Here is a 47,800-nt window from a genome sequence, read left to right on the forward strand (position 1 = left end):
AAGTTCCTTGCTATTTTTATAAATTCCTGAACATAATAACCTTCTGCTTGTTTTAATTCTGTAGAAGGTTTATAAGATATGTATATATTTCTATAATGTCGCTCCGGTAGTTCATATATTTTTATATTATCAAATGATTTTAAGAAAAGCCTTGGTCCTATTGAAATACCTATTCCTAAATCAATCATTTTCACTATCGTATTGCAGTCACTTATATATGAATGAATCTTAGGTTCTATACTTTGCTGATTAAAAAATTTCTCAACTTGATTTCTGTATGGTGCTGCTGGCATAATAATATTATTTTGATTAAAGAAATCCTTTAAAGGGCAATCTACTGGAATTAACTTTAAGTCCTTTGGTGTTGCTATAACTAACTCATCTTCTAAAAATAGTACTGACTCACATCCGAATCCCCCTTTAATTGTGAAGCCAAGGTCAATTACTTTATTTATAATCCATTCTTGAATTTCATCATAAGTCCCCTCAAACACTATAATTTCAAGAAACGGATACAATTTATTAAATTCTTTCATAATTGGAGGTAATATATGTTTTTTTACACTTGTAAAGGCCCCAATCTTCAGTGTTTTAGGCAATAATTCATTATTAAAACTAGTCTCTATTAATTTACGGTTTATTTTTAATATCTGACCAATATACTCATAAGCTTTAGTGCCATGAGGAGTTAAAGTAATTGTCCGACCAGTTCTTAGGAATAAAGACGTTCCTAATTCCTTTTCTAAGCTAGAAATTGCATGGCTTACTGCAGATTGCGTCATGTTTAATTTTTCAGCAGCCTTTGTAAAACTCCCCGTTGTAATAACTGATTCAAAAATTTCATACTTAATAATACTCATGAGTTTTTTTCATCCCTTGCATTAATATTATTCATTTTATTTAATTCCATTCATTAAGTATACTAATATTAACCTACTTAAGCTAGACGAGTAATGATTATCAAATGTTATTTTACCTTAATTTAATCTGCAGATTTTTTAATTAGTATGGCATTATTCAATAATTATATATAGCTCAATTATTATAATTGAAAACCAAATCCTTATAGAGTTATATATTGATTTAATAATCATTCTCTATCTGTATAAAACTAGCAACTAGAGTGTATAAGATTGATAATTTATTTTAATCTTGACAATGTAAAGGTGGCAGAACTATGAAAAAAGTTATTTTTTTAGCTATTGGTATGTTTGCCTTGGGATTCGATGCTTATATTATTGCTGGACTGGTTCCTGGAATTAGTGATACCTATCAAAAAAGTGCATCCCAAGTTGGGCAAGCGGTAAGTATATTTACATTATGTTATGCAATATCCGCTCCACTGTTTGCTTCTCTCTTAGCAGGTAAACCTATAAAAAAAGTTCTATTGACTTCAATAATTATATTTGGTCTTGCAAATGCATTAACTGCAGTATCGCCAAACTTTTCGGTATTCTTAATATCAAGGGCAATTGCTGGTGTTGGTGCTGGATTATTTTCTCCTTTAGCTGTCGCAGGCTCAACTATGTTAGTACCTGTAGAAAAGAAAGGACGCGCACTTGGCTTAACAATCGGTGGCATGAGTATGGGAACTGTATTAGGTGTTCCTATAGGTCTTTATATCGCAGACAAGTTTGATTGGCAATCAGCAATGTGGTTTGTGGTACTACTTAGTTTAATTGCTGCTATTAGTATTCTTAAGTTTCTACCACATGTCCCAGTCACAGCACCACCTGCTATGAAAGAAAGACTTGCAATGTTTTTAGATAAAAGAGTTACTATCACTGTTTTAATAACATTCTTTGCAAGTATTTCAAGTTTAGGTTTATATACCTATCTATCTCCATTATTACAAGACCTTGATAACTCAAGTAATTTAACAATTTATTTATGGGCTTGGGGATTGGGTGGATTATTTGGAAGTATAACAATTGGATATTTAATTGATTACTTCAAAAAACCAAAAACTTTAATGGCTCTTATTTTAATTATTTTAACTGTCTCAGTTGTATGTATTCCGATAATGATTAATCTAACAATTATAAAGTACTTACCATTTTTCATATGGGGAGCGATGGGATGGGCATCAGGAGCACCACAGCAACATATTTTATTATCCTATCAACCTAAACACGGAAGTACAGCTGTGGCCCTTAATAGTTCGATTAACTATCTAGGAAGTTCAGTAGGTGCCATATTAGGTGGAGTAGTAAATTCTCTTGGAATGGGGACTATGGCTCTAATCTACTTTGCGATAATTTCTATGATTATTTCATTATGCCTACAATTTTATAGCATGAGAAATAATGTCTTTAAAATAACTACTACTAAAAAAGCTGTTTAAAATAAGTCTATTACAATTATAAAACATAGAAATGGCATTAATTAGTCTGTATCTTTTTATAGAGAAACAAAAAGAAGGCGGTTCTTTTAAAACCGTCTTCTTAAAATAGTAATACCATCTTTCATATAGCTAGTTATTTAATGTTTTCTTTTATTAGATATTTAGGTTAAACAATTTACATTTCTATCATTCCTCTATTATTTCATATTCATCTGAAATAATATTTTTATTCCGCCCTCTTTGTAAATTGATACCATTTTTATATTAAATGCACTATTTTATCTAGTCACCCTTAAAAAACAGACCCTCAGATTCGTATGTATCAAATTTTAAGAAACAAACCAATAACAAATACATGTACAACAACTTAAAGGTCTACTTCAAGTTGTTGAGGTGCTTAAAAAGAAATCTACTTTTTTTAGCCAATTTTGTTAAGCAATTTCTATATACTATATACTAATCTCTCAATTTTTTATCTGTGATCTCTTCTAAGCCCTTTTTGTATCCCTTTTCTTGTGCTACATGATTCATTATTAATAGTGTCTCCTACATTCCAAGAACCTGAAACAACTAAACTATCTTTTCTATATAACGTATATTTTGTTATTTTGCACGTATTCAGTTGTAATCCGGTCCTATTTGCGGTTTTCCTATTTGTACAATCTCTTTATTTTGTGCAATCTTAGCACCTTCATATAATTTATCCGCATAATTTTTAAGGTCCTGCCAATTATCCTTCGCTGTATCCAAATCTGCTGTTATCATAAGAGCAAGCAGGTCTGGGCTAATTTGGTCAACACTTTTAAGCAATGATTTATATTTGACCCCGATTACATCCCACTGAGTCTTTATATTTTCAAGAGCAGTAACAGCTGTACCAACTGTTGCAGCCATATGTTCCGTTTTATTTTTGGCATCAGTCAAAATAACTACTTCTGCCTCTGCTCCAGAAATTCTGGACTTTAATTGTTCTATTTCTTGTTGTGCAGATGCGATATTCTTGTCAGCAGTGACAATCAATGGTATACCAATCGGAGGCATAAATACAGATAAAGCTATATAGCCACCACGTTTATCATAGTTTTCTTTAATTGTATTATTACAATTCTCAATTCGTTGTTGTAGAAGCGGAATACCAGCGTTCGTACTTTCTAGAATATTCTCCAATTGATTGAAATCTTCTTTGAAATTTCTTGTATTTTCTGCTATTTCACCTTGAAAATTTTTCAATTTTTCTAACAGTACATTTAATTTTTGACTATTGTACAAAATACTATTGTACAAATTTTCTAGTTCATATTTTAATTTCTCTGTATCTTTTTGCTCTATAGCAGTTAGTAAAAGCTTATAACTTGCTTGAAACGTATCATTATAACTTACAATATTCTGATGCGTGTACATAATACGAGTTTTAAAATACATGAACCAAAAGTCGGCATTCTCTATTGCATCCCGTTGATGCTTAATCATGTTTGCTTGTAAATCACGATTTATAGAACTTATTTTACTTAAATCTGTCAGCTGTTGATTACTGATTGTATTGGCATATGAATCCATTGTAAGGATATTTGCCACCATTTTTCCCATTACTTCTTTAAATTCACCAGGACCAAGGGAATAGTTCTTCAAACTTTCTTGCTGTTGGGACACAGTTTGTTCTGCTGCCAAAGTATGAAGTGGAATTACATTACTCACTGCCATTCCCGTAATGATTGTTGACAAAATAATTTTCTTATATAAATTCTTATTCATCTTTTTCACCTACTTTTTCACATGTATCACATATTTTATTAAATTCATAAGCTTCTATTCTTTACTTCAAATGAATTACGATTATTGCAAATAAAACAACATATTAAAATAGAGATTCTCGTACTTTCTTATTCTATAATCTTTATTAAGTTTCATAACTATATAGGAAGTCTCCTGCTCAAACTTGAACAGGAGACTCACATTATGTGTTCTTCAAAAGGGAAAATCAGTATATTATATTTTTCATTACTTCGGCAATTTCTTGATGCAATATTATTTGTTCAAGAACGAAATCTCACTACTTTGAATATTTTCAGCATACTTTCTAATCTGCTCCCAATGAGCCTCCGCTGTATCCAGATCTGCTGTTATATCCATAGCAAGGAATTCTGGGTCAACAGCTTTAGCACTCTTAATCAATGCGTCATATTTTGTTCCCATTCCATCCCACGCAGTCTTTATATTTTCAAGAGAAACAATAGCTTTATCAATTGTATCTGTTAAATTTTTAATATCACTTTGCACTATCGTTAACCTAGCTGACTGTAGTTGCGCCATTGAAATATTTTGTGTTAGCGTTATAATTTCTTCTTGTGCCTTGATTATCTGCTGCTGCGATGAAACTACTCCGTATATCCCGCCTCCTAATATAGGTGCACCTAAGGGCGCAAAAGGTGAAAGAACTAAATATGCACCAGCAGCAGTTGCAACCGACGATGCAATATAAATTTTGTTATTCTCATCGATTAATGCTTTATTTGTTTCGATTTGTTTCTGAAACAGTGGAATTCCAGCTTCTTGACCAGTTAAAATATTTACGATTTCTTCAGCATTCCCTTTTAAATTTTGTGTATCTTTTTCTAATTTGCCGCGAAAGCTTTTTAAATCCTCCACTAATTTGGTCACTTGATCTTTATTCTGTGAAATTTCACCATTCAACTTTGTAAGCAAAGCTGTTAGTTTGACTGGATCATTTTTATATTGTAATAAATAACGGGAATAATTTTGGAATTTTGTATCATAACTGATAATATTTTGATTCGTCGTAACTATCCCTGATTTCAAATTATTTAACCAGTATGTTGCATTTTCTCTAGTAAGATTTTGGTTGGCTTTAATGGCTGTTTTTAAATTATCGCCAACTGAAGGTAAACCATCCAAATTAATATCTGCTTGTTTAAGAATAGTTAAAGCATACAGGTCCATTACCAACATATTGGATTTAGTGTCCTTCATCGCATTATCAAGCCCTGTTGGTCCAAGGTAATAACTAGGGTATTTAAGATCTTGATTTGCATAAATAGGTGCAGGTGCCTCTGCCGAGGCATATGATGGCATAATGCCACCCGCTACGATTGTTGCTATTAATGTAGATAAAGCCATTACTTTATAAGGTTTTTTCATCACATTTTTCTCTCCTTACATTATTAAGAATTATTGTTCTGAATTCTACAAATTTCATCCTGTTACTTTTATTTTTGTAACACTCTCTTGATATTCCGTTGTTTGTTTTTTCAATTCATCCGTAAACTGTTTAAGCTCTTTTAATCGTGCTTGTAATGAATTAGAATCTATTTTCACATCAGTATTAAGACTTGTCCCCGTTTCAATCATTATGTTATTAAAGGTGTCCCAACTACTTACTAGATTGTCAAAACTCTGAGTTTGCTTTTTAACTGTTCTTGTAAAGTTATTTAATTGCTGCTCAATAAGTGTCATTTGAGTTGCTTGCACTTCAATATTCGATAAATTTTGTACCAATTGAATTAGTTTCTGTTGCTTTTGAGCAATAGCTTTATTCAGTTCTGTTACTTTATCATTTTTGAGTTGTCCATATTGGTTATAAATTGCTTCCAAATTAGACACGTCTACAGTTTTATCCTTAACTCCGTCTTTCAAAATATTAATAACCGACTTTGTAATATTTAAAGAACCGTCTAGATTTTCTTTTGGTAGAGCTAGAAGTTTTTCAAAATCTTCTTGAATGCCTGCATTAAGTTGTCCCATTTCCGTTCTTAATTTTTCAATGTCTCCGTCTGAACCCTTATAAGATTCAAACGCTCTGCTAACTTTACTAGAAAAATTATTACTATCTTCAGCCAATTCGTTTTTAGAATTGTTTAAGTCTTCTGAAGTTATTTTCATATTATACTGAATTTTTTGCACGTCACCTTGAAGTAAGTTAAAAATACGTACAAATAATGCTTTTGCTTCCGGATCTTCATTCATTTTTCCAGCTAGTTCAACTAATTTATTGTAATAATTTGTAAACCTTATTCCGAAACTCTGTATGTCTTGATTTACAACGGATAATTTGTGGTTATTTATATCCAGGCAGTCTCGAACATGGTTTCTTACAGTGCCTTGATCAGTAGTTATTCCATATATAGTACTTACATCAAGATCTGGTTGCTGTAATATGATTAGCCCATATCCTTGAATTAATGGCGTCTGTGATCCTAATTTCGTAATCGAATTTGATAACCTATCCATAGCGGGTCCAAGTATACTACTTGGTTGTAAATAAGTTGTATTACTTTCTGCAAAAGTATTTACAGGTGAGAAGCAACTTGTAGATACTGCTGTAACTAATAACCCTGCGACTAACGCTTTTTTCATGGTGATACCTCCCATTTATTGGTGTCTTTTGATAAAATAGTTGGACTAAATTTTAATTAACTTGAAATCTAACATTATAACTATTAATCTATATAGATTATTTTAAAGATGATTTTTTAGGAATATAAATATAGATTGTAAACATTTGTACATAATGCCCTACTATAAACTTAATCCCTAAGTCATTACATAAAAGGCATATACGAAAATACTCCTGATTTTATATGTCTTAAAATGTAACTAACATCTTGTGCCCTTATTAAAACATTAAATTTTCAGTGCGTATATAGTAAAATTTTGTAGGTTTTTGTATAATTTTATCCTTTTTTATTTTTTCATCTTAATTATTTTATATATGTACAAATTAAAATACTATACTTCTAAAATTGCTATGCAACTTCACTACTATAATTAAAATAATTATAATTTAATAACACTGATAAAAAGGTACCTAATTTAATTTAACTAGGTGAATTTTCATTTTCAAAAATTATTTTAGTATAATTTTTCAATACTCTTCGCTTATTTCTTCCTCTATATAGATATGTAAAATTGCATATCCATATAGAGGAAAATTAACTATTAAATATACATAGTCATAAGTGGTAATTTTCCAAATAACTATTATGTACTACCGGTACATCAATATTAAGTTTCCATAACTTGTTGGAAACTTAAAAGTAACGGAATTTTCCTATTACTCCTATAACAATTATGCGTTGGATTCATCAGTATTGGACAAAAAAATGCGACATGATCTAAAACAACTAAATGCCCCCTATAAAGTCAATGAAACATATATCAAATTAAAAAACCAATGGATGTACCTGTATTTTGTTGCTGATTCAGAAGAAAATACAATTGATTTTTATCTTAGTAAATCAAGATATAAACAAACACTTTTTCGTACATTTCTAAATCTCACGTGATAACAGTCGATAAGAATCTAGCTTATCCTATAGCAATTGAACAGTTGAAAAAAGAAAAAAGACTATCGTTTTATTAAGTAACGCGTACGCCTTATAATGGGACTCAAATCACTTAAAGTGGGTTGCTTCTGCTCCCTCTGGTGATATTCCAAGTCCTTCATAATTTGAGTTTCCTTTTAATTCAAATATCTTCCAAAACCCTTTCGTAAATGTTACAAAATCCATTCAATACATTTTAATAAGAAACTTTTCAAATATTAACGTAAAAGGTTTATTTAACAGTTAATTTAATGTCGGATTTATCAGAATTTTGTATTTTTTTGTTGTTTTATCTTGTTATTGATGTTAAACTTATACTTACAAAGAAAGAGATTAAATAGGAAACTTCGTTTTATAAATTTTCTGATTTTTCAGTCTTTGCCTATTTTACTCCACTCCGTTAGATTGGCATGTTTGTGTATTCCTTCCCTACTCTTTCTTTGTTGTACCCTTCATAAGAAAACAATTTGTTCCTATCCAAGTTGTTTTCTTTTTTTTATAGTTAGTTTATTATTTTTATTAATATAGAAAATATTTCGGACTAATCACCACTTAACATTCTAGTTCGCTGTTTGAAGTGGGAGATTGTTAGGTACTGAAACTTATTGGTTTCTAGTTCATTAGGCTATTCCCGTAGTTCCTACGGCCAGGAGACGACTGTCCCCCATCTTTTAAGCAATTACTATTTCTTATCACCTATTTAAATAGATACAAAACTTATACACTTTATTTACTAACATGGGTTGTACATTGCTTTCTTGTATGATGCCCTCATTATATATCCCTACCAGCATTCATTTCCTATCTAAAATTAATGTTTCTTACATTTAATATTTTAGTGAAGGATCTATTGTTGAAAAAAGATAAAAAAGAACTGAATTTTTATCTTTACTCATTTCCCTTTTCCAAATAACAAGTCTAATCACCGTATAATTCATAAAATTTTCTTGCTTTTTTTCGATATTTTTACTAAGGGGGAATATGGCATGCTTTTTACAGGATTCATCATTAATCTATCTATTTTTGCATTCTTAGTTAGTACATCTATTTTTATTCAAGTATTTATAAGTAAAGTAGATTCTAAATCATTTCGTTTATTTTGTGGCATTTACGCAGGTATCATAGCTGCCATTTTAATGATTTTTAATTTTAAGCACATGGGATTGTTTTACGACCTGCGAGTCGTTCCACTAATTATTTCGTTTATTTATTTTGGTCGTACAGCTGGCTGGATTACATTAATGTTTATTTTATTTATGCGCATTTTCTACCTTGGTGGTGATTGGGGACCAGCTTTAATAGCATCTTTAGGAATAGCCATTATATATACTATATTTAAAACATATCTCAAAAATATCCATCCTTTTAAAAGCGTTTTTCTTTATCTATCTGCTTATCTAGTTATAATTCATGTTGTATTTGGATTCTTTTTTCCTTCTATACCACTTATACTTCTTGACATCCAAGGTACATTTTTTATATCATGCGGACTCTTAATTGGGATTTTTCTTATGGAGTCGTATCAAAAATTATATGTTTTAACACAAAACTTAGCCAAAGCGAATGAAACATTACTAGAATCAAAGCGAGAATTAAAGGATACCGTACACCAATTGCAAGGAGGTATTTTCAAATTCAAAAAAGTAGATGGGGATTTTATCCACACTCTGTGTGATGGACAATTATTTTATCAATATGGGTTTCACTCTCAGCAAGTCGTAGGTAAATGTTTATCTAATATAGATGCTTCAATTATTCCATTTCATTTAATTCCTCGACTATTAAAATATTATCAACAGGCATGGGATGGTGAAGAAGTAACTTTTGAACTACCATGGCCAAATGATGAGACTACGATACTTTTCTCTCTTAGACCTGTTAAAAGAGGGTGCACAGTGGTTGAGGTAGTTGGTTCTACTGTTGATATAACGAAAAGAATAAATGCGGAAAATGAACTGAAGGTTACAAAAGAGCGACTAGAATCATTTATTAACCATAATGTAGATGCTATCACTATATTTGATTTAGATGGGCATATGTTACAAGCGAATAAAGCTTATGAGAGAATATTTGGTTGGTCAGAAAAAGAATCTGTAGGAAAAAAATTACCTTGCGTACCTGAATTTTTAATAGATCAAACTTTAGAATATATAAACCACATTAAAAATACCAATATGAATGACCCAATTCTCACCCGTTTTGAAACTGTTAGACAAAGAAAAGATAAAACTCTAATTGATGTAAGCCTGACAATTTCGCCTATTTTAGATTTTAGAGGTAATGTAATTGCTTTATCAGGAATTTGTAGAGACATTTCTGAAAGGAAACAAGCAGAAAGAAAACTGTATCAATTACACCAGCAATTAAGTGACAGTGAAATGAAATACCGTGCACTCATCGAACAAGCAACTGATGCAGTATATGTGGTGGAGCTGAATGATAATGAATTACCAACTCGCTTTATCGAAGTAAATCCTGTTGCTTGTAAAAGATTTGGATATAGTAGAGAAGAACTTCTTTCGATGTCATTCCCTAGTAACGTTCCACCAGATTCTCCAATGGTCCAAAGAATCATAGAAAAAATTAGAGAAGGGCAAACATCTTTTACATTACAAGATGAATTTGTTTTTCCTAGAGGAAAGACCCTGACAATTGAATTTTCTGTTCGTGTGTTTAACTTGAATGGCAAAAAAGTTTTCTTAAGCATCTCTCGAGACATCACTGAACGGCTAAAAACAGAGGAATTATTAAGAAAATCGGAGAAACTTGCTGTAGTAGGTCAATTATCCACTGCAATTGCTCATGAAATTAAAAATCCTTTAACAGCAATGAAAGGATTCATGCAGTTATTACAATCACTGGGAAATAAGGATACTGAGCATTACATAGATATAGTGTTATCAGAGATTGAACGTATAGATAGTATTACTAACGAATTTATGACATTAGCAAAACCTGAGGCATTAGAAATTAAAACTAATGACCTAAATGTATTAATGAAGCAAGTTGTAATGTTACTTGAACCTCAAGCGACAATGAATTGCATACAAATTAAAACTCAGTTTACATCTGATACTTCATTCATACTTTGTGAATGTAATCAATTAAAGCAAGCTTTTATAAATATCTTAAAAAATGCAATTGAGGCAACTTCAATGGGAGGGGAAATCTTGATTCAAATCGAATATGCGCTTGATCAAAACCAGGTAAACATTCGATTTACTGATTATGGGTGTGGAATTGAACAGGAACGTATACCTTACCTAGGAGAACCATTCTATAGCCTCAAAGAAAACGGTATCGGTTTAGGATTAATGATCTGTTATAAAATTATTGAAAAGCACCAAGGTAAAATATTTATTGAAAGTGAAGTAGGAAAAGGAACAACAGTCAATATAGATCTACCTATATCTACTCTCTGAGGGTGGATTAAATGAAAGTAAACACAAAAAACACAATTGATTATAAAAACTTAAGAAATCTAAAATTAAGACCCACACATTTTGATCAAACTTTTTTCAAAATGTGTGGGTCTCCTCTATTTATAAAATCAATATTTACAGCAATACTTTGATCAAGCTATAATTCAAACCAACATAACAAGTCTTTTTATCTCATTCGTTGACGAACTAATACGAATCCACCTAAAGCCAATAACAACATTCCAGCAATATATGAAATCATATCCATTGATGTTCCACCTGTTTTAGGAAGCCATACTGATGTCTTAACATTTTCTTGAGTAGGTGGATTTTTTGAATCCGTACTTGGATCTTTTGGATCCGTACTTGGATCTTTTGTATTCGTGATGTCATAACCATGTACCTCTGATTTATATCCATTCACTGGTTGTTCTTTCACTTCATACTTATATGCATTTCCTTCGGCATCATATGCCACTAAGTCTGTAAACGCATATTTCCATTCATCTGCTGCGCTCACTTCTTTTGTTGCGATCACTTTGCCATTTTGTAGTAGATCTACCTTGATCATTTTCGGACGGTCTTTCGCATTGTCATCCTTCCATGTCTTCGTTCCTTCTACTTTTGTTTCGCCTACTCTTGTATTCGTAATGTCATAACCTTTTACCTCTGATTTATATCCATCCACTGGTTGTTCTTTTACTTCATACTTGTACGCTACTCCATTTTCATCGTATGCCGCTAAATCTGTAAACGCATATTTCCATTCACCTGCTGCGCTCACTTCTTTTGTTGCGATCACTTTGCCATTTTGTAGTAGATCTACTTTGATCATTTCCGGACGGTCTTTTACATTTCCATCCTTCCATGTCTTCGTGCCTTCTACTTTTGTTTGGCCTACTTTTGTATTTGTGATGTCAGTACCACTTACTTTTGATTCATATCCTGGTACTGGTTGTTCTTTCACTTCATACTTGTATGCCTTACCTTCTGCATCATACGTTGCTAAATCTTTGAATTCGTATTTCCAGCCTGTTGCTTTGCCTACTTCTTGCGTCGCAATCACTGTACCATTTTGTAAAAGGTCTACTTTAATCATTTCCGGACGATCTTTCGCGTTATCGTCTTTCCATGTTTTCGTGCCTTCTACTTTTGTTTTGCCTACTTTTGTATTTGTGATGTCATAACCATTTACTTTTGATTCATATCCATCCACTGGTTGTTCTTTTACTTCATACTTGTACGCTACTCCATTCGCATCGTATGCTTGTAGCTTTTCAAACGTATACTTCCATTCTGTTGCCGCTGTTACTTCTTTTGTATCTACTACTTTACCGTTTTGTAGTAAGTCTACTTTGATTGTGCTTGGACGATCTGTTGCGTTATCGTCTTTCCATGTTTTCGTGCCTTCTACTTTTGTTCCGCCTACTTTTGTATTTGTGATGTCATAACCGTGTACGTCAGATTGGTATCCCGCTACTGGCTGTTCCTTCACTTCATACTTGTATGCTACTCCATTTGCGTCATATGCTTCTACATCCGCAAATGCATATTTCCAGTTTGTTGCCGCTGTTGCTTCTTTCGTATCTACTACTTTACCGTTTTGTAGTATGTCTACTTTAATCGAGCTTGGACGATCTGTTGCGTTGTTATCGTTCCACGTTTTTGTTCCTTCTACTGTTAATTTCGCTACTTTTGTATTCGTAATGTCATAACCTTTTACCTCTGATTTATATCCGGCTACCGGCTGTTCTTTTACTTCATACTTGTACGCTACTCCATTCGCATCGTATGTTTGTAGCTTTTCAAACGTATACTTCCATTCTGTTGCCGCTGTTACTTCTTTTGTATCTACTACTTTCCCATTTTGTAGTAAGTCTACTTTGATCGTTGTTGGACGGTTTGTCGCATTTCCGTCTTTCCACGTTTTCGTTCCTTCTACTTTTGTTTGTGCCACTTTTGTATTGGTAATGTCATAACCTTTTACCTCTGATTTATATCCATCCACCGATTGTTCTTTTACTTCATACTTATATGCATTTCCTTCGGCATCATATGCCGCTAAGTCTGTAAACGCATATTTCCATTCGCCCGCTGCACTCACTTCTTTTGTATCAATTACTTTCCCATTTTGTAGTAAGTCTACTTTGTCGGACGGTTTGTCGCATTTCCATCTTTCCACGTCTTCGTTCCTTCTACTGTTGTTCATATGCCGCTAAGTCTGTAAACGCATATTTCCATTCGCCCGCTGCGCTCACTTCTTTTGTATCTACTACTTTACCGTTTTGTAGTAAGTCTACTTTGATCGTTGTCGGACGGTTTGTCGCATTTCCATCTTTCCACGTCTTCGTTCCTTCTACTGTTGTTTGCGCTACCTTTGTATTTGTAATGTCATAACCTTTTACTTCTGATTTATATCCATCCACCGGTTGTTCTTTTACTTCATACTTGTATGCATTTCCTTCGGCATCATATGCCGCTAAGTCTGTAAACGCATATTTCCATTCGCCCGCTGCGCTCACTTCTTTTGTATCTACTACTTTACCGTTTTGTAGTAAGTCTACTTTGATCGTTGTCGGACGGTTTGTCGCATTTCCATCTTTCCACGTCTTCGTTCCTTCTACTGTTGTTTGCGCTACCTTTGTATTTGTAATGTCATAACCTTTTACTTCTGATTTATATCCATCCACCGGTTGTTCTTTCACTTCATATTGATAAGCTACTCCATTCGCATCGTATGCTTCTAAATCTGCAAATATATATTTCCAACCTATTACTGCTAGTACGTCTTGTGTTTTGATCACATTTCCATTTTGTAGTAAGTCTACTTTGATCATTGTCGGACGATCTGTTGCATTTCCGTCTTTCCACGTTTTTGTTCCTTCTACTGTCATTTTTGCTACTTTTGTATTTGTAATGTTGTAGCCATTTACTTCTGTTTTGTATCCCGCTACCGGTTGTTCTTTTACTGTATACGTATACGCAACACCATTTGCATCATATTGCGCTAGGTCTACAAATGTATAATTCCAACCGTTCGCTGCTGTTACTTCTTGTGTTTGGATTACGTTTCCATTTTGCAGTAAATCTACTTGGATTGAGCTCGGACGATCTGTTGCATTGTTGTCATTCCATGTTTTCGTTCCTGAAACAGATGTTTTTGCATCTTTTGTATTGGTAATGTCATAACCGTTTACTTCTGTTTTATATCCATCCACCGGTTGTTCTTTTACTTCATACTTATATGCATTTCCTTCGGCATCATATGCTGCTAAGTCTTTGAATCCATATTTCCAGCTTGTTGCTTCACTTACTTCTTGCGTCGCAACTACTTGACCATTTTGTAGTAAGTCTACCTTGATTGTTGTCGGACGATTTGTTGTGTTTCCGTCCTTCCACGTTTTTGTTCCTTCTACCGTTGTTTGGCCTACTTTTGTATTGGTAATGTCATAACCGTTTATTTCTGATTTGTATCCCGCTACTGGTCGTTCTTTTACTGTATACGTATAGGCACTACCATTCACATCATATGATTCTACATTTGTAAATGTATATTTCCAATCATTTGCCGCTGTTACTTCTTGTGTTTGGATTACATTTCCATTTTGTAGTAAGTCTACTTGGATTGAGCTTGGACGATCTGTTGCATTTCCGTCTTTCCACTTCTTCGTTCCTTCTACTGTCATTTTCGCTACTATTGTATTTGTAATATTGTAGCCATTCACTTCTGATTTGTATCCCGCTACCGGTTGCTCTTTTACTGTATATGTATAAGCAACACCGTTCGTATCGTATTGTGCTAAGTCTGCAAATGTATAATTCCAACTATTTGCTGCTGTTACTTCTTGTGTTTGGATTACGTTCCCATTTTGCAATAAGTCTACTTGGATTGAGCTTGGACGATCTGTTGCATTTCCGTCTTTCCATGTTTTCGTTCCTGAAACAGATGTTTTTGCATCTTTTGTATTTGTAATATTGTAGCCATTCACTTCTGATTTGTATCCCGCTACCGGTTGCTCTTTTACTGTATACGTATAAGCATTACCATCATTATCATATGCAGGTAAATCTGCAAACGTATAGTTCCAGCTATTCACTGCTGTTACTTCTTGTGTTTTGATTGAATTTCCATTTTGCAGTAACTCTACTTGGATTGAGCTTGGACGATCTGTTGCATTTCCGTCTTTCCATGTTTTCGTTCCTGAAACAGATGTCATTTTCACTTTATTCGGAATAGCAAGCTTTACACCTTTATCAGCATTTGCATCAATGGTAAAAGGTACTTTTACTTGAGGATCAAAATCCAAATAGTTTGGACCTGCAATCTCCTGTACATAGTAATTACCTGGGTCTAAATCTGGAACCTCCACCATACCTTGTCCATCCGTTGTATACGTACCGCCAATTTGCTGACCTGACTCTGTATATAAGTTAAATGAAACATTCGGTATAAATTTCGTCTCATCTCCGGCAATGTGCTTCACGATTCTTAACGTTCCTTTAGGAGGTAAATCCCCTTGTGCACCGCCGCCCTGATCTATATTGTTAACTCTAGCACTACCCGACGTTGATACAGGATTTTCATTCGTAATCTTGTAATCAACCGTATATTGATTATCAAAATATGGTTGACTCTTTCCACTTTCAGTTATAGTAGATGTATAAGAGAAAGCAAAAGTAATACCACTTGCCTTTTCCTTATTCATCACAACTTTAAACGCATTATCACCGATAAAAGTAACCGTTCCATAACCTTGGGCTTGGAATGCTTCAGGTGTCATTGGAGCGGCAAATCCTCCAATACGGAAACTATCTTGATTAAGTGTTTGTCCCGGTCCCAAAGTATCTGTCAAAACAATATCTGTATCTACATTTTGTTTTGCACCATTTATATTTAACCACCAATTTATTATATTGGTATCTTCCGGTTTAATATTGCCCCCTTTAGAGTGCATTGTTCCAGGGCTAGTCCCCCCATTATTAGTTGGACCAGTAATCGTTACTTTTTGAGACTCTAAATTTGTACCTAGATCCGTATTGATTGTTTTCTTTTCTCCCGCTGCTACATCCTGAGTTGCTTCAATTTGAAAATAAAAATGCCCCCTAACATTTAGAAGTTTCTCAGCTACATCACTAAATGTACATACCACATTAGTTGTATTTATTTGACAAGTACCAAAATTTTGCCCTTGCTCATTGTTCAATGGAATCGTTCCCTTGAATCCTTTTAATTCCGGGGGCAACGTTAATATTAAGGTGTCTCCTGTTTTTATTTTCAATCCAGGTTTTTCACTAAAATTAACGCGTATTCTCGTCTGTTCACCGACACCTAGTTCCGTTTTATCGAATATAAAACTATCAACTAGTCCTGTTTTATTTAATTCTTGTGCATTTGCTATTATGGATGTGAAACTCTGACCTATAGTAAATATAAAAAGCATTAGAATCGAAAAAATCGAAGTTACTCTCTTGATCATGTCATTCTCCTATCAGTTATAATTAGATGGCTCTAATATGAATATGCAATGACAATGACTTTATAGGCTGATGGTATTCCATTTCTTTTAATCGTTATACACATAAAACTTGAAAACAAATTTCTATAAATAATTCTCTTGTACTCTATTAAACTTCATTTTTTTAATGTAACATTACTTTCACTAAGTTTAATATTTACAAGTTAAACAATTTTCGATATAATTGTAACTGGTGAAGTTACGTTTTTCATCATTCCTATAAAATCCCGAGATTTTATATCATATCTACCGTCTTATTTTGAGCATACATTTCTGATGAATAATGTTTTTATTTCAACGCTATTAGTTTATTGATATTACTTTTTATTGTTTTTATATTCTCAATATCAATATATTCAGTTTTTGGATATATCTTTTTAATGATTCACACCATTATTTACCAGAATCTTCTCCCCCTCCTATAGGCATTCTTTCATGCTCCCATCCGTAATATAGGACTTTTTTAATGCCAAAGATAGTTTTTGTAGTTTTTGTAATTGATTTTGTAATTAAAGAAACCAAACGTAAATTAATACCCCTCTTGAGATAAAATACTTATTTTATACTCCCTCCTATATACACCAAAATATTGTCCTTAAATAATTGTTCTAAACCACTACCTACTTCTTGATTCATTTAGTAAAAATATAAACCACAAATAATTTTGTTTATTCATATGTCACTTGGAAATCATTTCTCAGATTTGTAATTAGATAGTCTTATATTTTTCAAAAAGATCACCAAAAACGTTCAACAATTTTGGTCTACTTATGCATTTAGCATCTTAATTAAAATCCGCATGAATAATAAACTCCATGGCTAAATCTCGTTATACCAAATCTTTAATGAAATTCTCAGTTTGTTGACTAGATTCATAATTATTTGTATGAACTCAAATTTATCATTGCTAGATTGAAAAAACAGTCTCAATTCTCTCTACAAATATTTGTAATAAGTATGTCATTAATTAAGATGTCATAAAAACAACAGAATACTTCCCCTCTACTTTTACCGAATAATTACATTCCAGTCACCTCGCTATCTATTTATAATGTTCAATATTATATATAAAACAAAGAAAGAGTAGTAAACTTGAATATTATTCATTCGAAAATTAGACTGAATCTTCAGTATTTTCTGTTCAAATGAGGATATTTCCGGCCACTCTTTCTTTGTATTATGAGTTTAGCACTAAATATAAAGTATCACAAGACAAGAAATCACAAAATTCTAACAAATTCGACATTTTTTTCACAAACTAATGTTACCACTAACTAGTAGAGGTCACCATACCTCTCCATCAACTTAAAAATTTTATGACGCACTTATAAAAAATTGTACATTTTCATCTTGAGAATTCAATCTTTTTATATTTGGGCTGTTTTTTAGCTGGATGTTGATAGAGAGTGGATCCAATTAAACTAATTTTCTCTATTTCGCAGATTTAGGAAAATAACTTCGTGTTGAAAACTCTTCAACATAACCAGAAATACATAGTATCACATCAAAGAATATAAATCTATATTTATTTTTTTTTAATAATTTATATATAATTATAATAAATATAAAATGAAAGTCAATATCAATTAGAAACGAGGATGATAAATATAGGAATGAATGCAGTAACGCCAACTAAATATGACCAGGTTAAGTAATTTGAATCATAATTAAATTACTTAATCAATTTTGGCTATGGGTAAGAAGTTATTCTATTTAGCACTACACGAAGACAAATAGAACGATAGAAATGTAATATGCTCTTACTTCTATTTCTCATAGTATTTAAAAATTACCGCCTGCAACCTGACTTTGTATAAAGATTTTCTAACTTGGGTAAGAAGCGCAGTTATTCCTTTTCTCATAATTTAACTGTATAGCTTCCGTATTCCATTTTTCTATTTAATAACTTAAATTGCATAACAATCGAAGGATGCTTCTCTAAATTCTTAATATTTTTGGCGAATTTGTAACAGAACCTTTAGTTACAAGCAATATTCTTTAAATACAATATTTTATCATCTAAGGAGGAAACAGTATGAAAGGCTTAAAGTTTATTTTTGAACTACCCCCACTTTCACTTCGTTTAGAAGAGGGGGATTCCTAAGTAAAGAGTTCTATCGAACTCTAATTTATTAGGCTATCTCCACAGTCCTTGCGGTTAGAAGCCTTATCGCTTCATTCTTTAGATTGATACTTGCGTTAATATCCCTATCATGGTGTGTACGACAAGAAGGGCAGTCCCATTTACGTAGTTTTAGATTTTTAACGTCTTTGTTTTGATATCCACAACAAGAACATAATTGGCTTGAAGCAAATGTTTTCGATACGACAATAATTTGTTTGCCGTACCATTTTGCCTTATATTCCAACATAGTTCGAAACTGAGACCATGATACCTCACTAATTGCTTTTGCTAACTTATGATTCTTTAACATATTCGATACTTGCAAATCCTCTATACCGATAACATCGTGGTTTTTGATGATTTCAGTCGAGATTTTGTCCAAGTAATCTTTTCTAGCATTCGTCATGTATTCATGAATTCTAGCTACTTTTACTCGTTGTTTATTCCAGCGAGAAGATCCTTTCATTCTTCTAGAAAGAACACGCTGTGCTTTTGCCAACTTATCTTCTAATGATCGAAAAAACTTCGGATTTTTATAGGTTGTTCCATCTGACAAAATGGCGAAATCTTTTATTCCCACATCCATTCCAATGTAAGAATGTGTTTTTGGAAGTTCTTGCACTTCTGTTTCAACTAACAATGATACAAAGTATCTGCCAGAAGGGTTCCGTCTAACTGTAGCATTTAAAATGCGTCCCTTTACTTCACGACTTTTGGCAAATCGAACAAGACCTAGTTTTGGCAATTTAATTTTGTTCCCTATAACGGCAATGTTTTCATTTGTTTGTTTTGTGGTGTAAGATTGTACGTTGTTTTTCTTAAATTTGAAACGCGGGGCACTGTTTTGTTTTTTGAAAAAGCGTGTATAAGCATCCGCAAGGTTGCGAACAGATGACTGAATCGCAATACTATCCACTTCTTTTAGCCAAACAAACTCTTTCTTCATGGCAGGAAGTTTGGCAGAGCATGTACCATATGCCAAACCTTTTCCCGTTTCTCTGTATGCATTATCCCATAGAGATAGGAAGTGATTGAATACAAAACGAGAACAGCCAATCGTTTTATTGATTAAGGTCGCTTGTGCTTTATTTGGATAGATACGAAATTTATATGCTTTATTGATCATCATTCGTTTCACCCCCATTTCGATATATGTCTATTATACAACAAACGTACATTCGACAGATAGTGAAGTAACAGTTTATGTATGTCGAACAATTAAGATGGCTTCCTGCCATCCCTTGCCCGAAGCCAATTCATCTCCCACCTACTCACTTCGCGTTCCTTGAGGAAGGAGTTTTCTTGGCTAAAATGATAAAACTCCCTTTATATTAACAATGAGTGTAGTGTTGATGGGATGTAACACAGCAAAACAAGAAGCTCCGCAAAAACAATCTACGAAGAAAAATACGCAGTGGTCATATAAAGGGACTACTGGTCCAGAGCACTGGGGAGAATTGAAACCAGAATACCAAATGTGTTTAAATGGGGAAGAACAATCTCCAATAGATATCAAAACAAATAAAATCAACAGTTGATAATAATCCTTTGCAAATAAACTATCAACCAATATCATTTTCTATTAAAAATAATGGGCATAGTATTTGAGGGAAAAGCAAATAGTTCTGATGATTATCTCACGCTAGGAGGAAATCGTTACACATTAAAACAATTCCATTTTCATACACCAAGTGAGCACCAATTTGAAGGGAAATATGCAGATATGGAATTACATCTAGTCCATCAAAATGACCAAGGTCAGTTAGCAGTAGTAGGTATTATGATAAAAATCAGTAGTTTGAACCAATACCTTGATCTATACTACTGATTTTGTATGTTTATTGTGCGAGAATCATAGCGAAGTTTTTGAAACCCAGACAATTTAAATAATGATTTTCTTGATCAATGAAATTATTAATTTTTTCTATACTGGTGTATCTTCTTTTTGTTCCTTAAAAAAGAAAAAGATAACATACTAGATATATTTTATATATAAATCATTAGCAAAAATCTTTTTAAAAAATAAAAACCTATAATTATTATATAATAATTATAGGTTAAGAATGCGATAAGCATTATAATTCATAGTACATGTCTTGCTCAACTTAACAAATACCTTAAAATGATAAAATAAATTATATTTTTACAAAAGAAAACAAAGAAAGAATGGCAAAAAAGACACAAACTTATACAGCACAAAAAGTAGATCGATTAGATAGAACTAAGAATTCTGATATCATACTAGTTAGGGTTTCTGTTTACTCTTTCTTTGTTATTATGAATATAGCATCAAAAAGACATATATCAAGAAAAGGTAACATAATTGTTACTTTTTCGGCATTTAATCATAACCCCTTACAAACCATATCCTAATAATGAAAAAAGTGACGTACTTTTTTCATTACTTTCAGTATAGACAGTGATATTATTTTTTGTACCAGTACGACAAAAACTGCTGTCCTAATGGGACAACAGCCTTTTCATTATACTGCATCTTCCTTTTGTCCCTTTTGTAAGGTATTATTTTTTTAACCGTAATTGAAGTAAATTACAAGTTTAATTACAAAACATATTGCAAAGCCACTCCATGTTTTTGCTGGACGTTATAACGCAAAAAAAAAAAACAACCTGTATAAAAACAGATTGTTTTCTTATGTAGGGTAGAACAAAGAAAGAGTGGAAAAAATGCACAAACTTCTTCGACACAAGAAGTACATAGGTATAGAAAACTAAAAATTCTGAAACATTACTAGATAAGGGTTTTTTGTTTACTCTTTCTTTGTTGTTATGAATATAACATTAAAATCGACATATATCAACAAAAAGTAACAAAATTGTTACTTTTCCGACATTCAATCATAATTCCCCCATTCAGAACATGCTTTGTATTTGATATGAAATACATACTCTCTTATTTTCAGCAATTGCAAAACACACTATTTCCTTTATCGTTTTCCGACAGAAGACTCCTTCCTCATAAATGTAAAGGTGTGAAACACCAATTTTAGGTGGGAGATCAATGTCGGTTGGCCTATACCAACATGTTTGCTAGCATTTACTTGTACAGATTGCTGTTCGAAAACTGAAGATATGAGGTTGGTTGCAGAAAAACGTTGCAACCGTAAAATCTTCAACGTTCTATCGCCCCACGCTTGCCGAAGTTGCGAAAACCAAGCCAAAGTAAGTAGTGTGCAAGATACTTATGTTCTCACCGTAGGGACTACAGGTAGAGCCTGCTAAGATAAACCGTAGATACATCGGTGTTCTCAAGAATCTCCTACTTCAAACCGTCCGTAAGGACGTTAAGTGGTGAGTGGTTCAATTTATAGCGAAATGATTTATTAAGAAGTTAGCAGCATTTACTGGACCATCAATATCTTCTAAAAGCTCCTGCATTTTTTCTGCTCTATCATGCATCTCTTTATTTGTTAAAGAAAATTGTATTAGTCCACCAAGCTTTTTAGTTGTTATATCTTTTCTTTTTAGAGCTAATGCATTACCAAATAGAATGCATTCATTTATATTGATCTTTTGTTCTGCTTGCAGTCCAAGCCCAAGGAATGGTTTTCCAGACAAACAAGCTGTTTGAACTGTCCCTTCCCCGCCATGAATAATAGATAGATCTATTATGTTTCCCAATTTATGAGTAGGAAGCAAATCACAAAGGATTATATTCTTATTACTAGAAAAAACATTACAACTTGACGCAAGTATTTTCTTCATAGGGCATATAACTATTACGGGTAGCTTCTTTAAAACATGTAAGATTTTCATGACAATTCCTTTACTTCCAGAGCTTCCCATTGCAAAGTAAATAACTGGTTGATTAGAGGGAAGACTATCTAAAAATGAAGGTATGGGCGTATCCAGTTTTGCATAAACCGGGCCAATATATTTATAGTTTGCAGGAAGATCGTCCACACCACTAATTTCAGGAATGGTTGTAATTAAATTATAATCGGCATCCAGTGCATCTATGGTGTATTTTGGAAGTTCTACTCCTTCTTCTTTTGCCAATTTAGAGAAAGATTTTGGTTTATAAGTAATACCTAAAGCAACCTTTTTATAAAGATTCATAGTAAATTTTTTAGGTAAGAAAAGCTTATTAATTATAGAAGGTAATTCTAGGTGTCCTTTTAATAAAAAAGTTCTTGTATATGCTAGTGGTTTAATATATACAAGTGGTGTTTGACAAGCTCTCGCCGAAATAAACATACTTAATGTGGTTCCGATAACGACAACCGCCGGACAGTAAGTATTTATAATTTTTTTCTCATTCTCAATTCGTTTTTTGAGATGTTCGTATGTAAAGGGATGTTTTATGCCCTTCATCTGATCGACTTTCATGAGTTGAGTGATATCATCTTCACTTAAAACTGGTTCAAGGTGGATAAATTCAAAGTTAGCTTTTTCAATCAGATAAGCGTATTTTCTAGAGTATCCTATAAATATGCAATGGAAGTATTCGGAACATTTCTTTGCTACTTCTATTGATCTGGTAGTTTCGGCCAAGTTAAAAGTTTCTGGTGCAAAAATAATATTTTTTTTAATTATTCTCATCCCCCTTAATCACATTAACAATATATTTTTATAAATGTATAAAAAATACAGTCGATATGAAAGTTTTTACTTTTATTCTATTTTCATCTAGATAATCGTTAGTATGTTTTTTTCAGGCATATAGGTACCATAGCCTTAACTCTTATTTTGGGTTTTATTTGTTTGTATCTTTCTTTCGAACTGTATTTACTACACTTCTACAAGCTAAATTAGCGGATTATCTAATATTTCATAAAAGCTAAATTAGCGATGATAACAGCAGCCACAATGCCTAAAAGGATACCTAGAACCATCTTTTGTTTAAAAATTGCTTTACTATATATCTTTTAAATTATTGATCCTAGCATTTGTTTAACAAACAGATAGATAACAAACAATGTGTAATTGATAATAAACTCATGTTGTTTATAATGAAATTATATCGCTTTTTCCATAAAATTCAATTTACATTTAAGGCATAAATGTAAGATAAAAAACAAAATGATGAAATCTGTTGTCTATAATGACAATAACGAACGGGGAGGTATAAAATGTTGAAAAAAGCGGATTTGCGGATTATACGAACCAAAAAATTTATATATGATGCTTTTATCAAACTGATAGCGGAAAAGGGATACGATGCTATTACCATACAAGACATCGCAGATGAGGCACTCATCAATCGGGCAACATTTTACTCGCATTACAGGGATAAACAAGATTTGTTAACAAAGCTTAGCGAGGGTGTACTAGAAGAGTTGACAAGTAAGATGGTCCTATATTCCCATGTGCAGGGACATCAAATAGATTTTTCGAAACTCGAGGAAGTTTTGCAATCGATATTTGAGTGTATGGTAAAACATGCAGACTTTTATAAAACCATGTTTGGGCCTCATGGCATTCATGATTTTAATCTACAAATGCAGCAAACTATTATGGATAACCTTGAACGAAATTACATTGAGCTTAAAATTGGGGAACATGAATCAGATATTCCAAAGGATATCGTATTACGTTTCTTCACTTCCTGTGTTGTTGGGATGGCAATTTGGTGGCTTCAAAATGACATGAAATATTCACCGAAATATACTGCACAACAATTAGTGAAGCTTATGACTAAAGGACCCTTTGGTGCGGTAGGTTTTACTTTTTTTAATGAGCACTAGAAAGAGCAACTGTACCGGGCATTGCAAAGGGTTCTGGTGTAAAGATAGAATAAAAGATAATAAAGCGCATAGATTTCTAACGGAATCGTATCTTATGCTGTAAGTCCAAACAATTGATGGATGAATTCTTTCTCGTTTTGGACAGACTGGTCCCGTAAATCGATCTGTTCTTTTTTAATCATATGCATGGCTTCTACTCCAAAAAGAATAGATGTAACTGTGTCAAAACATTGGAATCCTAGCATAGATCGAATTCGCTTCTTTATAAAGCAATGATCTTGTTCTACTATGTTATTCAGGTACTTTTGTTGTCTAAGTCGCATACCACCAGGTATGCTTTTTTCTTTTTTCAATTGTTCAATTGCTATAAGATAAGCTGGATTTTTATCGACTGTTATAACACGAGGTTTTGAAACATGAAAAGACTGCAAGACCTTCTTGAAAAAGCGTTTTGCAACCTTCAGGTCTCGTGTTTTGCTCAGGTAAAAATCGATTGTATTTCCTTTCGAATCAACAGCACGATACAGGTACATCCATTGACCTTTTACTTTCATATATGTTTCATCTTCCCTTCAGGAGTCACTTGTTTGTTTAAGGTGACGTCAGATTCGTTTGTCAAATTCAGGACCGTACTGATGAATCCAACGCATAATCGTTGTATGAGAAATGGATAAGCTCCGTTCCTCCATCATTTCCACTACATCACGAAAAATGAGGTTGTACCGTAGGTACCATCTTACTGTTAACAAAATAATTAGGCTGATAATGCTTCCAGTTGAATACATTTTCCTTTTCCATACCAGTCACGCACCCTCTTTAGATTAGTAGTATCAGTATGTCCAAGGTTTGTAGATTTATTGTAATTGTCCTAAAGCTTTTGCACCAGTGCCCTTTTTCTCCATACAAGTAAGGAAAGAATTCATAGTTTTTTGACATGTCGCAAGTCAAACCAACTAGATCCAATATTCTTCTCGATACTTTTATGATAATAAGAGAGGGATTTGCATTAAAGAATATTTTATGCTAATTATAAATAATTGTAAGCTTAAAACTTTGGTACATATAAATTATATTAAAGTAGGTATATATCAAAGGATTAAATTATTTATTTCACCAAGTAAAGTAATATTTTATCGGAATATTCTTACCTTTATCTAAGTTGGATGGTTTATAATGCAAATTAGGTGCTGCAGCTACCTAGATATTTATAAAGATGGAGGTTATATAAATGTCTTCAAAAAATGAACTGAATTTTAAGCTATTATTCGAATCACAGTTATCTTCTCCTGTATTTAAACAGGAAGCATATGATATCTATAAAGAATTGCGCGAATGTCACCCTGTTTATCCTTTATCTTCAGGAGAAAATAGTCAAAGTTGGTTGATTACAAGATATGAGGACGCAATTTCTTTATTGAAAGATGCTAAACTAATGAAAAATATTGAAAACGTATTCAATAACGAAGAAGACGTGGACGTCCCTATTTCCTTAGAGAATAGGGACCTTTTAAGAAATCATATGCTCAACTCAGATCCCCCTGATCACAATCGTCTACGATCACTTGCTCAAAAGGCATTTACCCCTAAGATGATCATACGACTTGAAGGCCAAATTCAATATATTGCTGATGCTTTATTAAATAAAATAGAACATAATAATTCTATAAACCTTGTAAGTGATTATGCTTTCCCTTTACCTATTATGGTAATTAGTGAAATGTTGGGTGTTCCGCTTGAAGATCAGCACAAATTTAGAGTTTGGTCACAGGCAATTATTAGTACCCCACATACGTTAGAAGACATGCAGAAAAACAATCAAAAATTAGGAGAATTTGCTGAATATATACAGCATTTAGTTAGTAAAAAGAGAGAACAACCTGCTGACGATTTAATTAGTGCACTAATAAAGGCTGAAAGTGAAGGAACGAAATTAAATGCATCTGAATTATATTCGACAATTACGTTACTTATTGTTGCTGGACATGAAACAACAGTAAATTTAATTACAAATATGACCTTGGCCTTGCTGGAGCACCCAGTTCAGTTACAAAAACTTCGTCAAAATCCCGATTTAATTGATTCAGCAATTGAAGAGGCATTACGGTTTTATAGCCCTGTTGAACTAACGACTTTACGTTGGACAGCAGAACCATTTACAATGCATGGACAAGATATTCAATCAAAAGATAGAATTATTATATCCGTAGCATCTTCTAATCGTGATGAAAAGATCTTTCCAGACGCTGATGTATTTAATATTACAAGAAAAAACAATCGTCATATTGCATTTGGTCATGGGAGTCATTTTTGTCTTGGTGCACCACTCGCTCGTTTAGAAGCAAAAATTGCAATTTCTACACTGTTACACCGTTTGCCAAATATACAGATACAAGGTGAAAGAGAGCAAATAAAATGGAAAGAAAACTACCTAATGAGATCATTAGAAGACTTGCCTCTAAAGTTTTAAATCCTTTAGTTATTAATAAAGATTTTAGAGAATAGTATCCTGTCCTTTAGGCAGACAGTAACAAAGAGTTCTCTCGTATGATGAATTCAGCACTACTGTTTTATTTAAAGGTAACAAATGATTACAAATAAGGTTTCATCATTTACTTATCGAAAATTAGATGTTTTAATTTTAGATGTAAGGTCCTTACATTCTATAAGATACAAAAAAAGTAAATTTCAGTTTTTTTGTATCTATAATTTAAGCATAGTAAATATTTAATAAGTATGTATGTGTTGTAGATTTTTCGATAAGTGAAAAAGCAAAAAGTATCATCTGTGGTATTACCTCAAACCAAACAAGTAACATCTCTTCAATATACAATTAGATTTTATAAATTATAATAATTGTTGATTGGGGAAATAAAAAGCTAAAATGAATTGTTCACCAACCTAGATTTTATTGTGATTTGAAATTTATGAGTTACAGTGAAGCAAAAAAACATTTGGAAACACTATGGAAGAACCTTTATTTAAGTTCCTGTTATGGAAATATTGGAGTTCTTTCTTAAAACTTGTCATGCTTAACGTTTAAATAATCCTGAAGCGCAAAAACATTACCAAAAACAGGTAATAAAAAGAGTGACACCTTGTGAATTATCATGAATTTCTGCAAAAGTCTAAGGTATGAGATGCAATTTAAAGTTAAAACAGATATGACAATTTATACTCGCTATCTTTGGCTCATATAGTGGGTATAAATTGGTTGGTTTTAGTGTTAAAGGTGTATTGAAAATTGAAGTAAGTTAGGAATTTTAAAATAAATTTGGGACAAATATCTCTTGAAGCGAAGTATAAAAAGTATCTCAAAAATGTAATCTCGCTAATGACTCTGATCCCAAATATTCGTAGCAGTGTTATATCAAGTAAATATACCCTAGAACCTACTCTGATGGCCACAAAATCTGTAAACAAACAGCGAATTTAAATTTATATAATTCAGAAAAGCTGAAACAAAGGATACAGCTACTACAATATCCTTTGCTTTTACAGGCTCACTTAAACAGGTAATATAAATTTAATTCATTCAGATATGTAAAAAAATACAAAATGTAAGGCCCCTAATCCTTTAAAGTGTTTATATAAAAATGACGTAGAGTATGTTCTACGTCATTTTTATATATATGAGAGGTATCCACCTCTTCAGAATAATGGTGTCGCTTTTAAATAAAGTCACGATGCTTTGAAAAAAGATACGATGTTTATAATAAGGTCACGGAGGTTTGAAGAACGTTGCGATAAAAGATTAAAAAGCTTTGCGGTCTTTTTACGTTTCAAATCCTCGTGTTATAGCAGTCGATAAAAACCTAGCATACTCTATATTATGAAGTTTCATCGTCTCGGAGATATCTACGACAATTGTATTCTGTAAAACACTTATTACATAACCGATTAACTGTATGGAAGGATTGTCGCGATAAGAAGTCATTGCTATTATAACGTATGAGACGGGTAGATTCTGTAAACTGTTACCTTTGTAACAAAAGGTAACAGCCCTAATTCATATATTGAACATAATCTCCTCTTATAGTCTGGTTTATTTTATGTTTGTATTAGGGTTTGAGGACATGTCTTATGAGTTGTAAAACATGCTCCTTTCAGATTATAAAACCTAAGTCTTTTGTGAGTTCTTCCAAAAGAGAATGAGTTAAATGACTTCGCAGATCTTCAGCAAATACTTGTAATCCCTCTTAAGTCAAAAGATTCATAAAAACGTTATTCTTTCTAATAATCTTGTTTAGAAAGAATAACGTTTTTTTATTAGATTCTTAGGTTGATGGACATGTATGGTGCCCGCTAGGAGGTAATACATATAGAAAACAACAGTAGCAAAAATAATAATAGAGTATTGGTTCAGGGTGTTAAGGATGCAATTGATTAAATAAAGTTTTTGTGTAATTCCACAAAAGTGAGATGTATTTTTCTCCCTTCTTAACAATGAAAAAACGTTTTGAACACTCTATACTCTAATTACATTGAACTACTCAACGTTTTCTTTATGCTGATACAGATAAAACGTGGCTTGAAGTTTATACCTTTGATCATAAGGAATGGCCAAAGATCAAAAATTATGAAGCGGCAGTTAAAACAAGAGAGCATGTATATGCAATTTCAAAAAACTTTAACTACCAGAATCTTAAATCTTTTATCAAATTCATGGCTAATTATCAAGGAAAGTAAAGGAGCAGAGAGTATGACAACAATTTTAGTATTAGATAATGAGATAACAATTCGTAGTTTTATTACTTTAAAGATGAAGCATGCTGGTTTCAATGTTCTAGAAACCGATACAGGTGAAAAAGCTCTTGATCTTCTAGAAAATCATAATGTTGATATTATAATACTTGATGTTATGTTACCAGGAATAGATGGTTTTCAGGTATGCAAACAAATACGAAAAAACAACGAAAAGATTGGTATTATTATGTTAACGTCACGTGTGCAAGGTAAAGATCAGGTACACGGTTTGACAATTGGGGCAGATGATTATATAAAAAAACCATTTAATATAATTGAATTAGTAGCACGTGTACAATCATTGCTAAGAAGAGTAAAAGAAACTAAAAAGGACAAGGAATCGATTCACTCAGAACCATTTAAATTAAATATTCTGCAAGAAAAATTATATAGGGATGAGATAGTAATTGATTTAACTCCAACAGAGCATATTATTTTACGATATTTAATGGAAAATTCCATAAAACCAATTCCACGTGATGAACTCTTAAATAAAATATGGGGTATAAATTGTTTAAGTGACACAAAAGTCATAGATGTGAATATCAGTCGTCTTCGTCAGAAGATCGAACCTAGTCCTTCTAATCCTCAATTTCTCCTTACTGTATGGGGAAAAGGATATAGGTGGAATGGAAGAAAACAATGAGGGGAAAATGTATCACCTGGTTACTACTACAAGTGATAAAATAATACCCGGTTGATAATGTTTCCACTTAATTAGATTTTTTCCCACAATGATCACGTCCTTTTTAGAGTACTAGCATCAGTATATCCAAGTTTTATAGATTTCTTGCACCATAACCATCACAACAAAAGGAGCTAAACTTTATATCTTAGCTCCTCTTATTTTCAAACTATTTAATTATAAAGGATACAATTCCTAAAATGATACACAGAATTCCACTCAATAATTGTCCGATTCCAGAAGCTTGTCCAAGAATCAATAAATTAAAAAGATTTTTTCTTTTTTGGGTTTTCCCCACAAAAGCATCATCCGTTTTCACTCTATATATACCCCATGCTACTAAGACTACTCCTAAAAGTATAAATAATAGTTTTAAAATCATAATATATTTACCTCAATTCATTGTTTGTATTTTTCTATACTGTTTACATCTTTCTGGTCAATTATATTTGTATACTACTATTAGTCATATTCTTCGAATATAAAAACTTCTTCAATTGATAGGTTAAAAACCACAGATATTCTATATGCTAGTAAAACAGATGGATTATATTGTTGTTTTTCTAACGAAATAATCGTTCTTGAGGATACAAATACTTTATCAGCTAACTCTTGTTGGGTTATTCCATGTTTTAAACGCAACTCTTTTATCCTATTTTTCATAGAAATCACCTATTTAAAGAAAATAATTATAATATTTTTTAGCTAATATGTTAGTAATTAGACAACATATTATTATAAGAAATAGTCCAGTATTTGTTGGGATTATAACCCATTTTGAAATGAACATCATAAGAATAATTATAATCATTAGAATTCTTATGGTGAATTGTGCAACTTTCCCTTCTATTAAATCATCCCTTTCATCATATTCCTTTGATAGCTCTTTTTCTAACTGTTTGTGATTAGATTTGTATTTAGTTTGAGAAACTAACGCGAAAATTAAAAGTATTACTCCTGTAAATATCTTTAAATTCCCCCAATAAAAACCTTCACTAAAATTAGCTGCAGTGTAATCAAAAAACATTTCAAAAAAACCCATTGCAATTATTGCAAACGAACATAAATAAAGCTCTTTAAATCTATTTTTCAAATAACCCACTCCTAACACAGCTCTACATGAAGTTTACTTCACGTGAAGTAAACTTCATGTTACACTGCCTTGAAGAGAATGTCTAGTATTAATTTGTTTTAGAATCTCGTTAATATCAAATTTAGTTTCAATAATAATAATCGTGTTTTCAATTCCATTTATTTACCATATCCGTATACATTGCTCTAGAAGTTGCGCTTAACAGTGAATGTACGATCATATTTTTCACGTTTTGGGAGCGTTATACAATTCTTAAGTTGATGGATGTGGGCCAAACCCCATTGGCATCAACTTAATTTTTAGTTTAAAGGTACTTCAAAATCTTAACTTGATGAGCATGGGTGCTCCCCCTATATTAAGATTACAAAAGGTTACAGATGAAACCCAGTGATTTACTTTTCAAAAGCTTGGTGTTTTAATGTGGATGAAAGGTCCCCTTATCCTTTGAAGTTCTTACATGAAATGACGTAGAATATATATTCTGCGTCATTTTTCAGTTTGATTAATAGGGGTCACTATATCGTTCTGGGGAAATTTTACACTAAGGACTATAATTTCTTACTATAACAGCGTTCTTAGAGAAGGATTATATGTCCAGAAAGATAAAAACAGCTGATCAACTGAACATTGAATTATTTACCCGCTGTATGAGCATGATTATAGCTAGCGAAGGAAAGAAATCTAAATTTCTCTCTTTTGTTCGATTTATGCCAGATTTAACTTGGACGGCTGGAAAAGAAAAACCGGGTGTCGCAAATGGATATGATTTAAAGCTCGTTGCCAAAACGATTAAAGAACAAAAAAAGACGCAGACTATATCATTGCATACATGCACTGGGGAGTAGAGAAAACAAATTGACTAGCAGATTATCAAAAACAATATGTACAAAAGATATTTGAGGCAGGTGCTGATGCAATAGTTTGAAGTCCTCAACATTGGTTGCGGGGATTCGAATATTATAATAAGGTTCCTGTTGCATAGTCTCTAGGGAATTTCTTGTTTCCTGATTATATGAAAAATCACAGTACAGAAACAGGCGTGTTAATAATGAAATTTAAAGGGGAAAATGTACAAATGTCATATAACCTGTACATCATTCGTATTAATAAAATCACTCCTACCCAAGGACAGGAGAAATAAAATATGCTACAGTATTTACAATCTATTTCTAATGATCTCCAAATTGAGCAGGATGGGAAGATTATATACATGAGGTAAGTAGCTAATATCCAGCTGTAAAGTGACAATAAAGTTATTTGATTTTAAAACTTCAAATACTTTAACCCCGTTTTAAATTTAGAACGGGGTTAAGTATAGTTGTTAATTTTTGATGTAAGATACTTCACTGTAGGGACCAGTACCAGCGTTACTGTAACCAGTTTCCGTTGCGTTAAGGAGCCGGTTATTTATTTTATCATTTTGTTAATTTATACAAAGGATATTTTTCTTACAGTGAATACGAAAATTTATATTAACTTAGGATGGAGGAACCTTGACATATATGAAAAATGATTCTTTTAGAGTTACCTTTGATAGTTTGGATGAATTTGCTGATATAGTCAGTGAGATTTTGCAATGTCCGATTACTATTGAGGATGTAAATCATCGCCTTCTCGCATATAGTACCCATGATGAAAGGACAGACCCAGCAAGAATCGGTACTATTATGGGGCGTCGCGTACCTGAAAAAGTAATCAATAACCTGTGGAAAGAGGGAATTATTCCCGATTTATTAAAAAATCGGGAGCCAATTCGTGTAAAAAAAAGAGATGATATTGGTCTCGGCGATAGAGTCGCGATATCTATTTGGAACAAAGAAGACGTTTTAGGATTCATTTGGGCTTTAGAAATTGAAAAATCTTTAACCGAACAAGATTGTCTCCTGCTAAAAAAATACGCGGAGGTCGTAAAAAGTAAGCTGTTGCAACTTCAAGCCCGAAAAAACCAAAAAGAAGAACGATCACAAGAGTTTTTTTGGAAACTGCTAACTAATCATATGCAGGTAAACACAGAAATTATAGAAAATTTCTACCTGCTCCAAATAACTCCAGCATCCTTATTTACTGTCTCTGTATTCCGTTTTGAACAAGAAATTACGAATGAAAAAGAAAAACAAATTTCTTATTTGTTAAAAACAAGTCAACACTTAAAAGTTTTACTTTATACAATTGATCGTAATCAATTGATTCTTCTTACTTCATTGGATAATGTGAAGCGTCCTTTTCATGAAATCAACAATTTCATCGGAACGTTTGTATACAATATGGAAAAGCGATATGGCATCAAATCTATCAAGCCTGCATTTAGCAGCGTATATAGTGATTACCAAAAAATCAGTAAAGCTTACAAAGAAACGCTAACGGTTTTATCCATAAAAGAAAAATTCCCTTCTGACACCACCAATATTCATAGCTACCAAAACTTAGGGATTTATCAATTGATCGATCTTCTACTTGAGCAAAGAAAAGATGCAGAGTATGAAAATCAGGCGTTGCAAAAGCTAGATGAATATGACCAAAAGTATAATAGCAATCTTATTGAAACGTTGGAAACCTACTTAAATAAAGATAGCAATGTTGGCGAGGTAGCCAAGGCATTGAATATTCATGCTAATACACTTAGCTATAGACTTAAGCGTATTTATGAAATTAGTGAGATTGATTTAAAAGATCCAAATCAAAAAATGATTCTGTACTTGGATCTCAAGTTAACAAAATTTATGTAACAGCATCCTTTTGTGGATTTCCACAAAAGGATGCTGTTTTTTTCTTTTTTCTCAACAATGAAAAGACATTTTCAATACTCTATACTTTAAATATGGTAACTTAAAGATTACGTAACGGGAGGAAATTTTATGATTATTGGTGTACCAAAGGAAATAAAAAATAATGAAAGTCGTGTCGCACTTACGCCTGCAGGAGTTATTCCATTTGTGAAAGCTGGCCATAAGGTATTAGTTGAAATAAATGCAGGTGCTGGTAGTGGCTTTAGAAATATAGACTATGTACATGCTGGTGCTGAAATTGTTGAAAGTGCTGCTGAAGTATGGAATCAATCAGAAATGATTATGAAAGTAAAAGAACCTCTCGAAAGTGAATATATTCACTTTCGTCCAAACTTAATTTTATTCACATACTTACATTTGGCTGCTGAATCGAATTTAGCTCAGGCCCTTAAAGATAAAAGAGTTACCGCCATCGCATATGAAACAGTGGAAGTAAACCATACCCGCCCTCTTCTTACACCAATGAGTGAGGTAGCTGGACGCATGTCTGTACAAATAGGAGCACAATTTCTACAAAAGTCGAACGGTGGTCAAGGCATTCTTCTTGCAGGAGTACCTGGTGTAAATCGTGGTAAAATTACTATCATCGGTGGAGGTATCGTCGGTACAAACGCTGCGAAAATGGCCATTGGTCTTGGCGCCGACGTAACAATCATTGATTTAAATGCAGACCGTCTACGACAACTAGATGACATTTTCGGTACTCAAATCAAGACATTGATGTCTAATCCGTTCAACATCGCGGAGGCAGTAAAACAAGCAGATCTTTTAATTAGTGCCGTATTGATCCCTGGTGCTAAAGCTCCTAAGCTTGTCACCGAAGAAATGGTACAAAGAATGAAGGCTGGATCCGTAATCGTGGATGTAGCGATCGACCAAGGTGGAGCTGTGGAAACATGTGACCATGTAACAACACATGATAATCCGACATTTGAAAAATATGAAGTGCTTCATTATTCCGTTGCGAACATGCCAGGAGCAGTTCCTAGAACATCCACTATCGCTTTAACAAATGTAACAATTCCTTACGCACTACAAATTGCTAACAAGGGTGTACAAACAGCAATATTTGAAAACGATGCTTTAAAACTTGGAGTAAACACGTTGAACGGTGAAATTACATGTGAAGTGGTTGCAAAGGAACTTGGCTACAAGCATGTTTCCATAGAAGAAGCTTTTGCAAAAAAAATTGTAAGTAATTAAAGTTTTGGGTACAAATTATTAGATAACATCTATTTTAATTATTTATAACTCGGGAAACATATAAAGGAATAAACAGACGTTATGACAGTTGTTAACATAGTACGGTTGAATTTATAAAGAGTTTCATATAAATAGAGACAGACAATAGGATTGTGACTCGTTTTGGGTAAAGCGATGAAACTATGAAATGCAGGCATTACTCGTTCAAAGCAATTAGACCTATAGCTGCATATTTTAAGAAGCTATGGATGAAGAAATTGCACTACCCTATTCTTTCAAGAAGATTGGATGAACTGTTTATCCAGTCTTCTTGAATTACCAAAAAACTTCAATTTAAAACATAACTGGAATCGATATCACACCTGTTAAAAGAAACATATTATTAGTTGTAATACAAAAGATGTGACAAACAGCAATCATTATAAGCGATCCAGAAATTAAAAAAGAGCAGTTGACATTTGTGAACCAGCTTATTTATCAAATTAATAGTTACTCGCCAAGAACAGAAGTTAAATGGGCTATTGTTAAGAATGGGTACATTGTAATTTTCCCAATATTTGTTGTTGGGGATTGTAATAAAACAAACGAAAAAATTATAAAAATATTAATATATAAAGATTTGAGAGGTAAGGACTTCTATCATGAGAAATATCACCAATATAAAGCGCATAGTAATTACAATTGTTGCAATTGCAATTGGCTACTTTGTGTTTCAATCTATTACTTCATCAGCTACAGCTGTAGCTAAGCAAGAAAACCCAGTGCAGCTAGTAAGCACTCAACTCGAAACTGAAATAAAGAAAGCAGTACCAGTTCGACTTAATGGTCAAGAGAGAAAAGTGGCTTATCTTACTTTTGATGACGGTCCAGGAAAGTATACGGCACAGTTACTAGACATATTAAAGGAAAATGATGCAAAAGCAACATTTTTTCTAATTGGTGAAAATGTAAAATCTTATCCTAATTTAGTAAAACGAGAAGAAGCGGAAGGTCATTATGTTGGAATGCATAGTATGACGCACGATTATAAGAAACTGTATACTCAAGGTGGCTATGTAGATGAAATGAAAGAGGATCAAAGTATAATTGCTAGTATTCTTGGACATGCTCCAAAACTAACACGTCCACCATATGGTTCCATGCCAGGATTACATGAAGAACTTCGTAATAAAGTTGTAGAAGACGGTCTTAGAGTATGGGATTGGACAATTGATTCATTAGATTGGGAATATAATAGTATAGCAATTGATACTGCGAAAGCGAAAATTGTTCAAAATGTGCTGGCTGGTGCGACAGATCCAAAAGAAGTTATTTTGATGCATGACATTCATCCACAGTCCGTTGCTGCAGTACCTGCTATTATTAAAGGTTTAAAAGAAAAAGGGTATGAATTTGAAGCATATCATGAAGATGATCATTTCCCATTGAACTTTATGCATGATAAACGTATGTAACATAGGAGGAATTGACATTGACTTACAGGAAAGTGGCGTTAATTGGAATTATATCAATTGGATTTCTTGGAGGATGTTTGGGAGCACAACCTGAGGAAGAGTTATATGTTGCTTTTGAAAACGCAGCAAACCAAGAAAAAACTTTATTTGATAATGCAAAAAAATTAGAGCAGTTAGAAACAAAAGGACAGGAATTGTACGATCAAATTGTACAGGAAGGGAAAGAGCATAACGAGGCAGTAATACCAAAAATAGAACAGGCTGTTACAAATGTAGATGAACGTGAAAAAGTGTTGAAAAGTGAAAAAGATGTAATAGAAAAAGCCCAAAAAGAAACGACATCGGTTCATAATTATATAGATAAAATCGAGGACAAAAAATTACAAAAGCAAGCGAAAAAAGTAGAAGAAGTTTACAAAAATCGTTATGAAGTTTTTCAAAAAATGGATAAAATCTACAAAGAAACATTAATAACTGAAAAAGAACTTTATGAAAAGTTAAAAGAAAAAGAAACAAATCTAAAAGAGATTAGTGAGAAAGTTAAAGCTGTCAATGCATTGAATAAAGAAACACTAAAAGAAAAAGAAAAATTCAATCAATATACTAAAGATTATAATGAAGGAAAACTAAGATTCTATAAAGACGCGAATATTAAAATAAAAGAGCAAAAGCAAGAAAATTAATTATCAGTTTTAGTATCTTAAAAGGTTCTGGTGCAAAAATATAATTAGGAATTTGTTAAACTACATGACAGCACGGTAAGTGTTGTAAATAAAGAAGAGATGGGAACAGTGATTTTGATAAAATTTCCATTGTAGCAACATACACACACTCGTATATAACAATGATGATGGGGTGAATAAAGTGAAACAAGCAAAATTAAATATAACGTTATCCCTCATACAATTATTTACTTTAGTAATCAACCTATGTATGTGTTCCTCAACCATGAGATTTTTACCTTGGGTTGTTAAAGGTGCTGTTAGATGTTATGAAATCTTTTTCACTGCTCCTTTATTATTAATTATTGGCACCGTTATGACATACCATAATACAAGAAAAAGGCATTCTATCTTACCAATGAGACAAAGCATTTCTTTTATTACGATTATTTTTCTTGTATCCACTTTCTTATTACCTTCCACTGACGAAATTGTTATAACATCTCTTATATTTAATTTTGGAATGGTTGTCATTACGATTGTATTTTTATTAAAAGATATTTCCCAACTTAATAAGAAGATAAAATATAGGATCAAAAAAATACGGATTAGAAGATAAATACATGATAAGATCGAATAATTCAAATTTGGTTATAATGTAAATTCAATTAACTAGGAATTTTCGATTGTAACGGAATATTAATGGTTACTGTAAGTGATACAACTGTATGTGTTTATTATATTGTCAGCGTAGAGAAAAAATAAGAATATACAAGTTTTACAAGAGGAACAGTTACGTCAAGCTGTCTAGTAGACAATACATTTGGAGGATTTTATATGTTAGAAAGTTTATTGTTTTTCTTTGCCATTGGAATTGCATGTGAGCTTGCAGCAATTAATCGAAATGGTCGTAAGAAGATAAAACAACAAGCTGAAATGATACAGCTTTTAAAAGAATTACATGAAAGAAAAATATAATGAAAAGACGACCGGGCATTGAAGTGATCCCAAAAAGTTAGACACGTTATTTCATTCATAAATGGAAATTAATCGAACATAATATCTAACTTCATATTGATTAGTTACACATAATAATCATAGTTAAAGTGGGATTATCTAAATATAAAACATTTGTAATGTAACATAATAACTTTTGTGCATCGTTTCCCTGTATTTGGATATGTAAAATCACATAAAAAATAGACGTATCAACTGCTAATGAACGTCTAATCCCAAAGATTTTTCCTTATTCTATATGTTAGGGGATTCATATGGATTTTTGATGAAATAAGGGCATTATGGATACCTTTTTAGAAGATATTGCATATGTTTGGTTATATATTGATATCTATCTTTCAATTAATTAAGATGGTTTCCTGCCATCCCTTGTCCGAAGTCAATACAGCTCCCGCCTACTCTATTCGCGTTCCTTGAGGAAGGAGTCTTCTTGGTTAAAATGATAAAAAAACACTCGTTCTGATTAAGGACGAGTGTTTTTTTATTAGGTTATCTAACAGGTATAAACTTCCATGAGCTAGGTTTTTGTTTTTTTTCACCTAGTACAATCCAATTTTTCTTTGCATTTATATTTTCATAATTTAATGGATAGTCATCTGTAAAAATATTATATTCTGTAGGATTATCCAGGTTAATTTTAATTTTAAAATCAGCTAAACTATCAGATTTTTGAGCAAGGTGAATCCAACTAGAATAATTAGACCAATTTAAATATTGAAATTGGTCGTAATTTGAGTGCTTCATGCGAAGATATATGCTCTCCCCGTGGTGTAGCTTTGCATCATTTTCTTTGTAGAATTCAAATTCCATAGGTGTACCAGATAAACCATTGTTTTCTTTATTTGCAAGTGTGACATAATCGTAACGATTTGCTACATACCATTCAAATGTTAAACTTTGATAAGGAGATTCACTTGGTACGATATAATAGTTTTTCCCTGCTTCTATGACGTTTCCTTCTATATCATAGATTAATGCAGTCTCTATACTTGGAGCTTTCACATTTTCAGTAAAAGTTTTAAACCAAAGATTTAAAAAACCTGCTGTATTACGCTGAGCTTCTCCTAAGCTTCGCTGCACAGCTGGGGTAACCATTTCTTGCCACAATTGTGCCTTACCACTATTATAATACTTAAATGTTTTATCATTAGTAATATTTTGGATTTCAGGTTTAGCTACTCGAGCTGCATAATCAATCCATTCTTCAGGTGTGGATAGAGAATTGTTATAGTTCCCTCCAGTATTGACTGCAAATTGATTTTGAATGGTTGTAACATAATTTTCAAAGTAGCTATGATATTTTATAGCTCTCGTATCAATTGCAGTAAAATTTGCTGCATGCATAGGTTGAGTAGCATCTGTAAAGTAGTGCGTGGCTACTCCTAAGTAATAGAAAGCTTTTTCATAGTCCTTATTTCGTAAATGTTCTCCAGATTCATAAAAGTATTTCTTACCTTGTGTAAGAGCCGTTGGATTTGTTTCTCCTCTATAATTTTCTTTAGTATCAGGATCATAAAAATGAGATTTCCATCCGCCTTTAAAAACGCCGCCTATTCCTGTTCCACCATCGTTAAACTCTGCATTATAATCTGCATCATATAATCCTTTAGAAAATAGATCTTTATATTGTGGATAATTTAAAAAGTCCACAGCCTGCTTATTTGCTTCAATATTAGATTCTGTTTTCATAATTTCAATAGCTTGTTTTGCAATCCATAAATGTGTACTTTTATCAGAATGATACGGAGCTTCTGCAGACCATCTTGCAGTAATAGGATCATTCTCATTTAAATCAATTTGATCGAGATGAGCATAACTACTTTGAGGACATACTCCTAAAATAGTTAAAGTCACTCCAGCTATACATAGTGTTGGTACGATTTTTTTCATTTTTTATTCCTTTCTAAATATAAAGATTCTTATGCGGATATTCATCTTATTAACGACAGTTAAATAGCTCTGATAAAAGAACGATTAGCAAAGGTTAACTGCTTAATTTCTCTCTTAAAGGAATACCACCATACATCGATTAAATTAAAAATTTTAAATTGATCCTAAACAATAATTTTCCTTCTCTACATCTAGTTATATATAAAAGTACGTCTTATTTAAACATGTTTTTTTATGCAATTTCGCATATCCAAATATAGGAAATCGAATAACCTTCCATTTATTATATTAATGAAAGACCGTTGTCTCTAGACTGTACCCCTGCTATTTCTCTATTTTTCCACTTTGGATAAATTTCTTCCACTTTAATGAAATAGCTCATACTTACCAAGATTCCTTTCCCACCTGAAATTGATAAAAAGACATCTTCATTATTTGAAGATGTCTTTTTATTCACTGCACTGAGTCACAATTATTTTAGTACCTTTTTAAATTTGCGACCAAAAGTAATTACCATACCTGCAAGAACCATCAATATGCCCAATGCTGTGCTGTTATTTGTACTTGCACCCGTTTTTGGAAGCTCTTTATATGCATCTTCTTTTTTATCAGAAGTATTATTGATTGAGATATTACTGTTGCCAGTATCAGAGCCATTACTGTTGTTAGTACCAGTAATGCCATTATCAGCACCAGCACCATTACCATTGTCTTTATCTTGCACAACCACTTTTTGTATTGTAGTTACCTCATTACCACCGGAGTCACGAACAAGGAATTTTACTTCGTAAGTACCAGTTTTAGATGTATCTACTTCACCAAATTGTATTACTTTATCAGTAATATCGCCATCTTCTTTATCAATGGCTTTAACCCCAGACATTGGATCGAATTTAACTCCAACTGGTACTGTAGTTTCTGAAGGTACAGTTAACTCAGGCCCTTGAATTTCAACAGGTTTTTCTTTTTCTTTTTCTTTAACTGTTACAGTTTGTGTTTGAGTTGCCAAATGACCTGCAGAATCTTTAACTTTGTAATTTAAAACATACGTACCTGGTTTAGTAGTATCTACTTTACCGTCAACTGCTACTTTAGAAGTAATATCTCCGTCTTCTTTATCAGTAGCAGACACTCCTGACATTGAGTCAAACGTATCTCCTACATGTAACGTAGTTGTAAATGGTACTTTTAACACCGGAGCTTGGTCTTCCGAAGGTTTTTCTACCGCTTTAACAATTACAGTACGTAATTTAATTACTCGATGACCTTTAGAATCTTCCACAACATACTTGATTTTGTAAGTACCCTCTTTATCAATACCTTGGTCTCCGCTATATGTTACTTTAGAAGTGATATCACCATCTTCTTTATCGATAGCTTTAACCCCACTCATTGGGTCGAATTGATCACCAACTGTTGATACTGTTTCTTCCGGTACTGTTAACTCTGGCTCTTTGTCTTCAGCAGATTTTTCTTTAACTGTTATAGTTTGTGTTTGAGTTGCCAAATGACCTGCAGAATCTTTAACTTTGTATTTAACCGTGTAAGTGCCAGGTGTATTTGTATCTACATTACCTTCATATTTTACCTCCGACGCAATGTTACCGTCTTCTTTATCCGTAGCACTTACATCTTTCATTGGATAGAATTTATCTCCTTCAGTAATTGTCGTTTCTGAAGGTACTTTTAGTACCGGTGCTTCATCTTTTGTTTCTTCTTTCTCTTTAACCGTTATTTCTTGTTTTGCAGTTACTTTATGACCTTTAGAGTCTTTAACTGTGTAAGTTAAAACATACATTCCTGGTTTAGTAGTATCTACTTTACTGTCAACTGTTACTTTAGAAGTAATATCTCCGTCTTCTTTATCAGTAGCAGACACTCCTGACATTGGGTCGAATTGATCACCTACATTCATTGTTGCTCCAACAGGTACTGTTAATTTCGGTTCCATATCTGGAGTTTCTCCGCTTTCTTCCACAATTACAGGTTTAGAATCAGTTGCTTCCCAAATAGGAGCGGCTAAAAGTGGGTACTTCAACTCTTCTATTTTTTGTCTTGTTTCTGACGATGCCATAAGCCCCCATTTATCAAAGAACGGAAGTAAATTTTGTTTTGCAACCTTGGATGTATTGTAAATAAATGCTTGCATTTTCTCGTCACTCGTTTGAGGAAGCTCTTCTTTCGGGATTGCACGGTATAATTGATGTAATTTCGGATAAAATTCTTCTCCAAAAGCTAAGTCTAATTGCCAAAACATTGCTACTTTCACAAAAACATCATTAATTTTATTATAATCTTTTTCGGATTGAGGCTTATTTAAATAAGTAAACGCTTTGTCATATGTTCCGCCTTCTAATCTCGATTTATTTCCAAAAGTCCGTTGTACGGACAGACTATAAATATTTGTAGTAACTTCTGATAATCCATCCCACATCCACGGAAGTTGTTGCCTTTGATGTCCCATTTCATGCCAAGGGCCCCATCCATTTTCAGTGAAGTCTTTTACGTTTAGTACATGTTGAATCGCATCTCCCACATATGCTGTTCTACCAGGATACGCATACATATAGTAATCAGAGCGATTATCTTCTACAAAGTGCACATAATGCTTGTCCGCTTCTACTTCAGACAAACCAGAAACCCGGTCTTGAATTCTGATAGCTTCATCTAATTTTTGTAAGAGTTGTACAGGATCTGTGTTAGAGCCTATTAAATATTTTTTCACTCTTGCAGGACTTGCGGTTATGAGTGAACGTTCCCCTTTTAGTTCTACCGCATGGGCATCAGGATATTTATTTAGCATGTCTACTAAATCTTGTTGCGTATGTTTTCCTAACTCAAACAGAGGGGTAATTGTTCCGCCTGTTTTTATCTCCGCTTTTACTGTTCTACTTTGCCCAGGATTATAAAAATAAATCATTCCACCAGTTGGGGATTCAATTGTATTTTCTCCTGGTTTTAAATTGAACGACTTTATGAGCGAATCTTGATTCCATGCACCATCGTATGAGTATGTTCCTATATAAGCTCGAATAGTCTGTGTTCCTTCTACTTGAATGGTTATTTTTTCATTGGGACTTGCATATAGTCCAGTTGGTTCATAGGTACTAAATCTAAACCATCGTCGATCCATATCTCTAATTTTCTCTGCATCACCCTTGCCTGGGACATAAAAAACGTGTTCAGTCGTTACTTGTTGTTCCTCAGCTGCAACTGTTGTGATTCCTGTTATTCCTCCTATAAATGGAGAAGCAAGTACATTTACAGCTATCAATGTTTTAATGGCTATTCCTTGCTGTCTTTTTTTCGTATCTTTTTTCATTTTGCATCACAGTCCTTTCTGTAGTTTTACAAGTTTAATAGTTCAATACATATTAATAAGTTTTATATAAACATTTTCACATTAGTGAAATATAAGATATAAGTATAAATTGAGGAATTGGCCAGGGCTTCTTCATGTTTGGTACAAGCTGAAAACAAAGAGAGAAGGTGAGTGCATGTCACCTTTTGTTCTGAGTGGTAGGGATTTGTAAGCCAAAAAAATAATTACCCTTAATAACAAAGAAAATTCTGAAAAATATTCTTCTACAAAGTTTTTCTACGGTCTATTTTCCATTCTTTTTTGTCACTTTGAGCTTAACATCGACTATATAATATGACAATTAAAATATTACATTTTTCGTTAAATATCGACAAAAAATCCCTTCATTACATCTTTTGATTGGATGAAGAAATAAATCATTGTTTTGAACACATAAAAAAAGACTGTAGCAAACATTAAAATACTTTTGCTACAGTCTCCATTCATCTTTCAATTAGTTATTATATAATTTTATTTCTGAAGCTGAAGCAAATCCACCGCTTCCTGATACCACTTCAAGCTTTACATACCCGGCATCTACTTTACTGAAACTTGCATTCTTTGTAAGTTTATTATTTTCCCAATTTCCAGTAGCGACCTTTGTAAAGTTAACTCCATCCAAACTTGTGTATATATTATAACTAGTTATGTTACCATTATAACCACCATCTTGTCTGGGAACATAAGCTAATTGCGATATATTAGTAATTTCCTTAAGCTTTATCGTAATGTATGGAGCTTTATCACTTCCATCCCATAACGTATGCCACATTGTCGTAGAGTTCCCATCAACTGCATTTGCAGCAGCATCACCCTTTGCATTTTGTTGACTTGAGAAACCTGAAACCGATAAACTTGTATGCGGTATCAATCCTAATACAGCAGTATCAGTAAACTTTAAGTTAACAGCATCACTTGCTGGATTTGAACCAACAGCAAACTTTCTAACTGTTAAAGTAACATTTCCAGTTAAATCCGGTAAATTAGGAGCAGCTGGATTATATTTTGTCCAATTCGAACCTTGATCGATGCTGAATTCCATCGTACCGTCTATACCAAAAACTAAATTCGCATCATCATTTGAAGAAACTTTAACTTTACCAGCTTTTTCAATAGGAATTAATAAAGGCTGCTCTGTTCCAATCACTCTTGTTAAAATACCATTCGTTGAATTGATTGCTGAGATTTCTTCATTGCTAAGAAGCATATCATTGCTTGTAGCAGCTTTATACGTTTTTCCACCATCAATACTGTATTCCGTATCAGCTTTAATTCCCATTAATTTTCCTGCATTTTCTCCATCAAAGCTAAAAGTAGCAAGGCACAACCCTAAACTTGGCATTTGGGCTTTTATATTATTAGCTACTTGTTTTTGATTGACATTCGTTATTGTGGAGAATGCATTTAATATATTTAAAGTATATTGCTGAATCTTAGCTCTATCACCTGTATTAAGAACATGGCTTCTAATTTGAGTAAGAAGATCCATCATAGGTCTTGGCTCATTAGCAAAAGCAGAAACTATACTGTTATTTAATTCTTGCCACATAGCATCTGTTACATTTTGATTTTGCAACGTGAAAGAAACGTAATCTTTCCATACTAAAACATTAGTTGGTAGCATTTTAGTAGCTGTTTTATAAATTGCACTTTTCTTAGCTGGTGAAGATAGCGCTTTCGCTAACCAGCGTAATCGCTCTGATTGATTTAGTTTTACTGAATCACGTGCAGCATCTTCAAATAGTAACATGTACGGTACTTGATTTTTCAGGCTATTATCTGACCAAGGAATAACAGTGACATCATGACGATTTGATTCACCCCATCCGGATATATCATTTCCTAAATGCCAAGAAGATTGGTTGTCATTCCATATGAGTGCGCAATGTCCAGGTTGTCCAACAGGCATCGCTGCCACACCAAAGGCTTGGCTTACTTGCGTACCAAACTTTGAAATATTACCGCATACCCCGCCAAATCTGTAAATGGAAGAAAGATTCCAACCTAAACCGTAGAATGCATCATTTCCAGCGTGAATGCTAACTCCATCTTTGTTATGTTCTGCATATTTAATTAAATATGCACTTTTCCCTATCTTATCTTGGCTTTTAAGATCTGGATGTTCCGTATTAATCATATTTCTTGCCCAAGTTAAATCTTCTTCAGGTGACCAAGTATTCACTACTAATCTTAAATGCCAAACATCATATGTTCTAAAGCAAGGAAGTAACTCATTATTTTGATCTGCTGATTTATAATGTTGATACCTCGTTAATGGATTAATAGGTTTATTGTTTGTCCAATATTTTATAGGTTCAGCATGAGCTAACGATGTAGCTATAGCTAATTTTAAATACAATCCTTGATGAGAATCTGCATCCGCATTCCATATTGTATTCCATATCTCAAGTGCATTTACAGGATTGTTTCCTGTGGGACTGCCACCTTCAAGGTATGTATTCATCACATCTGTATTTTTCATAGTCCAGCTAAGAAATTTCTGATGCTCAGCATCTTTTTTAGCGAACGTATTCATTGCTGCAGCACCTGTTTGTGAGATCAATTGCCACTGAGCCAAAGCTACTGCAAATCCTGGGTCTGCAAGCTTATTTTGTAAACCCGCTCCAGTGATATTTCCAATTTTCACATTCAGATACACTGTGAGATAACTCAAATGACCCTCAAAATTTCCATTTGCAATTGCCTGATCTGTCTTTTGGTTCAATGTTTCTAGATTGAATGTTTCTTGATTGGATGGCACCGTTGCAGCTGAAACTTTTGTATACGGAATCGTAGCAACACTCCCTAAAATAATTGGCATAGTTAATAATAAAGATGAAATCTTTTTCAAAATAAGTCCCCCTTGTTTTGTTTTTGACCTTTGACTGCTGCATTATCTTCCTTTATATAAAATAAGTCCCCACACCTAAAGGCATGAGGAATTAAACAGCCAACATGAATAAAATTTGGTAGTTTCCTAACCTTTCGGAAACTGGCTGACATAGTGCAATACACCTTAGTCCCTATAGCTTTGCGCCATTAAATTTCACTAATTTTGCCTTTATCGAATTTCATTATCGGATGGAATCATAACAAAATTCAAAATATATTTATATATTTTGAAACTTATTAAATCAAATTTCATTTAATAATGTGGTAATCCTTAATTAAGGAAAAAATTCTTCTATAGTTTTTTACTACTAGTTATTATCGTTACGGTTCATCGTGTTACATCTAAAATGATAAATAAAACTTTCACGAAAAAAACGAAAGAGTAGAGATGGAAAGTGCACAAACAAGAAGAATATGTTGATTCTGAATTTTCAGAAAATTAAATCCGAAGGAGTTTGTATCCACACTCTCTATAATTAAGATTTTATCACTAAAAATAAAATAAAACAACAAAATTCGCATAAATCCGACATTTTTTCGTGAATTAAAGGAGTACGGAAACGATTCAAAGAATAACCCACTACATCTGAAAAATCCTCCAATTTCGGCGGGTGTTTTTTCTTATACTTTGTCTTGTAGTTTCCTATATAAAGCTGATCTTGCAACGTTGGTAAGTTCACAAATTTGTTTCACTGTCATATTTCCTTCTTCATATAGCTTAAGTGCATAATTCATTCCAGCATGCTTTTCATGATATTTTTTAACTCGTCCTTGGTACTTCCCTTTCTTTTTTGCAAGATCAATTCCTTCGCGCTGACGCATGCGAATTAAATCACGCTCCAATTGATTTACTCCACCCATTACTGTCATTAAGAAATGACTATATGGATTTTCTTCAGATAAATCTAACCATTTATCTTTTAATGAGTTTAAGTTAGCCTTTTTATTTTTTATGTAACAGATTCAAATAAATCCCTCGTACTACGAGTAATCCGAGTTAAATCTGTTACATAAATCGTATCGCCTTCCCTAAGATCATTTAACATGTTTTGAAGTTCAGCTCTGTCTTGGGTAGCACCTGATACCTTTTCTTCATATATAATGCTCATTCCAATTTCCTTCATTTGTTGTAATTGTCTCTTTGTGTTCTGATCAACAAAACTTACTCGAACATAACCTATTTTTCTCATATTTTACTCTCCTATTTTGAAACAAATCATATGGGACACCTTGAAGTACCGTTATACCAAGTTCAATTAAACATCCCAATAGGCTTTACCCAATTGAGATAACTCTTTTTAAAGTGTTATTAAATTCTGTATGCAAAGCTGTATTTATATGATTAATTACCATTTTATCGATATTTTATGGCGAATAAGAACAGTTACCCTTTCACTAGGCCGTTTATTAGGAAGAAATCTTTCTGATATGATCCGTACTCATGAAAAAACTTATCAAAAACGAAATGGTTATTGGGGGAATTATTAATAACGAGTGCTATCTATGCATCTCATTTCGTTTTCAAAAAATATTTGGCCATAAAAAACTGCACGTTCAATTGTT

At 32.8% G+C, this 47,800-nt stretch carries 25 protein-coding genes, 6 pseudogenes and 1 riboswitch; of the genes and pseudogenes, 14 read left to right on the plus strand and 17 right to left on the minus strand.

The features are described 5' to 3' along the window. The coding region (locus tag DM800_RS02495) for a LysR family transcriptional regulator (protein WP_147786339.1) at positions 1-860 on the minus strand (860 nt) is incomplete at its 3' end. Positions 861-1,177: 317 nt separating this feature from the next. Here DM800_RS02495 and DM800_RS02500 point away from each other — a divergent pair. Beyond that, positions 1,178-2,344, plus strand: coding sequence for an MFS transporter (locus tag DM800_RS02500; protein WP_048567341.1), 1,167 nt, complete (start codon positions 1,178-1,180; stop codon positions 2,342-2,344). 618 nt (positions 2,345-2,962) lie between these two features. Here DM800_RS02500 and nheC read toward each other — a convergent pair. From nheC to nheA, 3 genes are all read right to left on the minus strand, one after another. Further along, positions 2,963-4,096 (minus strand): non-hemolytic enterotoxin subunit C, encoded by a 1,134-nt coding sequence (gene nheC / locus DM800_RS02505; RefSeq protein WP_048567342.1) that lies wholly within the window; start codon positions 4,094-4,096, stop codon positions 2,963-2,965. 273 nt (positions 4,097-4,369) lie between these two features. Next, positions 4,370-5,500 carry a non-hemolytic enterotoxin subunit B gene (nheB, locus tag DM800_RS02510; protein WP_048567345.1) on the minus strand — a complete coding sequence of 377 codons (1,131 nt, stop codon included), beginning with the start codon at positions 5,498-5,500 and terminating at the stop codon, positions 4,370-4,372. Between the two features lie 54 nt (positions 5,501-5,554). Then, a complete protein-coding gene (gene nheA / locus DM800_RS02515) occupies positions 5,555-6,715 on the minus strand; it encodes a non-hemolytic enterotoxin subunit A (protein WP_048567343.1) in 1,161 nt (386 codons plus the stop codon). Between the two features lie 684 nt (positions 6,716-7,399). On the opposite strand from nheA, the pseudogene DM800_RS29515 reads away from it, so the two are divergent. Both DM800_RS29515 and DM800_RS02525 read left to right on the plus strand, forming a co-directional pair. Next, positions 7,400-7,709: pseudogene (locus DM800_RS29515) on the plus strand (DDE-type integrase/transposase/recombinase); the annotation flags it as partial. 960 nt (positions 7,710-8,669) lie between these two features. Next, the gene (locus DM800_RS02525) at positions 8,670-11,105 is read left to right on the plus strand and encodes a PAS domain S-box protein (protein WP_048567344.1); all 2,436 of its coding nucleotides are present in this window, start codon (positions 8,670-8,672) and stop codon (positions 11,103-11,105) included. A 187-nt stretch (positions 11,106-11,292) separates the two neighbouring features. Here the strand turns inward: DM800_RS02525 and DM800_RS30035 are convergent. After that, positions 11,293-16,582 (minus strand): annotated as a pseudogene (locus tag DM800_RS30035) (Cna B-type domain-containing protein). Positions 16,583-18,753: 2,171 nt separating this feature from the next. Continuing rightward, on the minus strand, positions 18,754-19,875 hold the full coding sequence (gene tnpB, locus DM800_RS02540; protein ID WP_048567358.1) for an IS200/IS605 family element RNA-guided endonuclease TnpB: 1,122 nt from the start codon (positions 19,873-19,875) through the stop codon (positions 18,754-18,756). Positions 19,876-20,098: 223 nt separating this feature from the next. Between tnpB and DM800_RS02545 the strand changes: the two are divergent. Beyond that, positions 20,099-20,553 (plus strand): annotated as a pseudogene (locus DM800_RS02545) (carbonic anhydrase family protein); the annotation flags it as partial. Positions 20,554-22,064: 1,511 nt separating this feature from the next. Here the strand turns inward: DM800_RS02545 and DM800_RS02555 are convergent. Further along, positions 22,065-23,306 (minus strand): glycosyltransferase, encoded by a 1,242-nt coding sequence (locus DM800_RS02555; RefSeq protein ID WP_147786341.1) that lies wholly within the window; start codon positions 23,304-23,306, stop codon positions 22,065-22,067. Between the two features lie 530 nt (positions 23,307-23,836). Between DM800_RS02555 and DM800_RS02560 the strand changes: the two genes are divergently transcribed. Next, complete coding sequence (locus tag DM800_RS02560; protein ID WP_048567356.1) at positions 23,837-24,451, plus strand: TetR/AcrR family transcriptional regulator; 615 nt, start codon at positions 23,837-23,839, stop codon at positions 24,449-24,451. Between the two features lie 92 nt (positions 24,452-24,543). On the opposite strand, the pseudogene DM800_RS02565 reads toward DM800_RS02560, so the two are convergent. Beyond that, positions 24,544-25,249 (minus strand): annotated as a pseudogene (locus DM800_RS02565) (IS6 family transposase). A 430-nt stretch (positions 25,250-25,679) separates the two neighbouring features. On the opposite strand from DM800_RS02565, the gene DM800_RS02570 reads away from it, so the two are divergent. After that, a complete protein-coding gene (locus DM800_RS02570) occupies positions 25,680-26,918 on the plus strand; it encodes a cytochrome P450 family protein (protein ID WP_048567355.1) in 1,239 nt (412 codons plus the stop codon). A gap of 1,305 nt (positions 26,919-28,223) precedes the next feature. On the opposite strand, the gene DM800_RS29060 is transcribed toward DM800_RS02570, so the two are convergent. Next, positions 28,224-28,385 (minus strand): hypothetical protein, encoded by a 162-nt coding sequence (locus DM800_RS29060; RefSeq protein WP_179955662.1) that lies wholly within the window; start codon positions 28,383-28,385, stop codon positions 28,224-28,226. 765 nt (positions 28,386-29,150) lie between these two features. On the opposite strand from DM800_RS29060, the gene DM800_RS02575 reads away from it, so the two are divergent. Further along, on the plus strand, positions 29,151-29,840 hold the full coding sequence (locus tag DM800_RS02575; protein ID WP_048567360.1) for a response regulator transcription factor: 690 nt from the start codon (positions 29,151-29,153) through the stop codon (positions 29,838-29,840). Between the two features lie 208 nt (positions 29,841-30,048). Here DM800_RS02575 and DM800_RS02580 read toward each other — a convergent pair whose 3' ends face one another. The 3 genes from DM800_RS02580 to DM800_RS02590 form a co-directional block, all read right to left on the minus strand. Then, complete coding sequence (locus tag DM800_RS02580; RefSeq protein WP_016106986.1) at positions 30,049-30,261, minus strand: hypothetical protein; 213 nt, start codon at positions 30,259-30,261, stop codon at positions 30,049-30,051. Positions 30,262-30,341: 80 nt separating this feature from the next. Next, complete coding sequence (locus tag DM800_RS02585) at positions 30,342-30,542, minus strand: helix-turn-helix transcriptional regulator (protein WP_002192081.1); 201 nt, start codon at positions 30,540-30,542, stop codon at positions 30,342-30,344. 13 nt (positions 30,543-30,555) lie between these two features. Then, positions 30,556-30,972: a DUF2178 domain-containing protein gene (locus tag DM800_RS02590; protein WP_016106987.1), complete on the minus strand. Its 417-nt coding sequence runs from the start codon at positions 30,970-30,972 to the stop codon at positions 30,556-30,558. Between the two features lie 668 nt (positions 30,973-31,640). Here DM800_RS02590 and DM800_RS29520 point away from each other — a divergent pair. The 7 genes and pseudogenes from DM800_RS29520 to DM800_RS02625 form a co-directional block, all read left to right on the plus strand. Then, positions 31,641-32,191: pseudogene (locus DM800_RS29520) on the plus strand (CapA family protein); the annotation flags it as partial. A 283-nt stretch (positions 32,192-32,474) separates the two neighbouring features. After that, positions 32,475-33,698 (plus strand): PucR family transcriptional regulator, encoded by a 1,224-nt coding sequence (locus tag DM800_RS02600; RefSeq protein ID WP_048567353.1) that lies wholly within the window; start codon positions 32,475-32,477, stop codon positions 33,696-33,698. Between the two features lie 129 nt (positions 33,699-33,827). Further along, positions 33,828-34,961 (plus strand): alanine dehydrogenase, encoded by a 1,134-nt coding sequence (gene ald, locus DM800_RS02605; RefSeq protein ID WP_147786342.1) that lies wholly within the window; start codon positions 33,828-33,830, stop codon positions 34,959-34,961. A 641-nt stretch (positions 34,962-35,602) separates the two neighbouring features. Then, positions 35,603-36,415, plus strand: coding sequence for a peptidoglycan-N-acetylglucosamine deacetylase (locus DM800_RS02610; RefSeq protein WP_147786343.1), 813 nt, complete (start codon positions 35,603-35,605; stop codon positions 36,413-36,415). Between the two features lie 17 nt (positions 36,416-36,432). Then, the gene (locus DM800_RS02615) at positions 36,433-37,098 is read left to right on the plus strand and encodes a YkyA family protein (protein ID WP_147786344.1); all 666 of its coding nucleotides are present in this window, start codon (positions 36,433-36,435) and stop codon (positions 37,096-37,098) included. A 181-nt stretch (positions 37,099-37,279) separates the two neighbouring features. Then, positions 37,280-37,696 (plus strand): hypothetical protein, encoded by a 417-nt coding sequence (locus DM800_RS02620; RefSeq protein ID WP_033668130.1) that lies wholly within the window; start codon positions 37,280-37,282, stop codon positions 37,694-37,696. 218 nt (positions 37,697-37,914) lie between these two features. After that, positions 37,915-38,055, plus strand: coding sequence for a YrzO family protein (locus tag DM800_RS02625; RefSeq protein ID WP_002114966.1), 141 nt, complete (start codon positions 37,915-37,917; stop codon positions 38,053-38,055). A 528-nt stretch (positions 38,056-38,583) separates the two neighbouring features. Here DM800_RS02625 and DM800_RS02630 read toward each other — a convergent pair. The 5 genes and pseudogenes from DM800_RS02630 to DM800_RS02645 all read right to left on the minus strand — a co-directional run bounded on the left by DM800_RS02630 (position 38,584) and on the right by DM800_RS02645 (position 47,427). Next, on the minus strand, positions 38,584-39,984 hold the full coding sequence (locus DM800_RS02630; RefSeq protein ID WP_147786346.1) for a zinc dependent phospholipase C family protein: 1,401 nt from the start codon (positions 39,982-39,984) through the stop codon (positions 38,584-38,586). Positions 39,985-40,267: 283 nt separating this feature from the next. After that, positions 40,268-40,441, minus strand: coding sequence for a hypothetical protein (locus tag DM800_RS29065; protein ID WP_157858394.1), 174 nt, complete (start codon positions 40,439-40,441; stop codon positions 40,268-40,270). Positions 40,442-40,456: 15 nt separating this feature from the next. After that, positions 40,457-43,306, minus strand: a complete 2,850-nt coding sequence (locus DM800_RS02635) for an immunoglobulin-like domain-containing protein (protein WP_147786347.1) — start codon at positions 43,304-43,306, stop codon at positions 40,457-40,459. A gap of 493 nt (positions 43,307-43,799) precedes the next feature. Next, positions 43,800-46,196 carry a discoidin domain-containing protein gene (locus DM800_RS02640; RefSeq protein ID WP_147786348.1) on the minus strand — a complete coding sequence of 799 codons (2,397 nt, stop codon included), beginning with the start codon at positions 46,194-46,196 and terminating at the stop codon, positions 43,800-43,802. Between the two features lie 133 nt (positions 46,197-46,329). Next, a riboswitch (cyclic di-GMP riboswitch) is annotated at positions 46,330-46,415 on the minus strand. Positions 46,416-46,858: 443 nt separating this feature from the next. After that, a pseudogene (locus DM800_RS02645) lies at positions 46,859-47,427 on the minus strand (recombinase family protein). Positions 47,428-47,800 lie beyond the last annotated feature (373 nt).

It is taken from the genome of Bacillus sp. AY18-3 (assembly GCF_008042305.1).
In the GTDB taxonomy this organism is placed as follows: domain Bacteria; phylum Bacillota; class Bacilli; order Bacillales; family Bacillaceae_G; genus Bacillus_A; species Bacillus_A wiedmannii.

Bases quoted from the DNA above. Each gene is read 5' to 3' on its own strand.
- DM800_RS02625 (WP_002114966.1), top strand. From the start codon at position 37,915: ATGTTAGAAAGTTTATTGTTTTTCTTTGCCATTGGAATTGCATGTGAG.
- DM800_RS02610 (WP_147786343.1), top strand. From the start codon at position 35,603: ATGAGAAATATCACCAATATAAAGCGCATAGTAATTACAATTGTTGCA.
- tnpB (WP_048567358.1), bottom strand. From the start codon at position 19,875: ATGATGATCAATAAAGCATATAAATTTCGTATCTATCCAAATAAAGCA.
- nheC (WP_048567342.1), bottom strand. From the start codon at position 4,096: ATGAATAAGAATTTATATAAGAAAATTATTTTGTCAACAATCATTACG.
- DM800_RS02560 (WP_048567356.1), top strand. From the start codon at position 23,837: ATGTTGAAAAAAGCGGATTTGCGGATTATACGAACCAAAAAATTTATA.
- DM800_RS29060 (WP_179955662.1), bottom strand. From the start codon at position 28,385: ATGACTTCTTATCGCGACAATCCTTCCATACAGTTAATCGGTTATGTA.
- nheA (WP_048567343.1), bottom strand. From the start codon at position 6,715: ATGAAAAAAGCGTTAGTCGCAGGGTTATTAGTTACAGCAGTATCTACA.
- DM800_RS02575 (WP_048567360.1), top strand. From the start codon at position 29,151: ATGACAACAATTTTAGTATTAGATAATGAGATAACAATTCGTAGTTTT.
- nheB (WP_048567345.1), bottom strand. From the start codon at position 5,500: ATGAAAAAACCTTATAAAGTAATGGCTTTATCTACATTAATAGCAACA.
- ald (WP_147786342.1), top strand. From the start codon at position 33,828: ATGATTATTGGTGTACCAAAGGAAATAAAAAATAATGAAAGTCGTGTC.
- DM800_RS02635 (WP_147786347.1), bottom strand. From the start codon at position 43,306: ATGAAAAAAGATACGAAAAAAAGACAGCAAGGAATAGCCATTAAAACA.
- DM800_RS02580 (WP_016106986.1), bottom strand. From the start codon at position 30,261: ATGATTTTAAAACTATTATTTATACTTTTAGGAGTAGTCTTAGTAGCA.
- DM800_RS02500 (WP_048567341.1), top strand. From the start codon at position 1,178: ATGAAAAAAGTTATTTTTTTAGCTATTGGTATGTTTGCCTTGGGATTC.
- DM800_RS02555 (WP_147786341.1), bottom strand. From the start codon at position 23,306: ATGAGAATAATTAAAAAAAATATTATTTTTGCACCAGAAACTTTTAAC.
- DM800_RS02630 (WP_147786346.1), bottom strand. From the start codon at position 39,984: ATGAAAAAAATCGTACCAACACTATGTATAGCTGGAGTGACTTTAACT.
- DM800_RS02585 (WP_002192081.1), bottom strand. From the start codon at position 30,542: ATGAAAAATAGGATAAAAGAGTTGCGTTTAAAACATGGAATAACCCAA.
- DM800_RS02525 (WP_048567344.1), top strand. From the start codon at position 8,670: ATGCTTTTTACAGGATTCATCATTAATCTATCTATTTTTGCATTCTTA.
- DM800_RS02570 (WP_048567355.1), top strand. From the start codon at position 25,680: ATGTCTTCAAAAAATGAACTGAATTTTAAGCTATTATTCGAATCACAG.
- DM800_RS02600 (WP_048567353.1), top strand. From the start codon at position 32,475: ATGAAAAATGATTCTTTTAGAGTTACCTTTGATAGTTTGGATGAATTT.